Here is a 57,202-nt window from a genome sequence, read left to right as displayed (position 1 = left end):
CGATCTGGATGAACAGATACACCAGCACCACCAGCGTGACGGCGCCGGTCAGTACCCAGAAGGCGATATTGGCCCATTTCAAGCCGACGATGCCGGTGCCGCTTTCATCCTCGATCAGCCAGTAAATGGAGCCGATGAAACCATACAGCATCCAGACAATCATGGCGTTGATATGCACCATGCGATTGACATTAAAATCGAGAATTTCGTATAGAAAACCAGGGTAGATAAACTGTATCGCGGCCAACATGCCGAACAGAAGCTGTGCAAAAAACAATATAACCGCAACCGTAAAGTATTTAACGGCCAGTTGCTGCCCTGTGCTCAGATTGCTGCTGTCCAGGTTCACCCAGGCTTTGAAGTCGTCGAGGTAAGTGCGCGCTTTATCCAGCAGCCTGTTCGATTTGGGAATGATCCCGTTTAAGTCGCTCGTATTCATGCTCACTCCTGCGCTTCGATGGTTTTGAAATTATAAGGAAAGCCATTGGTATCAATACTCGACATCCATTTGAGAAAGGCGATAATGCCTTTGGCTTCCTGTTCGGTAATGGCCAGATTTGGCATTTTCCGGTTGCTGCCGAAAGTACGGGCGTTGTTGGCAGGATCCATTAAAAATTTCACCATCATGTTTTCGCGCATCTCGCCGGAAATCCAGCCCTGATCCAGCCAGGCTTTTGTTAAATCAGGGGCATAATAAGCGCCATTGCCCAATATGGTATGGCAATTCATGCAGTTCTTGGTTTGTGTGGTTTTTTTGCCCAAATCGACTAATTGCCGGGCTTCTTCTTCAGAGTATTCCTTGCCGAATAAAAACTCGTTGTCACCAATAACCGGCATGGATTTATGCAATGCTGTCTTAAATTGATAATCGATTTTTTTGTTGATGACGGCGTAAGCAGGCACCCGTTTACTGCCTGCGCCGGTTTTGCTTAATGAATCCATGGTCAATATCACCAGAATCACGAATGATCCCGCTGTTACCCAGATTGCTATTTTTTTCCAGAATGATTCTGAAGCCCACAAAGGTGTTTCATTCATCGTCTGCCCCCTTTTGTTTTAATTAAATCCTGGTCAGCATGCGTTTTAACGCACAGATGCCAGATACCTATCGGTGCAAAAAAATAGCCAACCGCCATCGCCATCGAAATGATCAGCCAGTAACCTTGAAAATGTGCCGCCCTTGTTAATTCAGCGACTGAGAGTATCAGCACGGCATAAGAAACCAAAGCTGCAATTTTAATGCGAAAATGCGAATTCACTTTGGACCAGGCAAACAGTAATGCATAGCTTGCGCCTGCCAGTATGATTAAAGCGGCTGAAAAAAACGTGATGAAAAAATCTTGTAAAGCGACGGGCTCGATCATAATGGCTTAACTTCGGTATGGTTTATTAAAAACTGCGCAAAAATGAATAAGGGCAAGAAATGCCGGTCGTGCTCCAGGCCGCCCAGGCCGCTGTAAAAAGGCTCCAATTGGGTAAAAATTAACAATTGGGTAAAAATTAACTTGCATTCATAAAGACTTGATAAGTTTCCCAGCAGTATACAGCTTAATACGGTTTACGCCCGAGAACTGAATTTAAGGCTTTTCTAATCATTGCTGAGTAAAATAAATGCTTGATATCTCGTACTTCCCAAGACGCGATTCGGAACAGATCCAGTAGGATATTGCCGATAAACCGGGCATAACGTTCACGATCATCATAACTTTGGTTCAAATAAGTCATTAAAGCGTAAGCAACTTTTTTGTTTTTGTTATTTATTCATGCGTTTTCCCCTTACTTTCACAGTACTTCCCCTGAACTTTACCTGCATGCAAGACACAAACTAAATTTCATCACATTGCCTTATCAGGATATCGAACAAGGTCGTTCCATTCTAGTACAAAATCAGTTTTTCAAAAGCAGTCAATAGAATTAATCAAATCGCCTTGCCGGTTTCAGGCCTCGGCCTGAAGGCCTTATCTGGCCAACAGTCGTTTCTTTCCCTTGCGCGGATGGGGAGTGCAGAGCTTGTCCGGATCATGGGCTTCATCGAGGGATATGCGGACTTAAATGTGGAAAATAAACAGCAGCTTAAAAGAAATTCTATTGAGCTTTACGAAGAAAGCATTGCGAACTCATAAGTTAGAATGGAATACGCAGGGAAGTTATTATAAAAAATGGAAGACGCATTGAACGGGAGGCGCTTTTTTTGATACGCCTTCGTATCAAAGATCCGAGCTTGCTATAAAGCTGGGCTGCTAGTTCAGGAATGCACGGATGCGCCGTCAAGCGCAGCGCTCATGATGGGATGATTGATACGTCAAGGCGTAAAGTACATCCTCCACGCCTGCAAATTCCTGTCACTTTGTTGACGCCGGATATGTTAACGGCCCTCAGTCATCATGACTGAACCTGACCCGTTCCTCAGCCGAACGCCCCAGTATTTTGGCAAACCACGGCGGCGGGGCGGCAAATACCTTTTGAAATTCCTTCAATTTATCCTGCGCTTCGGTCACTTCTGGAACCTTGATCGGGTAGATATCGGCGCGTATCACTTTTGCTGCGGCCGGCCCGCCTATGGACTGCACGAACATGACATGACAGTCCTTAATCAGATTCGCACGAAACAGGTTTCGATCATCGCTGCTGTCGGCTTCAATAGTTGAGCGTATATCAACCAGTCGATAATCGTGCTGTGATAACTGATAAACTAGAAAACGTATGCAGGAACCGAAATGCCCGTTAATCAGCGCGCCGCTGTTTGAGCCTATCGCGACGCGGATGGAATCGGGCATGTCGCCGTCTTTACAAGGCATAATCTCGGGGATATCTTCATCTTGCGCCTCGTCACCCCACAGATAGCGCACCGCCAGTTTGATATTGGCAAGACCGATGCCTATATCCTCGCCGTCTTCTTCACCATCCAGGCTGCCTATGCCGGTTTTAAGATTGGTGACAGTGATGGCTTTCAGTTTTTCATCATCCAGAGGCGAGCCCACCCGCTCATGTAATATTTCCACCAGTCTGGCTATATCGATACCGGGCAGGATGCGCGATGCCAGAGCGATGCGCAAGGCCAGTTCACGAGGCAGTGCTTGCATTTTCAATCTCCTGATGAGGATGTTCTTTCCAGGCGGAATAGCCGCCTTCCAGGTTGTAAACATGCTTGAAGCCGAAATCGCTAAAAAATTCGGCAAGATGCTCGCTGGCATGCCCGTAATAGCAGTAAATCAACAAACTGCGTTGCTTGTCGCCGCGTTTAAGCAGTGACTCTTTCAAGCCTTCATGGACATGCAGGGCGTCTTCCAGATGGCCCGCCCTGTAATCTTTCAGCTCCCTGCAGTCCAGGATCAGAGGCTTCGATTCTTTAATCAGTTTTTCAGACTCGGTAATGGAGATGGTTTTGTAGTTCATGGCAGTGTTAATGACAGAAAGTCATTCCTCAAAAGGATGCGAAGGTTGTAGCAAAACCGACAATAAAGTAGAGTTTGTTGCTGTAAATGTAGTTATCAGACTTTTCACGTTGCCAGTTCCTGGAGTTAATACGACTATGGATTAACAAGCAAAGCATTTGCCACTATCTTCAGTCGCCTTTATTTTTACGGGTCAGCAGAGATCATCGGCAAAAAAAAGCGCCCCGTACGAGAAAACAGGACGCCAAAGGGACCACGTATTAGAGAGGAACAAATCAAAAGCAGTTAAGTTTATAAATTATACAGCACTAATAATGCCAATATTTAAATTGCACCCACTGCGGCTTCTTTAATCACCACAATGGTGTTTTCTTCCGCTTCTGCAAAGGATACAAGCGGCATTTTCGGCTTGTACGATTTGGCTGCTGCATAAGCGACGGCGACCTTATCTTCACCCGATTGATTTTTCAGCTCGCTTTTTTCAATATACACTTCTTCAAGCAGTTCATTCCATACCAGGCCTTGCTTGAAAGGCAGCAAGTGATAGCTGACGCCTTCCAGTTCAACCTGCATTCCTTTAGCGATATTTTCTACATAAATCAAGGCAATGCAGTCAGGGGCTATATCGTTTTTATATTTATCAACCAAAACAGGCAGTAAATCGAGGGTAGGCAATAGCCCGTTGATAAATTTGATCATGTCGTTTTCAACAATCAAGGCCGAATGAATCAACAGCGCTTCCGGAGGTTTACGGTCTGTTGTTGAGCCTTCGCGCAGAGCGCCTTCTTTTATAACCAGATCGCCGCGGTATGCATAAACTCCGGCATCGCCGGTTTGGCCATTGACCAACGTCACTGTTAATAATCCTTTGGTCTGATAGGTCTCGAGCAGCATTGTTTTTTCTCCTATTTGGTAAAATGTAGATCAGTCTGTGTTGACATAATCCGGAAACAGCTCATAAATTAGCCGGTTTTTCCCTATCAGCCTGTGGGCATTGATAATAACTTGGCTTCAGCTTTAATGTTTTCGGCTTTACCCCAGGCAATAACGCCTTCAACAAACCATTTTGATTTGCCCGGATGGGTTTTAATCACATCGTATTCCGCATAAAAGGTGCCGTCGCTATTAAACTGAAGTCTGCCGATACGCTGTTTTTTAAATTCATCATACCAATAACACGTTAAATTATGCGCTCCGGTATAAGGATCTTTGATGAGCTCAAAACTGGCATGATCGTAATTCGGATAGTGTTTGATTTCGGCTATAGCAAAACCCAGCTTATCTATTTCTTCATTCAATCGCCGGCAAATGGATACGCCCAGATTACGGTTGCTTTTGATCTGCTCGGACAAAACCATAAAATGACCCGGGACTACCAGATCTCTGCCGGCACCATCAGATCGGCAACCGGCTCGCCGCCGAGCAGATGCTGTTCGATGATGGTAATTACATCGTCTTTTTTCAGCTTGCCGTACATGACTCCTTCCGGATAAACCAAAACGCTGGGCCCCATCATGCACGGACCCATGCAGCCGGTATTGGTCAGGGCTATTTTTTCAAACAGATTCCGGGCCTGGATTTCATTCATGAATTCATTCATGATTTCGGCGCAGCCCGTACTGGCGCAGGAACCTCTGGGGTGGCCTTGCGGCCGGTTTTGAGTACAGACGAAAACATGTTTTTCAGGTCTGGGCATATCGTGATCCTTTTAAAAGTCAGGCGGCTTGTTTATGTTCGTGGGTAAAGCAGTCTTTCGGGCAAACTTTCGAGCAGGCTTCGCAACCGATACAGTCAAGGCTGTTTTTTATGCTCATGACCATGCTGTTGTCATCATCGTCTTCAAAATCGCCATAATCATCATCAAAGTCCTCCGGATCAAGCGCATCGGCTTTTTCCACCAGATCGAACACATCACGTGGGCAAACCTTAAAGCAGCGCCCGCAACCTATGCAGGTTTTCTGATTGATGTCAGCTACATAAGCAGGCGTCCATACCGCGCCGCCAAAGGTAACGCCGGTTACAAATTCAGACATGACTTTCTCCTGCTCAGGCCGCTTCAGTTTGCGCTGCAAGCAGTTTTTTACTGGCTTCATCCCAGGCCTTGCAGGTATTATAAGTGGCCTCCGCAATAGCCATCAGTTCACCATAAGCATCAGGCAGGCGGTCTTCAATCAGGTCATGCAGTTCCATGGCCTGTTCGCTGGCCAGGCGTTTGGTTTTTTTGACGTCCTTTTCCAGTTTTCTTAACTCTTCTGCAGTCATTTCAACTCTCCTCAATCAGTAGCGGCGGCGTGGTATTTTTCAATTAAATCCAATGCCTTCTTGATGGCAAGGTCGCTTTTTTCGCGCAGGTCTTCAAGGCTTGAGAAGCCGAAACGATGGGTGTCGCGCAATATTTTATCGACCACAATGAGTTTTCCGACCATGATCAACGCCCGGCCAAAGCCTTCGTGGCTAAGATAGACGATAGGCGCCGCCATCAGACCGGATTTTTTCTCAATCAACGTAGCCAATGAGTTGTAATAGGCTTTCAAGCGGGCTATCGTAATTTCATCGGGATCACCCACTACCGGAATGTCTTTTTTACGTTCCCTGGTCAATACCACGGGGTCGATGATTTTTGCTTCCGGCCAGCCCGCATAGGTATCGTAAGTATCGATTGCGCGTAATTGTTTAATGTAATCCTTGACAATATCGGAATTTAAATTGGCGTCATCTTCCTGCACGACTAATGTAGCGGTGGTCATATTGTTTTCTCCGTTAAATAATTATGGTTTCGCGTGGTCCCGAGCGCTCGGCCGGGAGCCATTGTAAAGGTCATTCATCCCAGCCTTCATCGGCCATTTTATTAAACCGTTCCGGGTCGGGACTCTTATGCTGATTAATTGCTTTTGCCAGCCAACTGGACGGCCCGGCTTTAATTTCATTTTGCAGATCAGCGATTAAGTCTTTAATCCTGCTGCCTTCATGGACCTTGACAGGCTGTATGTTTTTGGCGATCAGCTGATTAATGGCCGAACCGCCTATGGCCTGACAATACACCGCCGCACAGCCGCCCAACAAGTCGATCTTGACGGACAGCTTGTCTTCATTGCCGTCTTCCCGAAGCTCCCCAAACTGGGCGGCTTCCAGAAATTGCGCATCGCCCATATTCACTGCATAGACGGCGAAGGATTTGGCCGAACCGAAATGCTGGTTGACTGTTTCCATATCGGTGGTAGCAAATGCGATTTTTAATGCAGTTTCCATAAACTTTTTCTCATCAGTGCCCTGCACGAGTGCCAAGCGTCTTGTTAATGGCATGACAGCGGGTAGTCGGTTATTTCGCTGGCGGGCTTTTGCGCATATACCGAGCGGTAGACCGGAATTTCTTCATGTGAGTAATTGATGACCAGGTTGGCCAAATCAAACAGCGTTTGCCGCGTTCCGCGGTAACCGATCCAGGTAAGCTGGTAGCCGCCGATAATGTCGTATAGCGGAAAACCCGCTCTTAAAATTGGCGTGCCCAGTCTTTCAGCGGTATCAACAGCATGGGAATTGCCAATAACCAGCTGCGCCTTATTGACCTTGCCGATGTGCTCCAGGTCTTCAAGATCGCCAATTTTGATATTGGCGACAGGAATCCGCGCCAGCAAGGGCACATTGCAGGAGGTGACGGCGGCGACCACTTCTGCGCCCATTTCCTGAACCAGATCAACAAACGCAGCCAATAAATCCGCATCGGCGCCAATAGCGATCCGCAATTGGCCCAGCATAAAATGCGTATCCAGCATCGCATCCTGCAATTGAGAGCGTTGCCGTTCAAGGCGTTCAGGCACATCTTGGCCGCTGATTTCAGCCAATACAGAAATCAGCGCATCATTGGCTTTCAAGCCGTAAAGATGATCGAGAAAATAGCTTGGCACACCGGTTTTTTGTTCCAGCAATTCCGCCGCTTTAATAAGAGATGGGCCGATAACCACGGTCGCCAGGGCATCGCCCAAGGTCGCCATTTCCGATAGCGAGGTGCCGCCTGTCGTCACCGGGCTGAAATCCTCATCAGTGAGACAGCCGTCCAGCGAATCGGAAATATCGGGTACAAAAACGGGCCTGAGCTGGAACTGCTCGAAAATATCCCGCAGAGCTTCCAGGTCACCCGGCGTCAGCATATAACTGACCAGGACATTGACCTGGCGTTTGCGTTTGCCAGGGCAGGTCCCTGCGTCCTTGGCATCCGGCACCAGGGCGCGGATTATTTCGGTGAGGGTCGCCGCATACCCGGTTTCAACACTGCCGCTAAAATCGGGGGTATTGACCGCGACGACGGCAACATCGGCAAATTCCGGGTTTGCTTCCCTGAATTCCCTGACATTCCGCTGCACATCGCAGCCTTGGGTCTCCGCCAGACCCGTAGTCAATATGGTAATCAGGGCCGGGCGGGATTTTTCGGCAATCGTTCTAATGCCCTCGCGGACATTTTCATCTGCCCCCATGACCGAACTGCCCTGATCCATTGCCGTGCTTTGCAAGGGAATGGGTTCTCTAAAATGGCGTACAAAAAAGACCTTGGCAAATGCGGTGCAGCCTTGCGAGCCGTGCAGCATCGGCATCGCGCGATTAAAACCCAGAGTCGCCAGTGAGCCGCCGACCGGCTGGCTGGCTTTTAGCGGATTGACCGATAGCGCCTTGTTTCTTTTCAGAATGTCGGCCATTACGCAGCCTCCTCCCGTTGCAGGCTTTTTTGCTCACCAGAACATTCCTGTTTTTTCCAGGGCGCTGGCGCTCTAACGGCCTTCCATACCGGGCTTTCAATCGTCAGCGCCAGTTGGCGCACCAGTTCCAGCATGCCTTGATAACCTTCATAACCGAATTCGCGCTCCTGATTAATATCCAGGAATGGCACCTTGGCTTTTAACGCGGTATACATGTTGCGGCCGCCGGCGATCAGAATATCCGCCTTGTAATCATGGACGATTTTCAGTAAGGCCCTGGGGCTGCCATCGTCAATCATTACGGTATCCTCGCCCATCAGTTCACGTATTCTGGCCTTGTCCTCTTCGGTGGATTTCTTGGTGCCGGTGGCAACCACCACCATGCCCAGATCCTGCAAGGCGGAAATCACCGACCAGCTTTTTACGCCGCCAGTAAACAACAACACCCGTTTGCCTTTCAGACGGACTTTCCACGGCTCCAGTTCTTTTCTGATCCGGGTTTCTTCACGCTGTATTAATGCCTCGGTACGTGCTGTTAAATCCGCATCGTCAAGTGCTTTGGCGAAATCTCTCAACGCCTGGCTGGTATCGGTAATGCCGTAAAAGCTGCCTTCAAACCAGGGCGTGCCGTATTGCTGCTGCAGCTTGCGGGCGACATTCACCATCGCTTTCGAGCACACCATCATATTGACTTCCGCCTTGTGCATGCTCTGCACTTCCCGGAAACGCGCATCGCCCGACAAGGTGCACAACACGCGCAAGCCCAGTTCATCCAGCAGCGGCAGCACATGCCAGAATTCACCGGCAATGTTGTATTCGCCGACCAGATTAACGTCATGGACTTTAATGCCGGAAGGTGCGGTGTTCAGAGGCAATGGATCAGGATCGCGCGTACCGATGACATATTTGACCATTGCATCACCGGCAATCCGGTTACCCAGATTCTTAGTGCCGTAAAATCCGGCACTGTCGATCGGCACGACCGGAACGCCCCAGCGCTCTTCCGCCGATTTGCATACGGCGCCAATATCATCGCCCACCAAAGCCGGAACACAGGTGTTGTAAATAAACACCGCCGGCGGGGAGTAAGTCTCAATCGCCTGTTTGATGGCGTGGAACAGGCGTTTTTCCGAGCGCCCCATAATAATGTCCTGCTCGGTCAAGTCAGTGGTCATGCCGATGCGGTATAAATCCGCCCCGGAAGAACGCGTGCCGCGGTTATCCCAGGAACTCCCCGCACAGGCAATAGGTCCGTGCACGATATGCGCGACATCGGCAATCGGCAGCAAGGCAATCTGCGCCCCGTCAAACGCACAGCCGCCCGCCGCCGCCCCCGGTTTGGGCTTGGCGCAACCGGACTTTTCCTTCTTGTTATGCTCACAGGCAGGTTCGTCCAGCAGTTCGGCAATGTCTTTGGTTGATTTCATGGCGGCTTTACCAATAGCTTTGTTTAACTTGACTAATAGCAAGCCTTGTGCCATTTCGTATAGCATTGAAATTATTGGGATTTGTTAGGTACGGGTTTGTAGGAAAGCCTACAAAGCGGAGGGATGGATATAACAAGCGGGCTTGTTGGAGCAATCTTGAGCAGGCATAGAGACCGGGGCGTAAGTCATATTGTCTCGTTTAAACCGGGCGGGAATTAATAGCCGGCATCATGAGCATCGACATTCACAGGAATAATCTCCGTGTCAGCCGGCAGAGGGATTTTCAACGGATTTTGTGATCAGTCGCGCGAATCGATGCGGCTATCAACGGAACCATTGTTTTATTGGGGTCAATGCCAGGCATCAGCTCCACGACAATATGCCGACAGTTGTCGCCGTCTTCGGTTTCCCGCGCGAACTTACCGGTCACCCAGGCCCTGATCTCCGGCTGTTCCAGACCTACAGCGACGTTCTCCGGATAAATATTCGCGCCGTAATAGGACACGGTAAAATCCGGCCTTCCGAATACATAGACAAACGGCAGGCTACGCGGGTGCTTATCCTCATTCAGGCCCAGCTCGCCCAGTCGATACCCTCGGTGGCGCCGGCACCGGTCACATCCTGACGAAAGGCGGATAACCCTTGCGCGCCAGATGCCAGCAGCAGGATGTCGTATACAGGCCGCCCACCCAATTGCCTAACGCAAAGCATACCACAGCCAGCGTGTTGCGTTCATGAGCGCGGAAGCTGTCGCAAAATATTTGCTCCAAACGCACAGCGATGTCCAGTTCATACAAGGCGGAGCGCGGCCAGAACGCAGGTTTGCCGGTAGAGCCGGAACACACCGCCACCCGGTCAGAACCTTTGAGACTGCAGTCCAGGCAGCGCTCCGGCAGCGGAGCCTGCATGTAATCGGCCTTGCCCATCATCGGCAACTCTTTAAATGCTTGAAAAGAAGTAATCTCCGCAGGATTTACGCCGCGTGCTTCCAGAAACTGTCGATAGGCCGGAACCTCCGCCGCGTAACGCTGAAACAGGGCCAAAACCTTATCTTCGGGATTGATGGACTGGTGCTCCGCCAGAAGCGTGTCCAGCGGAAATGGAGTCGTGATAATAGATAAATGGCGAGCAAAAAAAGTCTGTCCACCCAGCTTAACCATTTTTTATATTTGTAAAAAAATATAATATTCGGTATAAACCAAAGACGATCATTTAAGCTTTATCTGTTCAAGAACGTGGAAATCGTTCAATAACTGTTAAGTAAGAGGGTTGTGAAATGAATAGGCTTTATCTGGTTTTTATCGGTTCTTTATTTGCTTCCTTTAATGTTTTTGCCGATGTCCAAGGTATCAGAAATAACCCTGATTCCAAGGCTGTGCCTCCGTTAGCGCCAAGTGCGCAAGACTACAAAAATGCTAAAGGAGAATTGCCGACAGTGGATTCGGTACCGCCATCGGCTTATGATAATAATGTGCCGCCTACGAGGGCGACAAGAAAAGGGATTGAGGGACAGGCTCCGAGCGTAAAGTATAAAGGCAAGCCGGCGAAGCTCTATGATTCCGAAGCGCCGGCTCAGCAGAAGACTATGCAGAAAAAATAGGCCTCAATGCAGGAGATCGAGAGGTTAAAAAAGCCCGGTTATACCGGGCTTTTTTATAATATAGGTTATGTGTGCATTAACATGCCCAAGGATATCTTGAACAGGTATTGTTCAGTAAAGTTTGAAACCGGCTGTCAAATTGGCTTCCGCCTTGCCTCATTAATGAGGTATCGGTGGCTCCGTATGACACTACAGATACCAGCCGGTTTGGATTATGCTCCCAACCTGAGGCTACCCCGGTGTATTCCTGCCGTAGATTGAGCACAATAGCGCCGCCGCTCGACCCTCCTGTCATATCAGAACCAAATACACCTGTATTGCCACCGCCCTGATTGACATTGCTGTCCACCCGATGGTTGACGCTACCGCCATCTAAATTATTTGGATAACCTAGTGTAGTTATATGATGGCCGATCATGGATGGATATTGCCAACCTAACCAACCGGTATAGTCACCAATACGCCTACCTGAGGCATTCTTGTTGAAAACGATAACGGCGTAGTCGGCATCATTTGGAACGCTGCCGCCGCCACTATACCAAGTGCCTGTAGTATTGGCGAAAGCCCAATTTCTCCAGATTCCATAGGGCGCACTGCCGCTTCGATAGGCGGGTGCGAATTGGAAGTTGGAATACCATCCACTACTGGCATTATTGCCGGAGTGTACACAATGGCCAGCAGTAACAACGATTCCTGGCTTCACCATGCTGCCGGAGCAGACTTTCCAAAAACCATTAATGGTAAACCAGATCTTGCCGGTAGTGCTGAGGGGGTAGGCGGTATCGCTGGCTTGGGGGAATACTTTGGATGAAGTGAATTGCAGTCCGCTCCCTCCTGCTGCCTGCGGTATAGCCTGGGAATCTTGCTCCTGAGCCTGTGAATCCTGGGGAAATAGAATGGGATTAAAAAGAGTTGTCGCCTTGCCTCTATATTTTATTCGAGGTTCGTGTCCCTCTCCGCTAACCACTTGCATTGATCCGCTTTGCAACACATTATTATCGAATGCAGAATCTGGAAGAGAATCTACCATTGGCATCTCGCTTTTAGCAGTAGCATAGTCCTCTGGATTCGGCATCTGTATCATCTCAACTTGAGAGCTTTTTTCACTGGTAATGCCTTCAACATCAGCAAATGAAAGGTCTGAAGTGAATACCAAAAAAGATAGAGAGATTCCAATTGCAGAGGTTAGGGTTGTATTTTTATTAAATTTCATGGTTTGTTCCTCATAATTAAAATATATAGCGTCAAACCTGTCGCTAGATTTAGATAGATTTCCGGGCTTTCGGAGTCATCTACAGCTTATTGCCACGAGACTAGAACCTTAACGAATGAGTTCTACCCTATAAACCCGCCTGACTTCACTCGTAGGGTTAATACAAAGCGGACAGTAAACATAATCAGCTTAGGTAGTTTGTTCCAATGTGGTGCGATTGATAAAGGGTCAAATGTGAAACATTGAAACTGGCTATAATTTATCTTTTTTTGAGAAGAATGTTTGGCGCATAATTCACTAGAGAAATATGATATATTTCATATTTTTACGCTTTTATTTCACTACTTTAAGACAATATTGTTTATCAAAATAATAAAGCACGAGATATTTCTTCTCCGATTTGCTGGCCTTTAAGGAGGATTTATTTTCTTTATGAGAGCAAGAGAGGATGCTGTATCTAAAAAAGGTGGGGTTTACCTGACAACAAGTCTAATTTGCCTTTAAATGAAGGAGCACACGCAGGTCGTCTAAAACAACATTGCCGTTCTAATCAATAAACAGGCAAGTTTTTTCTTAAAATCTTCTTCTACAATTCTACTGTAAAGCAAACTCTTCTAGTGATTAGTGAAATTACACCCTCGTAAACGCCATATCAATGGCCAGACGAAACGTCTGGTTAGTCATAAAACAGAAGGCTAAAATAGCACCCAAGCGTTCTTCATTATTGAAGACGCAACCCCAAACCTATCAGATGGAATCATTGCATGAAAATAATTTCCTGGAATGTCAATGGCGTTCGCGCTGTGCAAAGCAAGGGCTTTGCCGAAACGCTCGCCCTGCTTGATGCCGACTGCATTCTGCTGCAGGAAACCAAGGCCCAGACCGATCAGATCGATAAGGCGCTCGAGGGCATCGATAGTTACCGGATTTATTCCAACTGTGCTGAACGCAAGGGTTATTCCGGCGTCACGATTTTATCCCGGAAAGAACCGCTGCAAATTATCTGTGATATCGGCATTGCCGAGCACGACCGGGAAGGTCGTGTGATCGTCGCCGAATTCGAACATTTTTTCCTGCTCAACGTTTATGTGCCGAATTCGGGCGAGGCATTGGCCCGGCTGGATTACCGCCAGACCTGGGACCTTGAATTTCTGACCTATTGCCGGCAGCTGCAAAGCAAAAAACCGATCATTGCCTGCGGCGATTTCAATGTCGCGCACCGGGAAATCGATATCGCCCGCCCGAAGCCGAATTACAATAAATCGGCCGGCTATACCCAGGTCGAAATCGACGGCTTCAGCCGTTTTCTCGACGCCGGACTGGTCGACACTTTCCGGCATTGCCATCCGGACACCGTCGCTTACAGCTGGTGGAGTTTCCGCGCCGGCGCCAGGGCAAGAAATGTCGGTTGGCGGATCGATTATGTGTTGACCAGCGAAGTTCTGGCCGGCAAAGTCAGGCGAGCCTTTATTCTGCCGGACATTACCGGATCGGATCATTGTCCGGTCGGCATCGAGATCGATCTTTAAGGCTATTTGAATGAATGCTGACGATTTAATCCTCCCTTATCCCAGAATAATCATGCCGGGTTTTTCTTCCGCTCCTTGCGCCGCATCACTAAATAAAATGAGTTTTATTTTGTTGGTTGGTTGTGAGGTGCTAAGCCCAACAATCCGGTGCTTCAGCTGTAGGGGTTTGCACCTCGGAATCTGCAAAATCTTAAACCCTCAATAAAGCCTTGGCCATTCTTTCGGAAAGCTGCGCTTCGACGAATTGCGGTTCGTTGGGCGGATAAAGTTCGACTTCATCCAGTTCAAAGTTATATTCTTTTCCCAGCGCGATCAGTTCCCTGACTTTTTGTACGGCTAACAGTTTTTCCTTCAGTTCAGGATCTGTTTTAGCGTGTTCAGAGAAGGCTTTAATTTGTGCAATTGACATTGTGTTTACTCCTGTTTTTAAAAATAAGCTTTGCCTTGCAAAGCAGTTGATGAAAATCCGATGTTAGAATCGCTACAATAAATCAGAAGATATACAACCTCCGTCGATATACTGAATTTACTTTGCAGCCTGCGACTCGGGCACCGCTCTGTCAGAATGGATTGGCATAGGCCGGAAGGCCATGATTCCATGCCGAAATAACGGAATAGAAAATATACTTTGACTTTGCTGGTAATTATTGCTAAACGCTATAAGGTGAGTTAACCCAGTCTTTAAGAACCGCTATATCACGTTCCGGTAAATAAGAAAAATCTCCGCTGACATCCTTGAAAACCGCTACGCCGCTGTGCGACGTAACCAGTTTGCCTTTCACCATATAAAAAAACCAGGCAAAGGGATAGCCTGCCTGACGATCGAAACGGCTTAACAGGTTATGCAGCGAGACGCCTTTTTTGCCGTTAAGATTTCCCATCTGCGGCATGTTTTTTTGCTGGGTATTGATAATTTCAATGTTAATTTGTTGTTCTCCGAAGCGGCCGGTATGCCGGAAAGGGCGCACTATCCAGTCATCGGAAAGTACAGCTTTTTGCAGAGCACTGCTTCGGTTCCAGTCATCTATAAAACGTTGTACCGGATGTTCTTCGAGATGGTATTTATTGATTTCATCCATGAAAATCGCCACGTCAGTTTTACGCCGATACGAATAACGTGCGGCTCCGATACAGAATGTTTCCATAGATTCCGGGATCAGGGGATCAATAAACTCTTCCAGATCTTCGGGCGGATTATGTTCACCGACCAGTAAGCGATCCGACATTTCACGGGTTTTATCGATGTCGATCTGTATGAACTGCTCTGCTTTACAGCCCGTTTGAATCACAAAATGCAGGGTGTTGCCGGTTTGCCGCGTGGCAATCAGCTTTTGTTCCCGTGCATGATCAATCAGGGTTTGCAGGTTTTTGCCGCATTCGATATAGGTTCTTTCCGTCCATTCGATCAAATCATTAGCGATACGGTTGCCAGCCATATCGACAATGCCGCCCAGTCGATACCATTCTTCTCCCGTTTTGGCCACCCGAACAGGATAATCGGGGTTGAGCGATTGCAGCCTTGATAATAAAGTGTCGTCATTCCGGCCGGGCAAAGTGCGCTTGCATATTTTTGCAAGCTGTTGCCCATCAAGTTGAAAAGGTTGATCCGCCATAATCAGGTTTAGGTTTTCTCGATTCCGTTTGCGCCGTTCGCATGGGCAGTTAATCGTTCCCGCGCCGACGCTCTGACATCAGGCTCGGGATCATTGATGAGACCGGCCAATGCCTCGGGCGCCACGCGCTGGACAGCAGTATAGCGAACCATCCAGTCGGGATCCTTTAAAAGCGTCACGGCATCCGCAGGACTCATGCGTTCAGCTATGATGCGCCTTACTTCAGGCGCATCATCATGAGCCATCAAGCCCAGGCTGACTTCGGGTAAACGTTCGGCGACCACTTTTCTGACCTGCAAATCCTTGTCGCGGATAAGACGGAACAGGCGGCCGATCGGCAACCGCCGGGCCACGGTTAATCTGACAATGTAATCACGGTCACTGGCCAGTTTTTCCAGTTCTTCAGGTGCAATCCGATCGGCGACGGTCATGCGCACTTCCCGGTCAGGATCATCGATCAGCTGATTTAGCTGGATTTGAGGCAGGCGATAGGCGACTGCCCGCCTGACCACTTCATCTTCATCATAAATCAGCTTGGCGAGTGCTTTCTGAGGTGCGTAGCGAACGGCAATCGCGCGTCTTTCCCAAAACATATCGCCCAGGTAGTGCTCGGCATAAGCCGGATTGATTCGAAAAAAGCGGTCAATTTGCCGGCCGCTTTCAACGAATACACAGGCATCGCCGGGTATACAGCGCCCCATCAGCAGGGTTTTGCCGCGAACAGGGCATAGGCTGCAATCGGCAACAGGAACACTAACGGGGCTTTCAGGGGCAGACATGCAATCAGTTCCGTTCAATCAGCGATGATTTCCGCAACCACAATACCCGTTGCAGTCTCATAATCATTGGTCAGGCACAGGCAATGTTCACGGCCGTCAATCAAATAAAGATTGAAGTCTTTATGCTCAATGACCGGCGTATTATTGGGCAGATCGTCATCCATGCAATAAGTGAAATGGATCGATTGATAGTGCTGCCTTAAGGCAGAAACCGTAGTTTCATCAACGCCCGAAGTTTCAATTGTTGCCGCTATGGCATTGACCTGGCTTTGGCTAATCATCCCGTCGCTTCCCTGTCGAATCTGAACCGATTATTTACTTCAATACCCATGACTTTAGCCAGCCAGGGCGGCGGCGTATCGGCAATAACAGTTTGCAGTTGACTGACAACTTCAGCAATGGGATCAATAGCAGGTAGTTTAACGGGATGGATGCCCAGCTTGACAATTTTTGCCGCCGCAGGGCCGCCCACAGAGGCCATGTAAATTACTTGGCAATCCTGGATCAATTCTGCTCTAAACAGATTTTTATCATCCACTTCCAAACCAACAGGACTTTCCGTGGAGCGAATGTCGATTAAACGGGCTTCATCGGCTAAAACCTGGTAGATCATGAACTGGCTGCAGGAACCGAAATGACCATCAATGTTAATGCCGTCATTGCTGGCGAAGGCAATGCGAACAGAGCCCGGCATATCGTCTTCGCTATAGGCATCAATTACGGGTTTCAGTACTGTATCCGTTTCGGCGCCAGATTTAAGAATGTGCAACGCCTTTTTTAGTAAAACGTCATTCATGTCTGAAAACTCGCCTTCATCGGCAAATTTAAATGTTTTCAGCTTAATGCGGCCCAATTTATCTTCCGTTATCGGTAAGCCAATGCACTGGGTCAGCACATTAAACAGGCGTCTGGCATCAGTATCCGGCAAAGCACGTGCGGCCAGTCCGATACGTAAAGCCAGTTCTCTTGAGAGTGTGTCCTGGCTGCTCATAGGTTTATGCCTCTAGCGGCAGTATGCAGTTATCAATTGGACAGACCTTGACGCACTGGGGCGCGTCAAAATCCCCTTCGCATTCGGTGCAGGTTTTTTTGTCGATTTTAAAAACAATAGCGCCTTCGGTGATGGATTGGGTAGGGCACACGGGCTCGCAGTCGCCGCATGAAATGCAATCCGCTTCAACAATATATAAAGCCATGATTAGTCTCCTGAATCTAAACGTATTGCGCGCAAGGTAACGGGGAAATCCGGCTGTTCATCCATCGGTTCAAAATAATACTTTGAACCGTCGCTGAGTAGAACTTCACCGCCCCATTTATCGGAGCTGTCAAATTCAACGGATTCCGCCACTTCTTCCAAATCTTTTTTAGCTATGTAGAAGACCAGCTTGCCTTCCGGGTTTTTTTTCAACATGACTCTAGGCATCGGGTTCTCCGTTTACACGCATTAAAGTTGTGGGGCAAAAAGCCCTCTCCAGATGGAGAGGGTTGGGTGAGGGGAAATCAACACATGAAAAAGCCTATTTTTATCCCCTCATCCCGGCCTTCTCCCTGAGGGAGAAGGGGCGCGTACTAACGAACCAAATCGAAGTTATAGTCAGTCGTACCCATGCCGCTGGTATCTTTATCCAGCTGTTCCAGAACGGCATTAACCAGGGTTGTCAGCATGTAAATAGCGCCTTCATAACCCAGCGTGGTCATTCTGTGCAGATGGTGCCGGTCAAAGATCGGGAAGCCGATGCGTATCAACGGCACTTCAAAGGCTTCGCCTTTCCATAAGGTATCGCGTTGAATGTACTTGCCGTAAGAATTGCCAATCATGAAATCCGGTTTGTTGGTAAACATCAAGGAACGGAAATGCCATAGATCCTTGCCGATATGAACCTGGGTATTTTGGCCATAGGGTGATTCCTTGAGCATTTTGTCCATCGCTTTCTGCCAGCGTTTGTTGGCGTGATTGCACAACACATCCGTGGGTTCGGCGCCCAATTCCAGCAGGAATTTGGTCATGCCCATACAGAAGTCGGCGTCTCCATACAAAGCAATCTTTTTGCCGTGCATCCAGGTGTGCGAATCCGTCATCATGTCCACCAGACGGCCGCGTTCTTTTTCCAAAGATGCGGGAATCGGTTTGCCGGTAAGTTCCGAGATTTTCATCAGAAACTCATCGGTCCATTGCAGGCCCATCGGAATATTGATGGCGGTGGCAGGCTGGTGCCAGGTATTTTGGACAAATTTTTTGGTTTTTTCCAACTGCCAGGGTTGCAGCAGCAAAGTATCAATCGCATTGGGCGCGTCCTTGATTTCATCTTGCGTGGTGCCGCCTGAATACATGCGGAAAGTGCCGTCCGCAGGCGTGTCCAGCACTTCGGAAGGATCGCTGAGCAAGGAATAATCAACGCCCATTTCCTTCATCATGCGATGCATGACGCGGTAGTTGCCCAGATAGGTTTCAAAGCCGGGCACCAGGTTGATCTTGCCGTTGGAGCCGACTTTCTTGTCGTCCATGTAGTTGAGTGTGAAATAACGGGCCATGCCTTCGAACATATTATCCCAACCGGTGGTATGACTGCCGACAAAGCTGGGCGTGTGGGCAAAAGGCGTGGGAAATTCCTGCTCGATATTGCCGGCTTTTTTGACGTTGTTGATGAAGGCGTTCAGGTCGTCACCGATCACTTCAGCCATACAGGTTGTTGAGACGGCGATAATATCCGGCTTGTACAAGGCTTTGGCGTTTTCCAGCCCGGCCATCATGTTTTTCTGGCCGCCGAAAACAGCCGCATCCTCGGTCATGGAATCGGATACGCAAGAAACAGGCTCTTTGAAATGGCGGTTAAAATAGGTGCGAAAATAAGCCACGCAGCCTTGCGAGCCATGCACATAAGGCAGGGTTTTTTCAAAGCCCAGAGAGCACAGTACCGCGCCTAGCGGTTGACAGGCTTTGGCAGGGTTTACGGTTAATGCTTCGCGCTTGAAATTGAGATCCTGATATTCCTTGGTAGTCGTCCATTGGAAGACCTCGTCCGTTTTTTCATCAGAATAACGTTCTTCGAACGCTTGACGTTTGTTGGCCAGGTTTTCCTTGTATTCATCGCTTCTGAATAAGGGATAGCTGGCTTTAATGTTATCGACTTCTTGACTCATGATAATCTCCTGCGCGCCACTAATCTGTGGACGACGCGTTGAAGGAACTGTAGGGGTGGGCAATGCCGTTCTGCCCACCAATTTTGTTACCCTATTTATCGGTGGGCAAAAAGCCTGCCCACCCTACAAATTACGCGCTAGCAGCGACCTCTGTATTAGTGCTTTCCTCTGTTTTCCAGGGCGCTTTTATTTGCTTCCAGCAAGGATTATTCAAGGTCATGTCCATATCGCGGGCAAAGATGGCGAAGCCGTCATAGCCGTGATAAGGACCGGAATAATCCCAGGAATGCATCTGCCTGAACGGGAAGCCCATTTTCTGGAAGATGTATTTTTCCTTGACGCCTGAGCCGATCAGGTCGGGTTGCAGCTTTTTGACGAATTCCTCAAATTCATAACCGGTGACATCGTCATAGAGCAAAGTCGCATTGCCCATTTCCTTGATGGTGCGGTCATAGTCGTCATTATGGGCGAACTCGTAGCCGGTGCCGATTACCTTCATGCCGAGATCCTCGTAGGCGCCTATGGTATGGCGCGGGCGCAGACCGCCGACAAACAGCATGACGGTCTTGCCTTCGAGGCGAGGACGGTACTTGGCGATAACCGCCTCATATTCCGCCTTGTATCTTGCGATGACCCGTTCCGCGCCTTCCTTGATCTTGTCGTCAAACAAGGCGGCGATGGCGCGCAGTGATTCGGCGATTTTGGTTGGGCCGAAGAAGTTGTATTCAATCCATGGAATACCGTATTTTTCTTCCATGTGGCGGGTAATATAGTTGACCGAGCGGTAGCAGTGCAGCAGGTTAAGCTTGACCTTGGGGGTCAGTTCCATTTCAGGCAGGGTGCCGTCGCCGGACCATTGCGCAATCACGCGCAGGCCCATTTCTTCCAGCAGAATACGGGAAGACCAGGCATCGCCCCCAATGTTGTAGTCGCCAAGAATAGCCACGTCATAAGGCGTGCCAACAAAGTCATTGTGCTTATTCTCAGCCGGGTCCAGCACCCAGTCGCGAATCGAATCATTGGCAAGGTGATGGCCCAGGGATTGCGATACGCCGCGGAAGCCCTCACAGCGAACCGGCACGACCGGTTTGCCGATTTCCTTGTTGGCTTTTTTGGCAACCGCTTCAATATCATCCCCAATCAAACCGATCGGGCATTCGGACTGAACGGTGATGCCCTTGTTCAGCGGGAATAATTCCTCGATTTCATTCATGATTTTCGCGAGCTTTTTATCGCCTCCGAAAACAATGTCCTTTTCCTGGAAATCGGAGGTGAAATCCATGCCGACAAAAGCGTTAACCCCGGTAATGCCGATGTAGTAGCTGCGCCGTCCCCCGCGGGCATATTGCCCGCAGCCGACCGGGCCGTGCGAGATATGAATCATATCCTTTACCGGGCTCCACACCACGCCGAAGGAACCGGCATAGGCACAGCCCCGGATAGTCATAACGCCAGGCTGTGACTTGCGGTTTGAAGTAATGCATTTATTGGATTTTTCCAAAGATTGATCGTTTACAGCCAAATGCTTGGCGCGATCTTTCCTGGCTTGTTCGGGATAGACTTCAAGCACTTCCTGAATAAGCGCTTCGGTCTCTTCTCTTGTTAGAGCTGCCATGAGTATCTCCTACTTATGCCGTGGGTAATCTCCCACAGACAGGTTTTAGGACAGGAATCCTGTAGAGAAGCAAGATTTTGCGTCTCTACAGGTGTTCATTTATTAAGCCGTTGCTTCCGCGGCAGCTGTTTTGCCAACGATAGATTCATCTATTTCATCGATAATACCGAAATCCATCATTAATTCTTCCAGCTCATCCATCGTGATCGGAGTCGGAATGACGAAGTTCTTGTTATCACGAATCTTCATCGCCAGTTGACGGTATTCCTCAGCCTGTTTTGCTTCCGGTTCGTATTCGATAACCGTCATGCGACGAATTTCAGCGCGCTGCACGACGTTGTCGCGCGGTACGAAATGGATCATTGTCGTGCCGATTTTTTCAGCCAGGGCCGAAATCAATTCATCTTCGCGCGCAGTTTCACGCGAGTTACAGATTAAACCGGCCAGACGCACGCTGCCGGTGTTGGCGTATTTCACAATGCCTTTGGCAATGTTATTGGCCGCATACATCGCCATCATTTCGCCCGAGCAGACGATATAAATTTCCTGCGCCTTGTTTTCACGGATAGGCATGGCGAATCCGCCACACACAACATCACCAAGCACATCATAAAAAACGAAATCCAGTTCATCATCATAAGCGCCTTCTTCCTCAAGAAAGTTGATTGCCGTGATGACGCCGCGGCCCGCACAACCAACGCCGGGCTCAGGACCGCCTGATTCAACGCATTTAATGCCGCGGTAACCGGCTTTCAGTACATCTTCAAGTTCCAGATCTTCAACGCTGCCTGCTTCAGCCGCAAGACTCATAATCGTAGTTTGGGCTTTCGCATGCAGAATTAAACGGGTAGAGTCAGCTTTGGGATCGCAGCCTACGATCATTACATTGTTACCCAGTTCTGCCAGCGCAGAAACCAGATTTTGCGTTGTAGTAGACTTGCCAATTCCACCTTTACCGTATATTGCACATTGACGTAATGCCATGATTTTCTCCTCTTATAGGACGTTGTTGTTAATGACATCAGGAATAGAGCAAGTGCTGTGCCAATTATGTTTTTGCATTTATGCTATTGAATATATTAATTTTTTTTATTGTTTTTCAAGCGTAAGCAGCGTTGTATTTCAAACATTTTGTCAGGTCGCTGTAGGCTTGATAACAGTGTGGTCATTACTATTCGATGGTAGGCAAGCCTTTAAAATACTCAGGCAAGTCAGCTAATCGGTATTTCCTTATAATTTTTTATATACAAATCAGTAGCGCAGGGGGAACAGTCTTTTTTGCCAGTCCCCGGTTTTGTGCTTGCAGTTAGGCAAGCAACAGAAGGATTGTTATAAAAAGAACAAAATATTAGGGGCAACTCACTGAAAATTTAGCCAGGATTTATATAAGCTATTGATAATAATAAAATTAAACTATTTATGCAAATCCGAGGAAAAATGGATTAATTATTGCTTAAGCATAAAGATACACCTACTTAATAATGGAGTTTGCAATGTCTTCTACAGTCTTTTCTGAAATATTAAATGGTTTGTACGAAAACAGGATTGTGCCTTATCTGGGCCCCGGCGTTCTCTTTGATGCTAGCAATAAAGCAACCGGAGCCGCCATGCCGGCAACTGGCGAAAGTCTGATTTTGGCCATGAATAACGGCAAGCCCATGGCGCCTAAATTAATGTATGAGTTTCCTCGCGCTGCCATGAATCTGGAGTTAAAAAGAGGCAGAAATTTTCTGGGCCAGTTTCTCACTAAATTATACGGAGAAACGGAATGGACGCGGGCCTCCGTCCATAATTGGCTGGCGACATGGAAACCCGCTTATGTTATTGATATAAACAGGGATACACAATTGCAGGACAGCTATGCCGATGAAGAGCATACGCTGATTGCAGGGCTCGCAAGAATTTCCGCCAGCCCGTTTCGCTTTAAAATATACCATTTTGATGGCAGTCATTATCTTGAAATACTCCAGGAACAGGTTGACGCCAGCCTGCCCATTTTATTCAAACCCATGGGTACTGCTAAACCGGAAGCAAACTTTATAGCTTCAGATGCTGATTATGTCGATTACATAACCGAGCTGATGGGCGGCTTCGCTATTCCTGATTTTCTTAAAGAGTACCGCAAGGGAAAGCAATACCTGTTTATAGGATTGCCGCTCAACAGGGATTCAGAACGTATGGTGATGAGCGATATTATTTATGGAGCGGCGGAGAAAAAAGGCTGGGTGCTGAACAAAAATCCGACCGATAAGGAACAGCGGTTTTGTAAAAAGCTAGGCCTGGAAATCATTGATGCAGGGGTTGAAGAGCTGCTGAACGCCGTGGAATTCAGCAGTGCGACCGCCGCCTAGTAAGGGTTTGGCTGAGTTTTTACAGGCTGTCCTGCCGCTAATGATCCACGAGGAGCGGGCCATGTCCGCAAAAATATAGTTTAAATTATGACTAACCCGAAACGGCTCTACGAACTGCTGCTGGATTACTGCAGCAGCGATGCGGTTGTCGATAAGCTGATGGTCGGTTTGGTATGGACGCTTTGTCAGAGCAAGGGCGGCGCCGGTTTGGCGATGAGCCCCGGCTTCTCGACCCGCACCCTGCCGTGGTCCGGCACTTTGTCAGGCAAAGCCGTCACCGATCTGGCCGCGTGGATATGGGAATGGGAGCCTTACAAAGCCACGGTGGCGATGGCCGCCATCAACAGCTGCATTAACAGCAGGCCGTTACCCGACTCCGTGGCCCTGGATAACTCTGCAGAGTATGCCAATCTGTCCGTGTTCGAGTATTTCCTGCCGCATCTGCAGAACAAAAACGTAGTGGTAATCGGCCATTATCCCGGCATTGAACGCTATGAAAACGTTATGCAGCTCAGTGTGTTGGAGAAACAGCCGAGCGGAGGGGATTTGCCTGATTCAGCCTGCGAATTTTTACTGCCGAATGCCGACTGGGTGTTTTTAACCGCCAGCTCGATACCCAACAAAACTTTTCCGCGCCTGGCGGAACTGTCGGCCGGCGCCAAAACCGTATTAATGGGCCCGACCGTACCCTGGCTGCCGCAACTGCATGAGTTCGGCATCGATTATCTGGCCGGAGTGGAAGTCACCAATGCTATCGCGCTCTATGATACTGTCGCCCAGGGCGGCGGCGTGAGGATTTTCAACCAGGGCCTGCGCTATCGCATCGCCGAGCTGACATCCTCGACCAGCATGAATTGGCTAAAAAGGCAAATCGCCGATTGCGCTGCCGAGAAAACCCGGCTCACCATTGAAATGGAAAGCTGGTACGCCGCGGGCAACACTAGTCGCTTCCCCGCTTATTCATTGCTGGAGCAGGCCAACACCCGACTGGCGCGGCTGGATAGCAGTTACAAGCCTTTATGGGACAATCACAGCGCTTCTTACCAAAAACCAGTAATCAACCTATGACCCAGCTCAGCACATTCAGCCAGCACCGCCTGCTGCTTTACTATAAGGGCGACATTAGCGCCTTGACGCTGTTTGCCCAGCACGGCAATGGCAGCGTCTGTTTTCCGGAGCCGCTGCCAGTCCTAGCGGAAATTCTTGAAGCAGAACACGCCGAAAGCGGCAAAGTCAGCAGGCATCCGGCAATGCTGGTCAATGTGATCAATCAGCTTTTGCATTTGGACAATGACCTCCTGCGTATCGAGCCGGGATTCAGCGAACACGTCAATAATCCCGGCGGCATTATCACCGTCCATATGGCGCGCTTCATGCTGCTTGACCCGCCGCACAAACTTATGCAAAGCCGGCAGTGCCGGATGAGAACCCTGCCGGAGCTGCGCGGCAGGCCCCAGGTGGAAATGGAGCTGTTGCGCCGCGCCTATGTCAAGGTGATGGAGTCCTGAGGTGTTTGACTTCATGGACATGGAGTACACTGAACCTGTCGCAGCAGCGGGCCCTAATGAGCCCTATATTCCGGAAGCAAGCGAATGCCTTCGCTGCGGCCTCTGCGTCAGCAGCTGCCCGACTTTTCGCCTGTTCCGAATTGACGAAGAAACTCCGCGTCGGCGTCTTCGCAGCATCAGCAAAATTTTGCTCGAAAAGCTGCCGATCAGCGCCGCTGAACGCCGGCATCTGGATAACTGCCTGCAATGCCGGGCCTGCGAGACGGTTTGTCCAGGACGGATGGCCTACGGGCAGTTGTTCGATCAGGCTCAGGCCCAGTTAAAGGCGGCGCCGGATTGGCTGGCAAAACTGGCGTTCAGACTGGTGGAAAACAGGCGCTGGCGAGTACGGTTAATGCCCTGGCTTGCCGTTTATCTGAAGTCGGGTTTGCAAAAACCGTTACGGCGCAGCGGCTTGCTAAAAAAACTGCGGCTTGCCGATGCCGAAGCCCTGCTGGCTAAGCCGGCATTGCAGGCGCTGGCAAGCCGATATCCTGCCCGCGCCGCAACGCGGGGCAGGGTCGCGCTGTTCACGGGCTGCATCGCAGAACATTTCGACCGCGACACCTTGCTGGCAGCGATCAAACTGCTTAACGCCACAGGCTACGAGGTGCTGATACCTCGGCAGCAAAGCTGCTGCGGGGCGATTCACCAGCACAATGGCCAGTCTGCCGCCAGTTTTATCGATACCAATATCAGGGTATTCAACTCGCTGGATGTCGAAGCCGTGCTCCATACCGCCACGGCTTGCGGAGCGATGTTAAGCGCCTATCAAAGCGGCGATGGCGAAGCCACAGAACGGTTCCGGCAACGTTTGGTCGACATCAACGATTTTTTGCTGAAACGCTGGCCGGACGATCTGCAACTGCTTCCCTGCAGCCTGAAAGTCGCAGTCCACGAGCCGTGCAGCCAGCGCAACGTCCTCAAGAATCAGCAAGCTGTGTATGCGCTGCTGCAAAAAATTCCAGACCTGAGCATTGCTGAGCTGGCAGATAACCAAACCTGTTGCGGAGCAGGCGGCAGCTACATGCTGACTCATCCCGACATTGCCGGGCAGTTACTGGCTTTAAAACAGCAAACTATCAGCGCTTCATCAGCGGATTTAGTAGTCAGCAGCAATTTTGCTTGTGCCGTTTATCTCAATGCTCATGGTAGTAAGCTAGAACATCCCTTACGATTACTGGCCCGGCAGTTGCCCGCTGCGTAGATTGTCAGCGCGTCTTTTTGCGCAGTAATTCAACGGAGATCAGCATGGGCTGGTCAGGTTACGCTGCGCTAACCCGACCGGCATACTACCCGATTTTAATCGGTGCTCAGTATATGCTGACTATTAATCCGCAACAGCCAGAATCACCGCAGCGGCCTTGAATACCACAGTGGCCTGCTGGCCTTGGCGCAAGCCCAGGGCTTCGACGCTGTCATTGGTAACAGTGGCGGCAACCTGCTCGCCGCCCTTTAAGGCAATAACGACTTCAGTGCTGACCGCTCCGGATTTAAGCTGGGTTACCATGCCTTGCAGCTGGTTGCGAGCCGACAGCCGGTAGCCGCCAAAATCGGTGATAATAATAATTTGCGGGGCCTTGACCAGGGCAATGACTTCCAGGTCGGTCTTGATTGCCAGCGTTTCGGCGGATTCCCTGGTAATCGCGGCCACGATGGTTTCTCCGCCCTTCAGGCCGATATGAACTTCGGCATTGACCACGCCGATACGCACCTCAGTGACGGTGCCGGTAAATTGATTGCGTGCGCTTGCTTTCATGATAATTCCTGGTTGTTGGTTAATTTAATGTGAATTAATTTAATATTGATGTGCCTTTGATCTGCACATAAACCGGCATGCCCACCTGCAAATCCAGCAAGCGTGCGGATTTTTGGGTGATATGAGCGAGCAGCGGCTGTGTGCCGGCTTGCAGTTTTACTACGCTCTGACCTCTGTGATCATCGGCAATGCCGGTGATAGTTGCCGGCAATACATTCAGGATGCTGGTAGCGGCCGGCGACTCAAGGGCTATGCTAACATCGCGGGCGTAAATTTGCACCCGCAGCGGCGTACCGACCGCGGCATTGATTATCGGCAGGCTGAGCGTGCCGCCGGCAAAAGCGACGCGGGTTAAATGATAATCGGCTTCATGTTCGACAATGGTTACCGGCCAAACCGTGGCGGCCTCTCGGTCTTGCGCCAGCGGCAGCTCGAGGCGGGTTAAAGTATCAGCCGGCAGACCGGATGCAATTTCCCGGCCATCGGCCATAATCACCAGATAATCGGCTAATTGCGCCATTTCCTGTTGGGCGTGAGTGACATACAGCACCGGAATCGCTCTGTGCTGATGCAGACGGCTTAAAAACGGCAGGATTTCCTGCTTGCGCTTGAAATCCAGCGCCGCCAGCGGCTCATCCATCAGCAGGATGTCCGGATTGAGCGCCAGCGCGCGCGCGATGGCGACTCGCTGGCGTTCGCCGCCGGACAAGCGTTCCGGCATGCGCCCCATTAAGTGGCCGATGCCCAGTAGCTCAACAGTTTGTTCGAGGTTGACCGGCTCAGGATTTTGTTTGATCCGCTTCAGCCCGTAATGCAGATTCTCCTGAACGCTTAAATGCGGAAACAGGTTGGCTTCCTGAAACACATAACCGAGCGGCCGCTTATGGGGGGGCAAAAACACCCCGTCTTCGCTGTTCTGCCAAATACTGCCGTTGATTTTCAGAAAACCTTCGGGCGGGCATTGCAGCCCGGCGATGCAGCGCAGCAGAGTAGTCTTGCCGCAACCGGAAGGGCCGAAAAGAACGGTAATGCCGGCGCTGGGCAGTTGTAAGTCGACATCCAGCTTAAAGCCGCCGTAATCGAGCTGGAAGCGGGCCTCGATCCTTGTCATCCAGGTAACTCAATCATTTAAGAGGATGGGCGACAGGTTGGGTTTTCAGCACAGTGTAGAGCACCAGCAGTACGCTAAATGAGAATACCAGCAAACAGCCTGCCAGCCAGTGGGCCTCGCTATATTCCAGGGCTTCCACATGGTTATAGATTTGCACCGATACGACGCGGGTTTTATCAGGAATGTTGCCGCCGACCATCAGCACGACGCCGAATTCGCCGACAGTATGGGCAAAGCCTAAAATAGCGCCAGTCATGAATCCGGGTTTCGCCAGCGGTACGACAATGCTGAAAAACGTATCCAGGGGACCGGCGCGCAAGGTGGCCGCCGCCTCCAAAGGCTGCGCGCCGATGGAGGTGAATGAGGCTTGCAAGGGTTGCACAACAAACGGCATGGAATACAGAACCGAGGCGATTACCAAGCCGGCAAAGGTAAAGGGCAAGCTGCCCAAACCCAGCCAGGTCGTGATTTTTCCAACTGCCCCGGCCGGACCCATCAATACCAGCAAATAGAAGCCCAATACGGTCGGCGGCAGCACCAGCGGCAGCGCCACGACGGCATTAATGATGCCTTTCCAGCCGGAACGTGTCCGCGCCAGCCACCAGGCTAGCGGGGTGCCGAGCAGCAGCATCAACGCTGTGGCGAGGCTGGCCACTTTGAAGGTTAATAACAGGGTTTCGATATCGGCGGGGGTTAGCATAAAAGCCTCATTTACTTTTTGGTAAACCGTAGCCGTATTTTTCGATAATAGCCAATGCTTCCGGCGATTTCAAAAATTGCAGCAGCGCCGAAGCGGCCGGGTTTTTCTCGCCGGTTTTCAGCAGTACAGCATCCTGCAGAATAGGACTATGGAGATTTTCGGGCACAATCCAGCCCGAACCGGTGATGATTTTGCCGTTATCGATGATTTGCGACAGCGCTAAGAAACCAAGTTCGGCGTTGCCGGTGCGTACGAACTGATGAGTTTGGGCGATGTTTTCGCCCTCTACGAACAAGGGCTGTAGTTTTTTCAGTAGCCCCTTGTTTTTCATCACCTCGATTGCCGCCGCGCCGTAAGGGGCCAGTTTCGGGTCGGCCAGGGCCAGATGCTTGAAACCGCCCTTGTCGAGAATTTGTCCCTGCCCATCGACCAAACCTGCTGTCGCGGACCATAAAGCCAACTTACCAACGGCATAGGTGAAGCGGCTGCCGGGCACCGTCAAGCCGGCGTGTTCCAGCTTGAGCGGCTTTTCATTATCGGCCGACAGAAACACTTCAAAAGGCGCACCGCTCTCGAATTGGGCGACAAATTTGCCAGAGGAGCCTAACGACAGTTTGGCGCTGTGGCCAGTGGCTTTCTTAAAAGCCCCAGAGATTTCTGCCATCGGTTGGCCAAAGTTGGCGGCGACCGCTACCAGAGTCGTTTCGGCGAGTGCGATCGCGCTGAACGAGACCAGAAACAAAGTCAGAAAAATGCTCTTCGAAAACAGATTCAAAGTCAGCAGGAGGCTCTTTAAACAATTAAATGACATGGGTTATCTCCAAAATAAAAAGGCTGTTGAGCGGGCGATCCTCTTCCCTCCTGCCAGCGAGAGTCGGCTTTAAATAAAGCGTCAAAGCGTCAAAGCGTCGCAAGGCCGACACGATACTAAAATCGAAACAAACTCTGCACGTAGAAATAATCAAGATCCTTGGCATCGGGCGCATAGGCTGCGCGTTTGGCGAATTCGCCCTTGAACAGATGCGCCCAGCCAGTTTCCAGATTCAGGCTGCTGTTGACGTCCCAGCGCGTGGACACCTCCAGTTGCTGACCGACATAATTATCGGTATTACCGGTTTTGTCGCGGAGATTTGCGGTAGTCCAGGCATCTTTGTCTTGCGCCAGCCAGAAAAACCGGTGGCTTAAGAAGGCTTGCACGTCCGGGTGCGGCTTAATGCCGATCCGATAGCCCGGCGAGTTGATGTTGCTGCGGGCAAACGTCCCATAGATGCCGGTAGGTCCATATTGAAAACGGCGCGCGCCAAACAGGGTATCGAAACGTTGATCCTTGCCGTCGTTCGGATCGTGATCGCCGCTGGCATAGTCGTATTCGAGCGACAGGCGCGGTGTCCAGGGCAGATTGAAGGTATAGCTGGCATTGAAACCCTGATACCAGGCCTGATGCTCTAAGTCTCTACCGTCGGAGGCTTTTTTACTGGAGCGCACCGTGCCGATCTGGCCGATGGCTTCCAGTTCGAAATCGAACTGCTCTTTGGCGGGCTTGCGGTAAACCCGCAAGCCGGGCGTGAAATAACGGCGATTACTGGTGGGGTTGCGGTTCCGGTCGCCTTCATCCAGATGGTACAAATACAGTTCGGCGTTAGTTTTCCAGGGTAAATCGAAGATTTCCAGAAAACCGCCGGAGAACCAGGTCTGGTATTCCGGTTCGTCAAAACTGTGGAAATGGTCAAGCAGCTGCGCCGAATTATTAGGATAACGGCCGACCGGCATGGTGATGAAAGCGTTGAACTGCCAGTTGCCGTAATCGAGAAGCCGTAGCCGCAAACCGTCAAAACTGTTGATGGCATTGCGGAAGGCGTTGCGGGCCACCAGGCGGCGGCTGCCTAAATTCAGGGTCTGCCGGCCAGCGACGACTTCCGCCCCCAAGCCGTTGTAAGCGACGTTCTGATCGGCCCAGGCCAGATAGCCCTGGATAAAATCGGCTTCATCGACATGGGTATTGTTGATGCCGGAGCCTTGATCCGCGCCGAATTGCCGCGCATCCAGGAATTCGCCGCCCGCGCGCCAGCGGCCGAAGCGTGCTTCCAGCGACAGGTCGATCTGCATGGGAATTTGCTGGTCGCCGCCTTTTCCGTTGGCTTTGAAACTGCCGTCCAGGGTTTCATAGCGAGTGCGTTGCTCCAGCGACACCGACAGCCAGTCCGGCAAGTTCAGAGCATTGTGCAGATTCCAGACCGGCTTCTCATATTTACCGGAACCCAACAAGGCATCGCGCATTTGGCTGGAAAATGAGGAGAAAGGCGGCTTTGCATAGTTCTTCTTCGCTTCTGCTGCCTGAGCATTATTACTGTTCACCATGTACAAGTCTCCAGCCGCGATCAGGTTCAGGGAATAGCTAATAATAGCTCCTGCAAGGCGTTTTCTTTCCATTCTCAATGCTCAGTAATTTTAATTGACAGGCGCAACTGCATGGTTTTATCGGATAGCCGAATATGATGCGCAGTTCATAATTAATAAGTCGGGAATATGGCACAGCCTCAGTATAATACGTTATATATAAATGTAAATAACGATATTGAAAAATTATTGTTGCTGAGAAATAATGCTATTCAGTTAAAGGTCTGGTAGCCTATCAACTGATAATTACCAATAAAGGCGCTTCAATTTAATACGGGCATCGTTAGCGGTAAATCGCCAGTTGACTGATTTATCGACTTGGTTTCGGCATTTTCAACCCTTCACGAAGAGGTGCAACATAACGCGGCTTCATTTGAAATGTCCTCAATTGATTGAGGTAATCTCGTAAAATATCATTATAGCCTCCTCATTTATCTCATAGGGAAACGAGTAGTCTGGCCCGATGCAAAATGACCCTGACAATTGCTTAAATCACGTTCATGACAGGAAGGTAACTCATGAGCATAAATGAGCTCTTACGTGGCAATTACAGCCATTTTTGACAAGTGGCCCTATACAAGCACTGTTTATTAAGGAGAAACCAAACTAGAAATAATGCCTTTTTCAGGATATCTCAGAAACGTCTTTTACCTGAAGAACCGTACAGTGATCAGTCTATTTTTGTTATGCCTTGCCCCAGGGGGCACCTTCTCACTATAAAAACCCTGCTAATTTATCTGAAAATATGAAGTGTATTGATTTGGCTCATAGTTATGACAGCGCTATCTTGTATTGGCCCAATAACAAGAAGGGGGTGGAACACATTAACTATTTAATAAAAAGACAGCCTGTTCATAGGAAGCTATAAAATACAATATACTGGGCTGAAATTGCTACGGCATGGGGTGAGTACTTGATTATAATTCGCTCATCCCTGACCATTCGATGCGGATTAAGGAAGGCTTTTCTGGGAGGGAAAAGTGGAATGACTACAAGCGGGGGTCATTGGCGCCATTAACTCCTGGTATAGCTCTTGTATGGCTGGACGTCTCCCTTTAGGATAGAGGCACACTATTCTGCCAGCAACGGTTGGGCAGCCGCTGTCATGGGTGATCGATTAAGTCTGGGGGTAGCAAGGTTTTTTAAATTAGATAACAAAATGAAATGTTTGTTTGGCCGTTATAAATTACTTGAGTTTTGCAAATAGACCTTGGTGCTATGGACATTTACCTTCATTTTTAGAGAAAGGGCAAATGGAACAGCCTCTTCTAAAGACTATGACAGCGATGTGTTTATTGAAACCATTCAGGGCTTAAGCTGTTGAGGCGGTGATTCCGCCTTACAGGCACGGTAAACAATCCCGTAGCTGTGACGGGTTTATTTATAAGCAGCGCCGTTTGAGTGTTTGCTTTTCAATAAAAGCAAACACTGCCGTCAAATTTAATCCCGGTTCAAGAAACTGGCCCGGAATTATTCCACTCGTGTGCATGTTGTCTCGGCTTTGATTTGGCTATTGGCTACGCTGAAATGTCAACAGAAGCTAGAGAAGCTGGGAATTTTAAGCGTTCTTACCTTAGTTTCTCAAACTCTTTGAAATTAAATTAGCTAAATGAGATTGTTTACTATACTCAATTCAGCTTATTTTAGAAGATAAATTCTTGACGACACTTAATTTATTTAAAATAGGACGGCTGGATTTATAGTGCGCAACTGATCTAATCCATGATTCGTGCTTTCACCTGCTTATTAAAGAGAAACATTATGTATTACAAGAGACACAGCATTAAAACAAGCCTGTATATTTTTTCGACAGTTATAGGAATAATAGGCTTTTTTCTGGCCCTGCAGATAGGAAATGCGAAGGCTGCAACATTCGAGCTCTTAAAAAGCTCATCCTCCAGCCGAAGCAATGCAGTGCCCTTAGCAAATGCCTCTGTGGCAGGCAATATCTACGCCTTTGTTTCACCTGAAACGGGAATTTCCAAGGTCAGTTTTTATCTCAATAACCTAATGATGGGGGGGGGGCCACGGCAAGTGGAAAATTTTGGCCCGTGGGATTTTGCAGGCGGCTCAACGACAGCCGCTAACCCGTCTAACACCCACGCATTTGCTAACGGAAGCAATACTATTAGCGCCAGGATTACCTTGACCAGCGGCGGCACTCAAGTAATTAATACTCCTTTTACAGTGAATAACGGGACTACAACGCCAGTCCCTTCATCCGATTGGGGAACATATTTAAAACCCTTCGCTGCAAACTCTCCGTGGAACAGTCGGCCCGTTGCGCCTGTTTTTGGTCAGTTTGTCATACCCACTTCATCGTATTTTCCCAGTGTTGCAGAAGGGGCGTATTCAACCGGTATATTCTTAAGCACGGCAACCGATGCAGCTGTAACCGTAAAAGGCCTTCCTGGTACTAAAGGTTTGTGGAATCCCGACGATGAAACCTATCACGACGTCAAGATTCCCCGCTGGCCCTCAATTGTAAAAGCGGCTACAGGAAATGATGGACATGCGGATATCGTCGATCCTGTCAGTGGTATTATGCATTCCTTTTGGCAGCTCAAATACCAGGATGGCCAGTGGGTTGCCGCACAATATGCCTGGTCGCGAATTGATGGTAGAGGCTGGGGTGATCCCGCCCATTATTTCCAGGGGGCGCGCGCTGCCGGAGTACCTACCGGGGCAGGTTTGATGCGAAAACATGAAATCGCAGATGACGATGTCCTTTACCGTCACGCCCTGGCAATGTCGCTTACCTATAATGGATTGTCTCCGAAGCCAGCCTATATTTTTCCGGCAACTGCAGCGGATTCAAGTGCCAGCCAAAATACCGGCATAGTTCCTGAAGGCGCGCTGATGATGCTACCGACATCCTTCAATACCCAACAGATCAGTAGTTTAGCGTTACGCAAGGTAGCAGAAACCCTGAAAGTTTATGGCGCTTATGTCGTCGATCGTAACTACGGAACACCTTTTGTTATTTATGTAGAAAATGGTTCAGGCTTTAATTTGCATAACGGGGGTTGGGATACTAAGGTGGCGTCGGAACTGGATTTGATCAGAAAGTCGCTTCGGCAGGTAGTGGCAGTGAGTGGGTGGCTGGATGGCAATGGCCAGACTTCTAGTCTGTCCAGGAATTTCAATTTACTGTCGATGCGCGGGCCATGGCAGCTTCAATGGGGGTCAACGGTAGCCGGCGTTTATGATAGCTGGGCTCAGGCAGTAGTTTTTCCTAAAACCTTAACTCCGTCAGTTCAAGTAAATTGGAACGTAGGGGTGAACAGAGTCTATTGGGCCATTCCAAACGCTGGCACGGCTTATCAGTTGACGGCTCAAACACAGGGCGGCGGCAAGCTTAGGCTAAAGGTTTTGGATAAAGACAAAAAGACGGCCTATGATAGCGGCGAACTTGAGAATGGCGAAACCGTAGCTTTTGACTGGCCAGCCCAAAGCGCCAATGTAGTTGTTTATGCTATTAGTGGCGTAGGGGAGTCCTCTCTGGTTCGGGGCAAGCTGATAAAGCTTGAACAGTAGCGCGTTAATTCTTCCTTGAGCGTTTCTGCCTTTAAATTACGAGAGAGTTTAATCCTTTTGCTCTATGTCTTTTAATAAACGATTTTGTTCAGAGTCTTCCATCAATTCCCTGAATTTATTGACTGCCTCAATAAACAGGTGCTTCTGGTTGATATCAGGCAGATGATTTTGTCCACACTGTTCCAGAGCGTTAATAACATAGGCAATAGTCAGTATGTTAATATCGACGGCAGGCTGGTAAACCTCATCATCGGCCTGATTTTTAAGCTCGACAATAATATGACTGGCTATCAGGTTTGATAGAAGGGGCTGAATAAGGGCTATCGGTATAACCAGTCTTGCCGCTATTTCGGCTGCGGTTAATGGATTATTCACGTGCATGAAATTCTTGATAATCAGATGGGTTATTTGTAAGGCGATGATCTTTTTCAGGGAAAAGCTTAAGTCAGAAAAGCGGATATTGCTACGGTAAATCTCATAATTCTGGTGAAAAAAAGCGATTTCACACCCAAACAGAACAATCATCCAGCCAATTTGCAACCAGACGACAAATAAGGGCAACGCTGCAAAACTGCCGTAAATTGCATTATAATTTGACACGCCAATCTGCAGGCTTAGATAAGCCCACTGCGCCAGTTGATACATAATGCCGGTAACAATGCCGGCAATGATGCCGGTCCTGTAATTAATTTTATGGTTGGGCATAAAAATAAACGTAAAGGCGAATAGGCCGGACATAAGCACTAAAGGTAACAAGCCCAGCGCTCTAATGACCAGCCAAGTGCCAGCTTTCGGTAATTGAATAAGGGTTATTAGCCAGGTTATCTGTGTATTCAGGAATACGGTAATACTGCTCGAAGTTATTAATATTACCGGCGCCAGCAACATTACCGATAAATAATCGCTAAATTTCCGGCTTATTGATCTTGCTTTGTCTATTTTCCAAATGTAGTTAAAAGATTCTTCTATATTGCCAATCACCTGGATAATGGTCCAGAACAGGATAACAATGCCGATTCCGGCAACGACCCCCCCTTTAGTGCTTTCCAGCAGGTTGTGGGCAAAGCTGATGAGCTGCAATACCATCGTTTCCTGGGCCGGTACTTGTTCGATTAAGCGTTGCTGCAGCATTTTTTCAAACCCGAACCCTGTGGCGATCCCAAACAGCATGGCGATGACAGGCACTATCGACAATAGGCTGTAAAGAGTTAAAGCGGACGCCCTTAACGGACACAGATCGTCCGTGAAGCCCTGAACAGACAAGATAACAATTTTTGACGACTTGATGAATGTCGCTTTGACTTGTGAAAGCCCTTGCTCGTGTAACCGCCATATATCTTCTTTAATAAAACGGATTATGTTGAGTCTCATAGGCTGATTTTATGCTTTTGAATCAAGGTTAATAAATCAAGGTTGATTATTGTTGAGCAGCTCAGCTAATGTAAAAACTTGTTGCCATTGCATAAAAGCGCAAGAATTGGCCGCAAGGCATGATGCCATTTTCCTCACGCTTTCGATGAAAGGAGCCCTATAGTCCAGGCGAGCAGTAAGATAGGTCACAATGAGTCATTATGCGTACCACACCAGCGGCTGTTCAATAGCTGGATTTCGCTCTGCGCTACTCCGGTTTCATTTTACTGAATTCTGATCAGTTCCTTGCCACCGCTGGAAAAGCGGCACTTGCCTACGGCAAAGTTATTGCAGTCGCCCCCTTCCTCAATTTTTGCGCCGTTCGGACTAAGCTGGATTTTTAGCTCGCAGAAACTTGCGTCAGTTTCAGAATGTTTTTTCATCACCAACTCGTTTTCACCTGCGCTTTTGGCTTTACCGGAAATCTCCGCCGAACAATGGTCAGGGCCTGCTTTATTGGCGGGAGATTCAAAATCTACATCGGCGCTGACCATGATCTCGTCGTTAAGGGTGGTGATTTTCAAGTGCCGGACATGATTATCATCGCGCAGGGTATAGTGATCGGTAGCGGCGAACAGCGAACTGGAAATCAATAGCGCAATAGCCAGAAAGAAAAAATTTTTCATAATGTTACCTCTCTTTTTAGTTGAACTTGATTAACATAAGGGAACCCGAAAAGTGATATTTATGCCGCATATTAACTTGACTGTACCTGTCTCAACCCAAAGATATTGTATCCAATCCTCATCCAAAGCGATAAAACCGGTTAAAAATTACCTGCAGCTAGCGATATTTTGTTTATAGTTCAATGACCTTGTTAAATTTATATACTAACTAGTTTCCGCTATTGGAAACCCGCCGTTTAAGGTAACTGTTCTGCGCATCTTGGTAATAAGGCATCTCATAAAAAACGCTTGATTTTAGCCCTTGCAGCGGTGCTGAACAGTTACTCGTTAACAACCTACTGAATATCAATGCCGTTCATACATTGCTATAAATATCAGACAATTGATGTCAAGTTTGAGTTCATGGACAAAATTCAGGCGAAATTCAAACTGTAGTGACCTGAATCAACTGATTCGCTGTCTGGCTGCCAGCCGGTTTACTATTCAGCAATATGATTTCTGGCGCGCAAGAATCGGTAGCCGTTACTAACAACGCCTATTCTTTGCCGCTATAATCTGGCCTTCGCCTTGATTATAACTCCTACTAATCAATGACCGATTTGTCGTTATATTCGGCAGATTCAAATAAACACATGGGATATAATAAAATTGTAAATGATCCATTTCCCTGACCTGGATGGACTGTTGAATACAGTTTTAGCGTGACCATCTAGCCCTGATTTTAATACTCGCCCATAGCTGCTGTCCGATGGCTGACACTTTAATTTTCTCTCCTCAAGTTCCGCAAAGAAAAGATCAAACGATTATCTGGACTGGCCTGAGCGGCTGCGGAGATTCGCTGGCGCTGGCTTCAGCCATTAAAAATGAAGCGCGCCTGTTTGTTATCGTTACGCCCGATAACCAGACGGCTTTGCGGCTTGAGCATGAGTTGTCGTTCTTTTTGCAAAACGAGCATCCCATCCTGCATTTTCCCGATTGGGAAACCCTGCCTTACGATGTTTTCTCGCCGCTGCCGGAAATTATTTCAGAACGCCTGCGAACCCTGGCGTTACTGCCGCAGGTGAAACGGGGCGCGCTGGTGGTGCCGGTAACCACTTTAATGCACCGGCTGGCGCCGCGCGAGCATGTCCTGGCCAACAGCTTCGCAGTTAAAACCGGCGATGATTTTAATCTGGAGCTGAACAGGCTCAAGCTGGAAAGCGTCGGCTACCAGTGCGTGCCTCAAGTCTATCAGCATGGGGAATTTGCTGTCAGGGGCTCGATTGTGGATCTGTTTCCTATGGGCAGCAAAGTGCCTTTTCGCATTGAATTATTCGATGATGAGGTTGAGTCTATTCGAACCTTTGAACCGGAAACGCAGCGGTCGCAGGATATCTGTGAACGGATTGAGTTATTTCCGGCGCGGGAATTTCCGTTTACGGATGAATCTATTAAACATTTCAGGCAGGCGTTCAGGGACAATTTTCCTGAAACTTCGCCAAAGAACCCTCTATACCATGATGTCACTAAAGGCATCACGCCGGGCGGTATTGAATATTATCTGCCGCTGTTTGTGGAGCGCACCGCGACCTTGTTTGATTATTTGCCGCCTTCGGCGGTCCTGGTAACTTCGGAAGCTTTCATCTCCACTTCACAGGCTTTTTATACCGAAGCCGAGGATCGTTTTCAGCAAAGAAAATACGATGTTGACCGGCCGTTGCTGAACCCGCACTTATTATTTTTATCGGCTGATGAGTTATTGCAAAGAACCACTCCATTTGCCCGCATTACGCTTGAAAATGCAAAGACCATTACTAGCCGGGGCAGCGATTTCAACTGCCTTCCTCTGCCTGATTTGACTGTCGATGCCAAACTGAAAAATCCGGCGCACAAGCTGCAACAGTTTATCGGTGAATTTCAAGGAAAAATCCTGTTTACCGCCGAATCCGCCGGGCACAGGGAAGGCCTGATTGAAAAATTAACGCAGCACAAAATTTCAATCAAACAGCTTGACAACTGGCAACAGTTCCTGAAATCCGAACTATCGCCCTGCATCCTTGCCGCTCCTATGGATCAGGGTTTATGGCTGGAAAATCCTGCTATCGCGATTATCCCTGAAAGCCTGCTTTCAGGAGAAAAGGTTCAGCAGCGGCGCAGGCGGCGCAAGTCCGGCATGCGTGAGCTGGAAAATATGGTCAATAATCTCAATGAATTGACGATAGGAGCGCCTGTCGTGCATCAGGAGCACGGCGTGGGCCGATACCTGGGTTTGCAGACATTAAAGTTCGGCGGCATAGCGGCTGAATTCCTGGCCCTGGAATACGCCAATAACGACAAGCTTTATGTGCCGGTTTCATCATTGCATGTAATAGGGCGTTATACGGGCATGAGCCCTGAAAATGCGCCGCTGCATAAACTGGGCGGCGATCAGTGGAGCAAGGCCAAGAAAAAAGCCATGGAGCGGATCAGGGATGTGGCTGCGGAACTGCTGGAAATCCATGCCAAACGGGCGCTTAAAAAAGGTCATGCCTTTACTATTGCAGATAGCGATTACCAGGCTTTTGCCGATGCGTTTCCGTTTGAAGAAACGCCTGACCAACAGGCCGCGATTGAAGTGATACTCGAAGATATGGCCAGCCCCCAGCCCATGGACCGGGTGATCTGCGGCGATGTCGGTTTCGGCAAGACCGAAGTATCCATGCGCGCGGCCTTTATTGCCGTGCAAAGCGGCAAACAGGTGGCGATACTGGTGCCGACAACCTTGCTGGCGCAGCAGCATTACCAGAATTTCCGCGACCGCTTTGCCGACTGGCCGGTGCGCATCGAAGTGACTTCGCGTTTTATCTCGCCCAGGCAGCAAAAGGCGATTGCTACTGACCTCGAGCAGGGCAAAATCGATATTGTTATCGGCACCCATAAATTATTGTCCCCGGAGATTAAATACAAAGCGCTGGGGCTGGTGATTATTGATGAAGAACACCGTTTCGGCGTGCGGCAAAAGGAACATTTCAAAAAATTGCGCAACGAGCTGGACATGCTGACCCTGACCGCGACGCCCATTCCCCGCACCTTGAATATGGCGATGTCCGGCTTACGGGACATTTCCATCATCGCCAGCCCGCCCCCTAATCGCCACGCCATTAAAACCTTTATCAGCGAATGGGTGGACGCGCAGATCAGGGAAGCCTGTCTGCGTGAAATCAAGCGCGGCGGACAGGTGTTCTTTTTGCACAACGATGTTAAATCCATGGAAAAAATGGCGCAGGAACTTGGCAAGCTGGTGCCGGAAGCGCGCCTTGAAATGGCGCACGGCCAAATGCCGGAACGCGAGCTGGAACGCATTATGCTGGATTTTTATCACCAGCGTTTCAACCTGTTGCTGTGTTCCACCATTATTGAAAGCGGCATCGACATTCCCAGCGCCAATACCATCGTCATCAATCGCGCCGACAAACTGGGACTCGCGCAATTGCATCAATTGCGCGGCCGGGTAGGGCGTTCTCATCACCGGGCTTATGCCTATTTTATCGTGCCGCCGAAAACGTTAATGAGCAGCGACGCCGTTAAACGGCTGGAAGCTGTCGAAGCTTCCGGCGATCTGGGCGCGGGGTTTATGCTGTCGTCGCATGACATGGAAATTCGCGGCGCCGGTGAACTGTTGGGCGATGAGCAAAGCGGGCAGATTCAGGAAATCGGGTTTACCTTGTATACCGAATTGCTGGAGCGCGCCGTCAATGCCTTAAAATCAGGCAAACAGCCGGAACTCGAAACGCCTATGGATAAAGGGCCGGAAGTCGATCTGCAAACGCCGGCCCTGATTCCGGAAAACTATCTGCCCGATATACACGCCCGTCTGGTGCTGTACAAACGCATAGCCAGCGCTGAAACCCAGGACGATTTACGCGAATTGCAGATAGAAATGATCGACCGTTTCGGCTTATTGCCGGAGCCGGTCAAAACCCTGTTCAGCATTACCGAATTAAAACAGCAGGCCGAAAAACTGGGCGTCAGGAAAATAGAGGCCGGCCTCGCTGGCGGGCGCATAGTCTTTACAGCCGAACCTGAAGTCAATACGGAACAGTTGATTTCATTGATCCAGACTCAGGCGCAGTGTTATAAATTCGATGGCGCCGACAAGCTGAGATTTATAAGGCCGTTTGAATCAACGGAACAGAAGCTGGAGTTTATCAGGGAATTGCTGGAAAAATTAACTTTAGAACCGGCATAGCCGGCTAAAAAAAACAGCTTTTAATTTTTTGCTGATTAGTTCTACTTTGTCAGATTAACCGAAGCTCGTCATATCCGCCGGGAAGCGGATATCCAGTTGCCATGGAAGGGAGCATGCTTACCTACAGTCAGGTACCCGCAACAAATCTTCATTATTTTAATTAAGTATCGCAATTCTGAAGCGGCTCTTTAAAGCGCATCTTTTCCATCTTGAAAGCTTAAGATCAGACGTTAAAGTTCTGATCTAACCGGCTTTATAGTGCTTGCCTTGCAAGACTATTGAGTATCAGGCTATTTCTCACAATTCTAATAAACTGATATTAATATCGAATTATATCGTTTATTAATATTAAAAGTTTGCTTTAACATCCCTTTCCAGTGGCAGAAAAAGCAGTCATCAAGCTTGCGCAATGAGTTTAATGATCAGTAAATAATTAGCGGAGAATTTTCATGGCAACGGACATCAATAGAACGGTTAAAAAAAAACAGAACACAGTTGAATTAGCCAATCAAATTTCCCAGATTTTACAGGAAATCCGCTTTGGCTCAATTGAAATTATTGTTCATGAAAACAAAGTGGTGCAAATCGAACGCAAGGAAAAGATACGCTTTGATGTGAGGTAAGTATCTGAAAATATAGAAAAATTTAATTTCTACCGTAAAAACGGCGAAAATCTTCAAGTTGAAAACGAGCTGACCGGATCACCGGAAGTTATTTTAATTAGCAATCATTTGCTTTCTTTATGAAAATTTCCAGTTATCAAAGGTTAACCATGACTCTTTATTTCTACAAGTTGATATCAGCAACCGCCCTGGCACTGCTGCTGGCCAGGCCAGGCCTTGCAACGGCCGAAGATTACTATCGTCCTACCAAAGGCTACCGCGCCGAGCCGGTCAGCGATCCGCCGCCGTATGTGCGCAATTTGAGCAGAACCCGGTTCGAGCAATTCCGCGATGTCGAATGGCTGGATATCGGCCTGGATTTTCGCAGCCGTTATGAGTACCGGGAAAATGATTATCGGCCGACGCCTACGGGTAGCAACAGCAGCACTGTGTTCCGCCCTGAGCCGGACAATTTATGGCTGCTGAGAACCCGCGCCTATCTTGGCGTGAAAGACATTCTTGATCCTCTGCGCTTTGCGGTCGAACTTCAGGATTCCAGGAGCTATAACGGCCTCTATGAAAGGAATGTATCCGATGTCAACGAATTCGAACTGATCCAGGGCTACGCCGAGTTGTATTTTAAAAACTTGCTGGGTCACAACCGTCCGTTAAGCATCCGCGCCGGCCGCATGCATCTGGACTTGCTGGATCGGCGTCTCATTGCTAATAACCAGTTCCGCAATACTACCAACAATTTCGAAGGCTTTCGTATCCGCTTTGGCAAACGGCAAAACAACTGGGATCTGGACACTTTTGCATTCCAGCCTGTGGAGCGATTGAAGTACAACTTCGACCGGCCCGACGAGGATACCTGGGTTTACGGCGGCGTGCTGAGCCTGAAGCAATGGTCGGAATTCATCACCATCCAGCCTTACTTCCTGGGCCGCAAGCAAAATGGCGATCCTTACAATAAAATTATCGCCAATCGCAAAAATGATATGGATATTTATGCGCCGGGCCTCAGGGTTTATGGTTTCTTCGGTAGCGGCTTTGATTTCGATGCTGACATCAACAAACAGTTCGGCCGCTTTGGCGTTACCCGGACAGTAAACGGCCAGAATAAACAGTTTCTGCTGCACCATAATGCCCTGGCCTACTCGCTGGAGCTAGGCCGTACCTTCGACCACGACTGGAAGCCCCGGGCCAGTTTGTATTACGGCTACGGCACTGGCGACAAGGACCCCAACCGCAATGCGTCGAGCGGCAGCAACGAGCGCTTCGACGCTTTTTACGGCTTCAACCAGCCGTGGTCGCGCAACGATTATTTCTCCTGGGATAATATTCATGCGCCTAAAGCCAGACTGGAATTTACCCCCTATAAGAATATCCGCATCGATACCGGCTATAACGCCTACTGGCTACAAAGCGAAACCGACGCCTGGAATAGGGCCAACCTGCGCGATTTAACAGGTCAAAGCGGCAGCTTCCTGGGCCATGAATTCGATATTCGGCTTCGCCATACACTTAATCCGTTTGTAGACTGGAGCCTGAGCTATGCCCGCTTTACCCCGGGCGATTTTACCAAGGCACAGGCGAAAGCCACTACGGGTCCTTTCACCACCGAACCCAGCAATTTCTTTTACTTTGAAGTGAACCTGAATGCCTTTGGCGACGGCAAGCCCATCTAAGTGTTTGTATATCTGAGGCTAAGGATGATTCGGCTCTGCCGGATACTAATATCAAGCCTGTTCGCATTGTGCTCTGGTGTCTTGCGAAAACATCATTATCTAATTTAAAGATATAAAAATCTAAATATATCATTTTTGATAGTTCAATAGTTTGCATACCCTATCCATTGCATCGCCGTATGACAGTCATGCAGATAAAACCTCTTCCATTTGGAGAAAACATGAGATTTACCACATTATTAAAACAACTGTTCCTGATCCTAACCTTAGCGTCAAGCGGTACGGCTTGGGCAGATCGAACCATTCTCAATGTATCCTACGATCCGACCCGGGAACTGTATCAGGACTTCAACCGGGAGTTTATTAAATACTGGAAAGATAGAACCGGAGAAGACATCGAAGTTCAACAATCCCACGGCGGCGGCGGCAAGCAGACCAGAGCGGTTATCGACGGTTTGGAAGCCGATGTAGTAACCCTGGCGCTGTCTTACGATATAGATCAAATTGCGAAACGAGCCCGGTTGCTGCCTGAAAATTGGCAGAATCATTTTCCGAATAACAGTTTGCCTTATACCTCTACCATTGTGTTTTTAGTGCGCCAGGGCAATCCCAAAGGCATTAAAAACTGGGACGATCTGGCGAAAGAAGGCGTATCGGTCATTACTCCCAACCCCAAAACTTCAGGCGGCGCCCGCTACAACTATCTTGCCGCCTGGGCGTTTGGGGAACAGAAATTCGGCAGCAAGGATGCCGCCAGGGAGTTTGTAAAAAAGCTGTACAAAAATGTGCCCGTGCTCGACTCCGGCGCGCGCGGATCAACGACGACTTTCATCCAGCGCGGTATCGGCGATGTGCTGATTGCTTGGGAAAACGAAGCGTTTCTGGCGCTTAAAGAACAGGGCGCCGGTAAATACGAGATTGTCGTGCCGCCGGTCAGCATTTTGGCCGAAACGCCGGTGGCTGTGGTCGAGAAAATCGTCAAAAAGAACGAGACTCAGGATCTGGCGGAGGCTTATCTGCAATACCTGTATTCGCCGGTTGGGCAAAAACTGGCTGCGAAACACTTTTACCGTCCCTACCAGCGGGAACATGCCGACCCTGAAGACTTGAAACGCTTTCCGAAACTGGAACTGTTTACCGTCAAGGACAAATTTGGCGGCTGGTCAAAGGCGCAAAAAGAGCATTTCGATGACGGCGGCACCTTTGATCAGATCTACGCGCCTTAAAATAGCGCAGCTTGGATTAACGGCTTTTTCGTTAACCCAACATCCGGCACCCAACCTACACAAAAGATTACCAACATGCCCCAAAGTAACATCATGCCGGGATTTCGCCCGGCCATCGGCCTTACCCTGGTTTATCTGGCCCTGGTTGTGCTGATTCCGCTCAGCGCGCTGCTGTTGAAATCGATGCAGCTAAGCCTCGACGAGTACTGGGCGATTCTGAGTAACCACCGTGTGCAGGCTTCATTCCGCGTCAGTTTTGGGTCGGCGCTGATTGCCGCCGCCGTGGCCGCCCTGTTCGGCTTTATCATCGCCTGGTCGCTGGTGCGCTACACGTTTCCCGGCAAGCGGCTGCTCGACGCGCTGATTGATCTGCCCTTCGCTTTGCCGACTGCCGTGGCCGGTATCGTGCTGGCAACGATCTACGAAGCTAACGGCTGGGTTGGCAAACTGGTAATGGATAACTTCGGAATACAAATTGCTTACAAGCCGCTGGGCATTGTCGTCGCTTTGATCTTTATCGGACTGCCGTTTGTGGTACGCACCATCGAGCCGGTGCTGCAGGAATTGGATACCGCGATGGAAGAAGCCGCAGCCAGCCTCGGCGCCACCCGGCTACAGGCGTTTATCAAAGTCATTCTGCCCAATATCCTGCCCGCAGCAATTACCGGCTTTGCACTGGCCTTTGCCCGCGGCGTCGGCGAGTACGGTTCGGTGATTTTTATTGCCGGCAATATGCCTTATATCTCGGAAATCGTGCCGCTTTTGATTATCACCAAACTGGAACAATACGAATACGCCGGGGCAACCGCCATCGGTATGACCATGCTGATCCTGTCGTTTGTGCTGCTGTTACTGATCAATGGACTGCAATGGTGGGTACGCCGCCGTTCCGGACAACTGTGAGAGATACGTTATGAATGCAATTTCTGCAACTCCTTTTATTGCTTCAAAAAAGCTCACGTTAGCGGATCCGGACTGGGTTCGATACGCCTTGATTGGACTCACCCTGGGTATTATGGGTATGTTTCTGGTGTTGCCGCTGGCGACAGTGCTGATTGAAGCCTTTGCCAAGGGCTGGTCGACCTACAGCGCCAGTCTGACTCATCCCGACGCCCTGGCAGCGATGCGGCTGACGGTGTTGGTTGCAGTGATCACGGTGCCGCTGACAACCGTATTCGGCGTTTCTGCGGCCTGGGCGATAGCCCGCTTTGAATTTCGCGGAAAAAGCCTGCTGATTACGCTGATTGATCTGCCGTTTTCGGTATCGCCGGTAATTGCAGGTCTTATTTATGTGCTGATTTTTGGCGCCCAGGGTTGGCTCGGGCCCTGGCTCTCCGAACATGACATCAAGATCATTTTCGCAGTGCCGGGGATAATTCTGGCCACCTTGTTTGTGACCTTTCCATTTGTTGCCCGCGAACTGATACCGCTGATGCAGGAAATCGGTCATGAAGAAGAGGAAGCGGCTTTATCGCTGGGCGCCAGTGGCTGGCAAACCTTTTTCAAAGTTACTTTGCCCAATATCAAATGGGCTCTGCTGACCGGCGTGCTGCTGTGCAACGCCAGGGCAATGGGCGAATTCGGCGCCGTCTCGGTGGTGTCCGGGCATATCCGCGGCCTCACCAACACGCTGCCGCTGCACGTCGAAGTCAGTTACAACGAATACGATTTCGTCGGCGCCTTCGCCTGCGCTTCCCTGCTGGCAGCCCTGGCCATCGTGACCCTGGTGTTTAAAACCATCCTGGAATGGAAACGAAGTCAGGCTTTAAAAGCATCCCGACCGGCGGGGGAATAGCGCAAGCAATCAACCATTTATGAGAAACCCATCATGAGTATTAGCGTAAGCCATATCAGTAAAAATTTCGGCGCGTTTACCGCGCTCGACGATATCAATCTTGACATTCCAGAAGGTGAATTGGTGGCCTTATTGGGGCCTTCCGGTTGCGGTAAAACCACTTTACTGCGCATCATTGCCGGTCTCGAACAAGCCGATCAAGGCGATGTCTTTTTAAAAGGCGACAAGGTCACCGATAAACCGGTCAAAAATCGTCATATCGGTTTTGTGTTTCAGCATTATGCCTTGTTCCGGCATATGACCGTGTTGGATAACGTGGCGTTTGGCTTGAGAGTCAAGCCGCGCAAGGAAAGACCGAGTGAAGCCGGAATCGTTAAAAAAGTTCATGCTCTGCTGGAATTGGTGCAACTGGATTGGCTCAATGACCGGTTTCCCGATCAGCTTTCCGGCGGGCAACGGCAGCGCATCGCACTGGCCCGGGCATTGGCGGTTGAACCGTCAGTATTATTGCTGGATGAGCCGTTTGGCGCGCTCGATGCTAGCGTACGAAAGGATTTGCGGTTCTGGCTGCGCAACCTGCATCATGAATTGAATGTCACCAGCGTTTTTGTTACCCACGATCAGGAAGAAGCCATGGAAGTGGCCAATCGAGTTGTCGTACTTAATAACGGACGCATCGAACAGCAAGGTTCACCCAGTGATATTTATGATCATCCTGCCAATGCTTTTGTTTCGCAGTTTATCGGCCAGACCAATGTTTTTGATCTGGACGAGCAGGGTACCGACTGGCTGGAAGCAGCAGGACTATTGACTCCTCACCAGGAAGGCAAGATTGCGCATGTTCGTCCTCATGATATTGTTATTCAAAAATCAACAGCCGATAACGATGCGTTTGTAACCTTGAAAAACTGGCAACATTTAGGTTCATTGATTCGCATTGAGTTGATTAAAAACGGCTCATCTGATTCCAATGCAGCCGTTTATGCGGAAATGCCCAATGATCAGTTCAAGCGTTTGCAATTGAGTAAAGGCGACAAGGTTGAGCTGCGGATACGCCACGCGCATTGGTTTCATTAATTCTTAAAGGAATTTACCGGACAACCGGCGGTTCTGTTGCCAGGGAGAAACCCCATGAAAAGAACAAAGGTTTTAGTGCTGTCCGCAGCCATTAACAGCTTATTAGGCGTCAATAGCCTTCAACCGGTTGAAGCCGCTACCGAATTGGACAAGGATGCCAAAATCAATGCGCTGGAGCGGCGCATACTGCTGCTTGAAAAACGTTTGAGTGCTTCTGAAAGCAACCCGGCGCCTGTTGATGAAACCCTTCATCATTTGGATCAACAAGTAAAGATTTTGCAAAGACAAGGGGAAATTGATAGGGAAGATACAGCGGAAGCTGCGAAAAAATCACCCACATACGATGTCAGCCGCAATGGTTTTAAGTTTGAATCAGCCGACAAGGATTTTTCTTTACAACTACGTGGGTTAATCCAGGCTGACTCCCGATTTTTTCAAGATGATAAAAGTGATGCCACGCCGGTTACTGACGATACTTTTGAACTGCGTCGGGCGAGATTGCTGTTACTCGGCAAGCTGTACAAAAACTTCGATTACTTTTTTCAGACAGAGTTTGGCGGCGGCAACGCACAGTTGCTTGACGCAATGATTAGCTATAGATTAATGCCGGAACTAGCGATCCGCGGCGGGCGTTTTTTGGTACCGTTCGGCCTTGAGCATTTTAACGGCGCACCATTTCTTACTTTTGTAGAACGCAGCTTGGTCGAAAATCTGGTTCCAGACCGTGATAACGGCATTCAATTTTACGGCGATATCAGTTCAGGCTTAGTGGAGTATGAAGTCGGTGTGGGTAACGGCGTAAAGGATTGCTGTGGTGATGCCGCCAATCTCGATCCATCGGACGATAAAGAGTTTTTTGGCCGTGTTTTTCTGGCACCCTTTAATCGTACCGAAGTAGAGGGATTGCGCGATTTAAGAATCGGTATTGCAGCAACCTCGGGTGATCAGAGCGGCTCTTTAGCGAGCCAAAAATTTAGAAGCGCTGGACGGCAAGTATTTTTCAATTATGACGGTACCGTGGTAGCGAATGGCGACAGATACCGTATTGCGCCACAATTGTACTATAGCTGGGATTCTTTTGGATTATTAGGTGAATATGTCCTGACATCTCAGGAGGTCAAGAATGGGGCGGGTCAAGCAGCGCGTATCGATAACAGCGCCTGGCAAATAGCCGCCTCGTACGTACTCACCGGTGAGCTGCACAATTACCTCAGTAATTACCCCACGTGGCAGAACGGCGTCAGCGTTAAACCCTACAATGACTTTAATCCGTTTAAGGGCAAATGGGGCGCATTCGAAGTTGCTGCCCGTTACAATGAATTAAATGTGGAGGACGTCGTTTTTGCCGGGTTTGCCAGCCTGGATAATTCTGCCCGCAAGGCCAGTTCCTGGGAAGTCGGTCTGAATTGGTATCTGAATAAGCACATAAAAGCCCAGGTTGATTACTCGCAAACCAGTTTTGATGGAGGCACGATTTTGAGAGGCGACAGGGACACTGAAAGTCTTGTTCAAAGCCGTTTACAACTATTTTTTTGATGAATCATTCAGGAGTATTAAACACATGACCCAACTTATAGCGATTGCGGGTAGTCCCGCTTTGAATTCGAAATCAACTGAATTTCTACAAAAGGCACTAGCACGGGCGGAAGCACAAGGCCTAACCGGAAATTTATTTTCCGTGCGGGATATTCCGGCTCACGATTTGGTTTATGGAGCAGGAGAAAATAACCCTCATTTAAAGAAAATTATTGATCAGCTTGAGAGAGCAACTGGCGTCATTATTGCCACGCCCATTTACAAGGCTGCTTATTCCGGCGCATTAAAAACCTTATTGGATTTACTGCCCCATAAAGCTTTAGCCGGTAAGGTTGTGCTGCCGATTGCAACGGGCAGTTCGGATAAACACCTGCTCGCGATCGATTACGCATTAAAACCGGTGCTGTTTGCACTGGGCGCAACCCAAGTGCTCAATGGCATCTATATCGCTGATTATCAGGTTGAAAGAGATAGTCTTGGGCAATTAAATCTTGATAAAGAAATTGCATTAAGGTTTGACGAACAAGTTGATACGTTAGCGCATGAAGCCAGGTTGATCAGAAATCAAGTACTCTTTTTGGACAGAAGCTTGGCATGACCATGCAAAAGCTAAAGCACCTTTTTTCAAAAAACTTACCATCATCAGATCAGGAAAATACTATGACCAGAAGAGAATCCATTCATGAATCGTTGCTTTTCATCGCTCTACTTACCTTATTAACAAGCAGCTTGTCATTATTCCCAGCATTTTCTCATGCCGCCGATAAAGGCTGGCCGGATGAAGTTACCGTCGGTTATCAAAAATATGGCAGTTTGATTATTCTGAAAGCCACCGGCGAACTGGAAAAGCGTCTAAACGAGCATGGTGTCAAGGTCAATTGGGCGGAATTTCAATTTGGTCCACCCTTGCTGGAAGCGATGAACGCCGGCAAGGTGGATTTCGGAATTACCGGCGAAACACCGCCGGTGTTCGCCCAAGCGGCAGCCGGTTCGTCGATCGTCTATGTTGCCTATGAACCAGCCTCACCCAAAGGCGAGGGCTTGCTGGTTAAAGGCGATTCGCCTTTAAAAAACGTGGCCGAGTTAAAAGGCAAGAAGGTCGCAGTCGCCAAAGGCTCCAACTCGCATTATTTCCTGATTCAAGCGCTGTCCAAAGCCAGCTTGACTTTGAATGATATTATCCTCATCTATCTAGCCCCGGCCGATGCACGCTCTGCGCTGGAACAAGGCCATGTCGATGCCTGGTCGGTCTGGGATTACTTCTATGCTTCAGCAGAAATACAGGCAGGCGCCCGGCCTTTGACCGATGGTGAGGGTATCGTCGATAACCATGCTTTCTATCTGTCGAGACGCGCTTTTACCGATCAATACCCGGAAGCTGTCAAAAGCATTCTCGAAGAAGTTCGTAAAGCCGACAAATGGGTGGAAGCTAATCCGGCAGATGCCGCAAAAGCGCTTGCGGACACGACCCGAGTGGATGCGAAAATTCTGGAACGTGCCATAAGACGAAGCGGCTATGGCCCCCAATACCTGACACCGGAGGTGATTGCCGCTCAGCAAAAAATTGCCGACACCCTCCATGACATCGGCTTAATCCTCAAATCCATCGTGGTTAAAGATGCGGTCAGGCAATCCCTATAAATTTCAGCCTGGCCATGCTTTTAGGCAAATTAACACACGGAGCTACGATCTTGCCGCATGATTAAAATCAGCCTAGCCTGAATCGCGACGAGGACATAGCCCCCACATAAAGTTATGAGGAATAAACAATGAAAATTTTCTGGTTTTTACCTACCCACGGTGACGGGCGGTATCTGGGCTCAAGCGTCAACGCCCGGCCCGTCAATCATCACTATTTGACCCAAATCGCCCGCGCCGCGGACGAACTGGGCTATGAGGGCGTGCTAGTACCCACCGGTAGAACCTGCGAAGATGCCTGGATCGTGGCATCCTCCCTAGTCGCCGTTACCGGCCGACTGAAATTTCTGGTGGCTTTGCGTCCGGGGCTGATTTCACCCTCTGCAGCAGCCCGCATGACTGCGTCACTGGACCGCTTCTCCGAAGGGCGGCTGCTGATCAATGCCGTCGTTGGCGGTGATGCAACCGAGCTGGCGGGAGACGGCATCTATCAAGCGCACAATGAACGCTATGACCATGCCGAGGAATTTTTTGATATCTGGCGGCAATTGCTGGAAGGAAAAGACGTTAGCTTAGAAGGAAAACATCTCAAAATTGACGGTGGACGGTTGCTGTTCCCACCGGTTCAAAAACCGCACCCTCCGCTCTATTTTGGCGGCTCTTCTGCAGCCGCGCATATATTTGCCGCTGAGCAGGTCGATGCCTATTTAACCTGGGGCGAACCGCCCGCGCAAGTCGCCGAAAAAATTGCCGATGTGCGGGCGCGCGCAAAAGAACACGGAAAAACCGTCAGCTTTGGCATCCGATTGCACGTTATCGTGCGGGAAACCGAAGCGGAAGCCTGGGCTGCCGCTGAGGAACTGATCAAACATGTTGATGACGTTACGATCGAGCGCGCCCAACGGGCTTTCAAACGCTCCGATTCCGAAGGCCAGCGGCGCATGGCGGAATTGACTCAATGGGGCGGCTCGCGCACCCGGGAAGCGTTGGAGGTCTCGCCCAACCTGTGGGCTGGCGTCGGCCTGGTGCGCGGCGGCGCCGGCACAGCCTTGGTGGGCGATCCGCAAACAGTCGTCAACCGCTTGCAGGAATATGCCGCTCTGGGAATCGAACATTTTATTCTTTCAGGTTACCCGCATCTGGAAGAAGCCTACCGGGTCGCTGAATTATTATTTCCGTTGTTGCCGGTCAGTCTAGCAAAATCCAGGGAAGGCGCCGTGGTTCATTTAAGCCCGGTAGGCGATACCGGCCATGTTGATGTCACTTCCGAATCAAGGGGAGCCGCCTCATGAAAAAATTATGCATCGCTGCCTTGTCTGTCTGGTTCAAGCTGACAAAAAATCTCACCGGCTGGTTGTTGCCGGCGTTTCTGATCGTCTTCTGGGAAATCGCCGCACGCAATGGCTGGATTTCTTTACGGATACTGCCGTCGCCAACGGATATAGTCCACGCTGCGATCAATTTAACGCTATCGGGCGAACTGGCCAGCAATATTGCCACCAGTTCCGCGCGCGCAGGCTGGGGGTTATTGTACGGCGGCGTGATCGGTTTGGTTCTGGGCTTGCTCAACGGCCTGGTCCGGCCGGCTGATCGCTTTTTGGACACCACCTTGCAAATGGTCAGAAATGTGCCGCATCTGGCGCTGATTCCACTGGTGATCATCTGGTTTGGCATCGGTGAGGAAGGCAAGATATTTCTCGTCACACTGGGCGTATTTTTTCCGATCTACATCAATACCTATCACGGCATCAAGACCGCCGATCCACAATTGCTGGAAATGGGCCGTGTTTATGGGCTTGGCCCCTGGCAATTGTTCAGCCAGGTGATCTTCCCGGGCGCGCTGCCTTCGATTCTGGTTGGGCTGCGCTATGCACTGGGTTTTATGTGGCTGACCTTAATCGTCGCCGAAACCATTGCGACCACCTCAGGCATTGGCTATATGGCGATGAATGCGCGTGAATTCATGCAGACCGATGTCGTGGTGCTGGCTATCTTGCTTTATGCCTTGTTGGGCAAACTGGCCGATACCGGCGCGCATTTATTGGAATTACGACTACTTCAATGGCACCCGGGCTTCAGGAATAGCTGAGGAACCCGCCAGATTTTCATACCGGAGGAATTAGTCATGTCATTACCTGTGAAACAAATTAGCGTCAATCCTTTATCCGGTTCTAAACCGGGCCCTGTTGTAGAAATGCTCAAAGACCGCAGCAAACCTAAAATAACGGCGGTTAAAACGACGGATCCAAGCACCGTTCCCGGCATTACAATCAGGCTAGAAAACCTGAGCAAACACTTCGGTGACCTACAGGTACTGGAAAATCTGGATCTTTCCATTGAACCTGGTTCTTTCATCGCGATTGTCGGACGCAGCGGCTGCGGCAAAAGTACCTTATTAAGGTTGATCTCGGGCCTGGAGCAGCCGAATAAAGGCACTGTATTTTACGATGGCAAAGTGCATAACAAACTTAATGAAGATGTCTGCTTCATGTTTCAGGAAGCGCGCCTTTTGCCCTGGCACAGCGTGATGAACAATGTGCGCCTGGGACTTAAAAAAAACCAGTTTCCCAAGGCCCTGGATGCCTTGCAGCAGGTCGGACTGGAAACACGTGCAGAGGAATGGCCTTCCGTGCTTTCGGGCGGACAAAGGCAGCGCGTCGCCCTGGCGCGCTCTCTGGTTCACGAACCCCGATTATTACTGCTGGATGAGCCGCTGGGCGCGCTTGATGCATTAACGCGGATAGAGATGCAGAGTCTGATTGAACGGATCTGGCTTGAAAGCGGCTTCACCGCGATTCTGGTCACCCATGATATTGCCGAAGCAGTCGCCTTGGCCGACCGGGTCATTGTGCTCGATCAAGGCAAAGTCGATCTGGACCTGGACATAGACCAGCCTCGCCCCCGGCAACGAGGCAACGCCCAATTATGTCAATTGGAAGCGGAAATTTTACAACGCATTTTAACGGCCCCGGATGCTTCTGAAACTGCAGCCGCCTCCGATTAAATCAAGGCATCGAGGCACGGTTAGTTAGTCATTTTAATGATGACGGGACACCCTGCCGACGGCAAATCCGCACCTATACTTATTCTGATCGACAAAACAAGACTGCCCGAGTAACTTCGGCAGCACAAGAGGAACAAACATGACTACCAAACCGAAATTGATCCGGTCTTTTGCAACGGTTGCCCTGATGTTTATGTCATTCAGTAGTTTTGCAGATGAACCGATCAAGGAACTGCGTGTTGATTGGGCTTACCACTCACCGTCTAGCCTGGTGTTGAAACATTTTGGCTGGCTGGAACAGGATTTTAAAAAAGACGGTATAGCCGTTCGCTGGCTGCAAAGCCAGGGCAGCAATAAAGCACTGGAATATCTCAACAGCAACTCGACCGATTTTGGCTCAACGGCCGGCTTGTCGGCCTTGCTTGCCAAGGCTAATGGTAATCCGATCAAAAACGTTTACATCTATTCGCAACCGGCATGGACGGCGCTGGTGGTGAGTCCCAATTTATCTATCGTTTGTTACCACGGTTTTTATCCTTACGTAGGCGAAATGATTGGTGTGGCGTTCCGTTCTCAGAACGTTTATGTGGTTCCGGATATGTACATTTTTTTGCCGGGCGGAAGCTTGTATGTCGAGGCGACCAACGGTTTTATGCGCGATCAATTGCTGTTTGGTACGTCTTATCCTTTCCGCGCCATGGGCCGGACTGTCGAGGATTTTTTGGCGCTGGGATTAACCGAACAGGTATTAGATGCCGTATTGTTCGACAATGCGGTCCGTCTATTAAAACTTGATGTTTAGAAATTGAGGAATATGTTGTGAATACAGTTGAAATAAAAACAGATGTGCTGGTGATCGGCGGCGGCACCGCAGGGCCGATGGCCGCGATCAAAGCCAAACAAAAAAATCCGGAACTGAAAGTCCTGCTGCTGGAGAAAGCCAACGTCAAGCGTAGCGGAGCCATTTCCATGGGCATGGACGGACTCAATAACGCCGTGATTCCGGGCTATGCGACGCCTGAGCAATATGTCAGGGAAATCACCGTCGCCAATGACGGCATCGTCAACCAAAAAACGCTGTTCGCCTATGCCGAAAACAGCTTTTCGATGATCGAAGAGCTCGATAGCTGGGGCGTCAAGTTCGAGAAAGACGAAAACGGCGATTATGCGGTGAAAAAAGTACATCACATGGGCACATATGTGCTGCCGATGCCGGAAGGACACGACATCAAGAAAGTTTTATACCGGAAACTGAAGCAAACGCGGATAAATATCACCAACCGTCTGGTCGCAACCCGGGTGCTTACCAACGCGGACGGCCGGGTAGCGAGGGCGCTGGCGTTCGATTGTCGCAGCGGCGCTTACATGGTGATCCGGGCCAAGGCGGTGATTCTGTGCACCGGTGCGGCTGGCCGACTGGGTCTGCCCGCATCAGGTTATATGTTCGGCACTTACGAAAATCCCACCAATGCCGGCGACGGTTACAGCATGGCTTACCATGCCGGAGCGGAGCTTTCGGGCATCGAGTGCTTCCAGATCAACCCGTTGATCAAGGATTACAACGGCCCGGCCTGCGCGTATGTCACCGGCCCCATGGGCGGCTACACCGTCAATGCCCAAGGCGAGCGCTTCATCGAATCCGATTACTGGAGCGGGCAGATGATGCAGGAGTTCTACCAGGAACTGGCCGGCGGCAAGGGTCCGGTGTTCCTCAAGGTCAACCACCTGGCCGAAGAAACCATCGCCAACATCGAGACCATCCTGCACAGCAATGAACGCCCCAGCCGAGGCCGATTCCATGAAGGGCGTGGCACCGATTACCGGCAGGATATGGTGGAGATGCACATTTCCGAAATCGGACTGTGCAGCGGCCACAGCGCTTCCGGCGTGTGGGTGAACGAGCGCGCCGAAACCACGGTGGCTGGGCTTTATGCCGCCGGCGACTTGGCCTGCGTGCCGCACAACTACATGCTGGGCGCGTTCGTCTACGGCCGACTGGCTGGCGAATCGGCAGCGGAATACTGCGCTACCGCCGAACTGGGGGAAGTCAATGAGGTTCAGGTGGAAGCCGAGCGCGAGCGTATCTTTGCCCCGCTCACGCGCCAGCATGGTCGGGCTCCGGCGCAAGTCGAATACAAATTGCGGCGTCTGGTCAACGATTACCTACAGCCGCCTAAAGTGGCGCGGCGCATGGAATTGGGCCTCGCCCGCTTTGCAGAAATCCGCGCCGATCTGGAACAGATGACGGCATCCAACCCGCATGAATTGATGCGGGCTGCCGAGGTCAGTTTTATTCTGGATTGCGCCGAAATGGCCGCCAGCGCCTCTTTATTCCGTACCGAGAGCCGCTGGGGACTTTATCACTATCGCCAGGATTTCCCGGAAGCGGGCGGCGGCGAATGGCAAGTGCATGTGCAAGTCAAAAAATCGCCGACGGGTGATATGACGGTGTTCAAACGTCCGCTGGAACCTTACCTGGCCCCGCCCGAAGCGACCGAACAATACAGTTATCAGCATTTGCGTATTAAATCAGAAGCCGCGTCTACTTAAGGAGTGACTATGTCTTACAACCCCATCGATTTTCCGGTTAAAGTCAACCTGGACAAATGCATCGCCGATAAAGGCTGCACCGTGTGCATTAACGCCTGCCCGCTCGACGTTCTCGCAATCGACCTCAGCACCGGCAAGGCGGTCATGAAATATGACGAATGCTGGTTTTGCCTGCCCTGCGAAAAAGATTGCCCGACGCAGGCGATTCATGTGGACATTCCCTATCTGCTGCGATGAATACGATAACTATCAACTTTCCTGCCGAACTCGACCCGGGCCTTGCGGCTCGTTTGATCAATAGCGATGCCGCTGTCAGGCGGATTGCCCTGATTGATTTAGTCGATGAAGCCGACCCTGACATCGCAGAAGCCCTCCTGATACAGGCATTAACCGACGCTGCCGGCGAAGTCCGACTCGAAGCCGCCCAGTCGCTTGAATCCCGGGACAGCCCCGAAGTCGTCGAAGGCTTGCTGAAGGCGCTGGAGGATAGCGATCCCAGCGTGCGCGAAGCGGCCGCTCTGTCGCTGAGCGCGGTCAAAAACCAGGCCATCGGTTACCTTTTGCTTAATCGCTCATCCCATCCGGATGCCGGCGTGCGCACCGCCATTTTTCGCGGGCTGCGGGAATTGCGCCTGCCGACAGCCGGAGCGCCCGCCATCCAGGCATTATACGACCCTGATCCCGGCGTTCGCCGGGAAGCCGTAGCCGTACTGGGTTGGCTCAAGGCTTCTGCCGCACAGCCTGAGCTTATCCTGCTGGCAAAAAACGACCCTGATCCGGGCGTGCGTCGGGCCGCAATCGGTGCGCTGGGTTTCGCCACCGCCCCTGCCGTCTTTACAGCCATTGCCTCCGCGCTGGCTGACCCCGATTGGCAAGTACGCGAGGAAGCCGCGACTGTGGCGGCAAAAATCGCTTCTTCTGAGCTGGTCGGACCGCTGATTGCAGCCCTGGAAGACAGCTACTGGCAGGTCAATCTAAGGGCGGCGCGCAGCCTCGGTCGCATTAAAAATAACAACGCCGTGCCTGCCCTCATCGAGCTGCTCAGGCACGCTGTCAGCAATGTGCGCAAGGAATCGGCGCTGGCATTGGGAGAAATCGCCGATCCTTCAGCGCAAGCCGCACTCGCGCAAGCCGCTCAGGATCCTGATCCTGACGTACGCAAGGCGGCACGGTTGGCCTACAACCAAGTCATGACTTTACATGCGAGGCCATGAAATAAGATTCTGATTAAGGTTCCCATGCTCAGGAAGCTGCGAATGTATTATCGAAATCAGTCTAAAATCAGTTGAAAACTTCAAGACAGGCCTCGAGCAGAAGCGATAGGGCATGTGTTTTCACGGAGCGTTTTTTGCGTAGTGAAAATGCAGGCTTTACGAAATCGCGTCGAGTCATATAGGGACTCCTCCCCAATTGCAAGCCAAGTTTTTACAGAAATTGA

The 57,202-nt window shown here is 49.8% G+C and carries 59 protein-coding genes (1 of these 59 cut by a window edge); 25 read left to right on the top strand and 34 right to left on the bottom strand.

Annotated features, from left to right (window positions below):
* The 3 genes in view from HUX64_RS04670 to HUX64_RS04660 are tightly spaced (at most 2 nt apart) and all read right to left on the bottom strand, a layout consistent with a single transcriptional unit that may run on beyond the window.
* Window positions 1-439, bottom strand: partial view of a cbb3-type cytochrome c oxidase subunit I gene (locus tag HUX64_RS04670; protein WP_174625074.1) — the 5' end (the start) only. The gene continues 1,079 nt to the left of window position 1, outside the view; only the first 439 of its 1,518 coding nucleotides appear in the window; it begins with the start codon at window positions 437-439; its stop codon lies off the left edge, out of view.
* Window positions 440-441: 2 nt separating this feature from the next.
* On the bottom strand, window positions 442-1,038 hold the full coding sequence (locus HUX64_RS04665) for a c-type cytochrome (RefSeq protein ID WP_174625073.1): 597 nt from the start codon (window positions 1,036-1,038) through the stop codon (window positions 442-444).
* Window positions 1,035-1,364: a hypothetical protein gene (locus HUX64_RS04660; protein ID WP_174625072.1), complete on the bottom strand. Its 330-nt coding sequence runs from the start codon at window positions 1,362-1,364 to the stop codon at window positions 1,035-1,037. Before HUX64_RS04660 ends, HUX64_RS04665 begins: the two co-directional genes overlap by 4 nt.
* Window positions 1,365-1,928: 564 nt before the next feature.
* On the opposite strand from HUX64_RS04660, the gene HUX64_RS04655 reads away from it, so the two are divergent.
* Complete coding sequence (locus HUX64_RS04655) at window positions 1,929-2,123, top strand: hypothetical protein (RefSeq protein WP_174625071.1); 195 nt, start codon at window positions 1,929-1,931, stop codon at window positions 2,121-2,123.
* Window positions 2,124-2,375: 252 nt separating this feature from the next.
* On the opposite strand, the gene HUX64_RS04650 is transcribed toward HUX64_RS04655, so the two are convergent.
* The 13 genes from HUX64_RS04650 to HUX64_RS19560 form a co-directional block, all read right to left on the bottom strand.
* Window positions 2,376-3,083 carry a dinitrogenase iron-molybdenum cofactor biosynthesis protein gene (locus tag HUX64_RS04650; protein ID WP_174625070.1) on the bottom strand — a complete coding sequence of 236 codons (708 nt, stop codon included), beginning with the start codon at window positions 3,081-3,083 and terminating at the stop codon, window positions 2,376-2,378.
* On the bottom strand, window positions 3,064-3,396 hold the full coding sequence (locus tag HUX64_RS04645) for a rhodanese-like domain-containing protein (RefSeq protein ID WP_174625069.1): 333 nt from the start codon (window positions 3,394-3,396) through the stop codon (window positions 3,064-3,066). Before HUX64_RS04645 ends, HUX64_RS04650 begins: the two co-directional genes overlap by 20 nt.
* A 323-nt stretch (window positions 3,397-3,719) precedes the next feature.
* Window positions 3,720-4,289 (bottom strand): hypothetical protein, encoded by a 570-nt coding sequence (locus HUX64_RS04640; RefSeq protein WP_174625068.1) that lies wholly within the window; start codon window positions 4,287-4,289, stop codon window positions 3,720-3,722.
* Between the two features lie 86 nt (window positions 4,290-4,375).
* Window positions 4,376-4,753, bottom strand: coding sequence for a hypothetical protein (locus HUX64_RS04635; RefSeq protein ID WP_174625067.1), 378 nt, complete (start codon window positions 4,751-4,753; stop codon window positions 4,376-4,378).
* A 14-nt stretch (window positions 4,754-4,767) separates the two neighbouring features.
* A complete protein-coding gene (locus HUX64_RS04630) occupies window positions 4,768-5,091 on the bottom strand; it encodes a (2Fe-2S) ferredoxin domain-containing protein (RefSeq protein ID WP_174625066.1) in 324 nt (107 codons plus the stop codon).
* Window positions 5,092-5,110: 19 nt separating this feature from the next.
* A complete protein-coding gene (gene fdxB / locus HUX64_RS04625; RefSeq protein ID WP_174625065.1) occupies window positions 5,111-5,428 on the bottom strand; it encodes a ferredoxin III, nif-specific in 318 nt (105 codons plus the stop codon).
* A gap of 13 nt (window positions 5,429-5,441) precedes the next feature.
* Window positions 5,442-5,657, bottom strand: coding sequence for a CCE_0567 family metalloprotein (locus tag HUX64_RS04620; protein ID WP_174625064.1), 216 nt, complete (start codon window positions 5,655-5,657; stop codon window positions 5,442-5,444).
* 11 nt (window positions 5,658-5,668) lie between these two features.
* Window positions 5,669-6,142 (bottom strand): NifX-associated nitrogen fixation protein, encoded by a 474-nt coding sequence (locus tag HUX64_RS04615; protein ID WP_174625063.1) that lies wholly within the window; start codon window positions 6,140-6,142, stop codon window positions 5,669-5,671.
* Window positions 6,143-6,212: 70 nt separating this feature from the next.
* Window positions 6,213-6,698, bottom strand: coding sequence for a nitrogen fixation protein NifX (gene nifX, locus HUX64_RS04610; RefSeq protein ID WP_246246897.1), 486 nt, complete (start codon window positions 6,696-6,698; stop codon window positions 6,213-6,215).
* Complete coding sequence (nifN, locus tag HUX64_RS04605) at window positions 6,689-8,086, bottom strand: nitrogenase iron-molybdenum cofactor biosynthesis protein NifN (protein ID WP_174625062.1); 1,398 nt, start codon at window positions 8,084-8,086, stop codon at window positions 6,689-6,691. Before nifN ends, nifX begins: the two co-directional genes overlap by 10 nt.
* A complete protein-coding gene (gene nifE, locus HUX64_RS04600; protein ID WP_174625078.1) occupies window positions 8,086-9,513 on the bottom strand; it encodes a nitrogenase iron-molybdenum cofactor biosynthesis protein NifE in 1,428 nt (475 codons plus the stop codon). The genes nifN and nifE overlap by 1 nt, the downstream gene beginning before the upstream one ends.
* A gap of 283 nt (window positions 9,514-9,796) precedes the next feature.
* Window positions 9,797-10,018, bottom strand: coding sequence for a hypothetical protein (locus HUX64_RS19565; protein ID WP_246246896.1), 222 nt, complete (start codon window positions 10,016-10,018; stop codon window positions 9,797-9,799).
* Window positions 10,019-10,127: 109 nt separating this feature from the next.
* Window positions 10,128-10,673 carry a phenylacetate--CoA ligase family protein gene (locus tag HUX64_RS19560; RefSeq protein WP_246246895.1) on the bottom strand — a complete coding sequence of 182 codons (546 nt, stop codon included), beginning with the start codon at window positions 10,671-10,673 and terminating at the stop codon, window positions 10,128-10,130.
* Window positions 10,674-10,789: 116 nt separating this feature from the next.
* On the opposite strand from HUX64_RS19560, the gene HUX64_RS04590 reads away from it, so the two are divergent.
* Window positions 10,790-11,113 (top strand): hypothetical protein, encoded by a 324-nt coding sequence (locus HUX64_RS04590; protein WP_174625061.1) that lies wholly within the window; start codon window positions 10,790-10,792, stop codon window positions 11,111-11,113.
* Between the two features lie 76 nt (window positions 11,114-11,189).
* Here HUX64_RS04590 and HUX64_RS04585 read toward each other — a convergent pair whose 3' ends face one another.
* Entirely contained in the window at window positions 11,190-12,326 is a 1,137-nt protein-coding gene (locus tag HUX64_RS04585) for a trypsin-like serine peptidase (RefSeq protein ID WP_174625060.1), read from the bottom strand.
* 764 nt (window positions 12,327-13,090) lie between these two features.
* Here HUX64_RS04585 and HUX64_RS04580 point away from each other — a divergent pair.
* A complete protein-coding gene (locus HUX64_RS04580) occupies window positions 13,091-13,855 on the top strand; it encodes an exodeoxyribonuclease III (protein WP_174625059.1) in 765 nt (254 codons plus the stop codon).
* A gap of 190 nt (window positions 13,856-14,045) precedes the next feature.
* On the opposite strand, the gene HUX64_RS04575 is transcribed toward HUX64_RS04580, so the two are convergent.
* The 10 genes from HUX64_RS04575 to nifH all read right to left on the bottom strand — a co-directional run bounded on the left by HUX64_RS04575 (window position 14,046) and on the right by nifH (window position 21,987).
* Complete coding sequence (locus tag HUX64_RS04575; RefSeq protein WP_174625058.1) at window positions 14,046-14,264, bottom strand: Nif11-like leader peptide family natural product precursor; 219 nt, start codon at window positions 14,262-14,264, stop codon at window positions 14,046-14,048.
* A gap of 241 nt (window positions 14,265-14,505) precedes the next feature.
* Window positions 14,506-15,468: a hypothetical protein gene (locus tag HUX64_RS04570; protein WP_174625057.1), complete on the bottom strand. Its 963-nt coding sequence runs from the start codon at window positions 15,466-15,468 to the stop codon at window positions 14,506-14,508.
* 8 nt (window positions 15,469-15,476) lie between these two features.
* Window positions 15,477-16,247: a 4Fe4S-binding leucine-rich repeat protein gene (locus HUX64_RS04565; protein ID WP_174625056.1), complete on the bottom strand. Its 771-nt coding sequence runs from the start codon at window positions 16,245-16,247 to the stop codon at window positions 15,477-15,479.
* Window positions 16,248-16,261: 14 nt separating this feature from the next.
* Window positions 16,262-16,528, bottom strand: a complete 267-nt coding sequence (locus HUX64_RS04560) for a DUF6129 family protein (protein ID WP_174625055.1) — start codon at window positions 16,526-16,528, stop codon at window positions 16,262-16,264.
* The gene (locus HUX64_RS04555; protein WP_174625054.1) at window positions 16,525-17,238 is read right to left on the bottom strand and encodes a dinitrogenase iron-molybdenum cofactor biosynthesis protein; all 714 of its coding nucleotides are present in this window, start codon (window positions 17,236-17,238) and stop codon (window positions 16,525-16,527) included. The genes HUX64_RS04560 and HUX64_RS04555 overlap by 4 nt, the downstream gene beginning before the upstream one ends.
* A gap of 4 nt (window positions 17,239-17,242) precedes the next feature.
* On the bottom strand, window positions 17,243-17,443 hold the full coding sequence (locus tag HUX64_RS04550; RefSeq protein WP_174625053.1) for a 4Fe-4S binding protein: 201 nt from the start codon (window positions 17,441-17,443) through the stop codon (window positions 17,243-17,245).
* Between the two features lie 2 nt (window positions 17,444-17,445).
* Entirely contained in the window at window positions 17,446-17,658 is a 213-nt protein-coding gene (gene nifT / locus HUX64_RS04545; protein ID WP_246246894.1) for a putative nitrogen fixation protein NifT, read from the bottom strand.
* A gap of 158 nt (window positions 17,659-17,816) precedes the next feature.
* Entirely contained in the window at window positions 17,817-19,388 is a 1,572-nt protein-coding gene (gene nifK, locus HUX64_RS04540) for a nitrogenase molybdenum-iron protein subunit beta (RefSeq protein ID WP_174625051.1), read from the bottom strand.
* 130 nt (window positions 19,389-19,518) lie between these two features.
* Window positions 19,519-21,003, bottom strand: coding sequence for a nitrogenase molybdenum-iron protein alpha chain (gene nifD, locus HUX64_RS04535; protein ID WP_174625050.1), 1,485 nt, complete (start codon window positions 21,001-21,003; stop codon window positions 19,519-19,521).
* Between the two features lie 102 nt (window positions 21,004-21,105).
* Entirely contained in the window at window positions 21,106-21,987 is an 882-nt protein-coding gene (nifH, locus tag HUX64_RS04530; RefSeq protein WP_174625049.1) for a nitrogenase iron protein, read from the bottom strand.
* A gap of 509 nt (window positions 21,988-22,496) precedes the next feature.
* On the opposite strand from nifH, the gene HUX64_RS04525 reads away from it, so the two are divergent.
* The 4 genes from HUX64_RS04525 to HUX64_RS04510 all read left to right on the top strand — a co-directional run bounded on the left by HUX64_RS04525 (window position 22,497) and on the right by HUX64_RS04510 (window position 26,108).
* Complete coding sequence (locus HUX64_RS04525; protein ID WP_174625048.1) at window positions 22,497-23,354, top strand: SIR2 family protein; 858 nt, start codon at window positions 22,497-22,499, stop codon at window positions 23,352-23,354.
* Window positions 23,355-23,441: 87 nt separating this feature from the next.
* Window positions 23,442-24,422, top strand: coding sequence for a DUF364 domain-containing protein (locus tag HUX64_RS04520; protein WP_174625047.1), 981 nt, complete (start codon window positions 23,442-23,444; stop codon window positions 24,420-24,422).
* Window positions 24,419-24,862: a hypothetical protein gene (locus tag HUX64_RS04515; RefSeq protein ID WP_174625046.1), complete on the top strand. Its 444-nt coding sequence runs from the start codon at window positions 24,419-24,421 to the stop codon at window positions 24,860-24,862. Before HUX64_RS04520 ends, HUX64_RS04515 begins: the two co-directional genes overlap by 4 nt.
* Before the next feature lies 1 nt (window position 24,863).
* Window positions 24,864-26,108 (top strand): (Fe-S)-binding protein, encoded by a 1,245-nt coding sequence (locus tag HUX64_RS04510; RefSeq protein ID WP_174625045.1) that lies wholly within the window; start codon window positions 24,864-24,866, stop codon window positions 26,106-26,108.
* Window positions 26,109-26,231: 123 nt separating this feature from the next.
* Here HUX64_RS04510 and HUX64_RS04505 read toward each other — a convergent pair whose 3' ends face one another.
* The 5 genes from HUX64_RS04505 to HUX64_RS04485 all read right to left on the bottom strand — a co-directional run bounded on the left by HUX64_RS04505 (window position 26,232) and on the right by HUX64_RS04485 (window position 30,901).
* Window positions 26,232-26,660 (bottom strand): TOBE domain-containing protein, encoded by a 429-nt coding sequence (locus HUX64_RS04505; protein ID WP_174625044.1) that lies wholly within the window; start codon window positions 26,658-26,660, stop codon window positions 26,232-26,234.
* A gap of 34 nt (window positions 26,661-26,694) precedes the next feature.
* On the bottom strand, window positions 26,695-27,771 hold the full coding sequence (gene modC, locus HUX64_RS04500; protein WP_174625043.1) for a molybdenum ABC transporter ATP-binding protein: 1,077 nt from the start codon (window positions 27,769-27,771) through the stop codon (window positions 26,695-26,697).
* Between the two features lie 13 nt (window positions 27,772-27,784).
* Complete coding sequence (modB, locus tag HUX64_RS04495) at window positions 27,785-28,471, bottom strand: molybdate ABC transporter permease subunit (RefSeq protein ID WP_174625042.1); 687 nt, start codon at window positions 28,469-28,471, stop codon at window positions 27,785-27,787.
* A gap of 7 nt (window positions 28,472-28,478) precedes the next feature.
* Window positions 28,479-29,246 (bottom strand): molybdate ABC transporter substrate-binding protein, encoded by a 768-nt coding sequence (modA, locus tag HUX64_RS04490; protein ID WP_343034378.1) that lies wholly within the window; start codon window positions 29,244-29,246, stop codon window positions 28,479-28,481.
* A gap of 152 nt (window positions 29,247-29,398) precedes the next feature.
* Window positions 29,399-30,901 carry an alginate export family protein gene (locus tag HUX64_RS04485; protein ID WP_174625040.1) on the bottom strand — a complete coding sequence of 501 codons (1,503 nt, stop codon included), beginning with the start codon at window positions 30,899-30,901 and terminating at the stop codon, window positions 29,399-29,401.
* 1,728 nt (window positions 30,902-32,629) lie between these two features.
* Here HUX64_RS04485 and HUX64_RS04480 point away from each other — a divergent pair.
* Window positions 32,630-34,405, top strand: a complete 1,776-nt coding sequence (locus HUX64_RS04480) for a hypothetical protein (protein ID WP_217426426.1) — start codon at window positions 32,630-32,632, stop codon at window positions 34,403-34,405.
* A 48-nt stretch (window positions 34,406-34,453) separates the two neighbouring features.
* Here the strand turns inward: HUX64_RS04480 and HUX64_RS04475 are convergent, their stop codons facing one another.
* Complete coding sequence (locus HUX64_RS04475) at window positions 34,454-35,776, bottom strand: YihY/virulence factor BrkB family protein (protein ID WP_174625039.1); 1,323 nt, start codon at window positions 35,774-35,776, stop codon at window positions 34,454-34,456.
* Between the two features lie 263 nt (window positions 35,777-36,039).
* Complete coding sequence (locus tag HUX64_RS04470; RefSeq protein WP_174625038.1) at window positions 36,040-36,441, bottom strand: hypothetical protein; 402 nt, start codon at window positions 36,439-36,441, stop codon at window positions 36,040-36,042.
* Between the two features lie 748 nt (window positions 36,442-37,189).
* On the opposite strand from HUX64_RS04470, the gene mfd reads away from it, so the two are divergent.
* The 17 genes from mfd (at window position 37,190) to HUX64_RS04385 (ending at window position 56,978) form a co-directional block, all read left to right on the top strand.
* Window positions 37,190-40,648: a transcription-repair coupling factor gene (mfd, locus tag HUX64_RS04465; RefSeq protein ID WP_174625037.1), complete on the top strand. Its 3,459-nt coding sequence runs from the start codon at window positions 37,190-37,192 to the stop codon at window positions 40,646-40,648.
* 449 nt (window positions 40,649-41,097) lie between these two features.
* Window positions 41,098-41,271, top strand: a complete 174-nt coding sequence (locus HUX64_RS04460) for a YezD family protein (protein WP_174625036.1) — start codon at window positions 41,098-41,100, stop codon at window positions 41,269-41,271.
* Between the two features lie 149 nt (window positions 41,272-41,420).
* On the top strand, window positions 41,421-42,938 hold the full coding sequence (locus tag HUX64_RS04455; RefSeq protein WP_217426425.1) for an alginate export family protein: 1,518 nt from the start codon (window positions 41,421-41,423) through the stop codon (window positions 42,936-42,938).
* 221 nt (window positions 42,939-43,159) lie between these two features.
* Complete coding sequence (locus tag HUX64_RS04450; RefSeq protein ID WP_174625034.1) at window positions 43,160-44,164, top strand: sulfate ABC transporter substrate-binding protein; 1,005 nt, start codon at window positions 43,160-43,162, stop codon at window positions 44,162-44,164.
* 75 nt (window positions 44,165-44,239) lie between these two features.
* Window positions 44,240-45,067 carry a sulfate ABC transporter permease subunit CysT gene (cysT, locus tag HUX64_RS04445; protein WP_174625033.1) on the top strand — a complete coding sequence of 276 codons (828 nt, stop codon included), beginning with the start codon at window positions 44,240-44,242 and terminating at the stop codon, window positions 45,065-45,067.
* Window positions 45,068-45,077: 10 nt separating this feature from the next.
* Window positions 45,078-45,959 carry a sulfate ABC transporter permease subunit CysW gene (cysW, locus tag HUX64_RS04440; protein ID WP_174625032.1) on the top strand — a complete coding sequence of 294 codons (882 nt, stop codon included), beginning with the start codon at window positions 45,078-45,080 and terminating at the stop codon, window positions 45,957-45,959.
* 33 nt (window positions 45,960-45,992) lie between these two features.
* Entirely contained in the window at window positions 45,993-47,036 is a 1,044-nt protein-coding gene (locus HUX64_RS04435; protein ID WP_174625031.1) for a sulfate/molybdate ABC transporter ATP-binding protein, read from the top strand.
* 54 nt (window positions 47,037-47,090) lie between these two features.
* The gene (locus HUX64_RS04430; RefSeq protein WP_174625030.1) at window positions 47,091-48,572 is read left to right on the top strand and encodes an OprO/OprP family phosphate-selective porin; all 1,482 of its coding nucleotides are present in this window, start codon (window positions 47,091-47,093) and stop codon (window positions 48,570-48,572) included.
* 25 nt (window positions 48,573-48,597) lie between these two features.
* A complete protein-coding gene (gene ssuE, locus HUX64_RS04425; RefSeq protein ID WP_174625029.1) occupies window positions 48,598-49,170 on the top strand; it encodes an NADPH-dependent FMN reductase in 573 nt (190 codons plus the stop codon).
* A 62-nt stretch (window positions 49,171-49,232) separates the two neighbouring features.
* Window positions 49,233-50,213 carry a sulfonate ABC transporter substrate-binding protein gene (locus tag HUX64_RS04420; protein WP_174625028.1) on the top strand — a complete coding sequence of 327 codons (981 nt, stop codon included), beginning with the start codon at window positions 49,233-49,235 and terminating at the stop codon, window positions 50,211-50,213.
* 128 nt (window positions 50,214-50,341) lie between these two features.
* Window positions 50,342-51,502, top strand: a complete 1,161-nt coding sequence (gene ssuD, locus HUX64_RS04415) for an FMNH2-dependent alkanesulfonate monooxygenase (protein ID WP_174625027.1) — start codon at window positions 50,342-50,344, stop codon at window positions 51,500-51,502.
* Window positions 51,499-52,299, top strand: a complete 801-nt coding sequence (locus HUX64_RS04410) for an ABC transporter permease subunit (protein WP_174625026.1) — start codon at window positions 51,499-51,501, stop codon at window positions 52,297-52,299. The genes ssuD and HUX64_RS04410 overlap by 4 nt, the downstream gene beginning before the upstream one ends.
* 36 nt (window positions 52,300-52,335) lie before the next feature.
* Complete coding sequence (locus HUX64_RS04405; protein WP_217426424.1) at window positions 52,336-53,214, top strand: ATP-binding cassette domain-containing protein; 879 nt, start codon at window positions 52,336-52,338, stop codon at window positions 53,212-53,214.
* A 139-nt stretch (window positions 53,215-53,353) separates the two neighbouring features.
* Window positions 53,354-54,016: an amidohydrolase family protein gene (locus HUX64_RS04400; protein WP_174625025.1), complete on the top strand. Its 663-nt coding sequence runs from the start codon at window positions 53,354-53,356 to the stop codon at window positions 54,014-54,016.
* A gap of 17 nt (window positions 54,017-54,033) precedes the next feature.
* Window positions 54,034-55,764 (top strand): fumarate reductase/succinate dehydrogenase flavoprotein subunit, encoded by a 1,731-nt coding sequence (locus tag HUX64_RS04395; protein WP_174625024.1) that lies wholly within the window; start codon window positions 54,034-54,036, stop codon window positions 55,762-55,764.
* Between the two features lie 9 nt (window positions 55,765-55,773).
* The gene (locus tag HUX64_RS04390) at window positions 55,774-56,001 is read left to right on the top strand and encodes a 4Fe-4S dicluster domain-containing protein (protein ID WP_174625023.1); all 228 of its coding nucleotides are present in this window, start codon (window positions 55,774-55,776) and stop codon (window positions 55,999-56,001) included.
* Window positions 55,998-56,978, top strand: coding sequence for a HEAT repeat domain-containing protein (locus HUX64_RS04385; RefSeq protein ID WP_174625022.1), 981 nt, complete (start codon window positions 55,998-56,000; stop codon window positions 56,976-56,978). Before HUX64_RS04390 ends, HUX64_RS04385 begins: the two co-directional genes overlap by 4 nt.
* The last annotated feature ends 224 nt before the right edge of the window (window positions 56,979-57,202 follow it).

It is taken from the genome of Candidatus Methylobacter favarea, assembly GCF_902806695.1.
In the GTDB taxonomy this organism is placed as follows: Bacteria; Pseudomonadota; Gammaproteobacteria; order Methylococcales; family Methylomonadaceae; genus Methylobacter_B; species Methylobacter_B favarea.
Note: the sequence above shows the minus strand (reverse complement) of the source record. Positions and strands in the feature narration are given on the sequence as shown.

Coding starts and splice junctions, on each gene's coding strand:
- HUX64_RS04665 (WP_174625073.1), bottom strand. CDS start 1,038: ATGAATGAAACACCTTTGTGGGCTTCAGAATCATTCTGGAAAAAAATA.
- HUX64_RS04660 (WP_174625072.1), bottom strand. CDS start 1,364: ATGATCGAGCCCGTCGCTTTACAAGATTTTTTCATCACGTTTTTTTCA.
- HUX64_RS04650 (WP_174625070.1), bottom strand. CDS start 3,083: ATGCAAGCACTGCCTCGTGAACTGGCCTTGCGCATCGCTCTGGCATCG.
- HUX64_RS04645 (WP_174625069.1), bottom strand. CDS start 3,396: ATGAACTACAAAACCATCTCCATTACCGAGTCTGAAAAACTGATTAAA.
- HUX64_RS04640 (WP_174625068.1), bottom strand. CDS start 4,289: ATGCTGCTCGAGACCTATCAGACCAAAGGATTATTAACAGTGACGTTG.
- HUX64_RS04635 (WP_174625067.1), bottom strand. CDS start 4,753: ATGGTTTTGTCCGAGCAGATCAAAAGCAACCGTAATCTGGGCGTATCC.
- HUX64_RS04630 (WP_174625066.1), bottom strand. CDS start 5,091: ATGCCCAGACCTGAAAAACATGTTTTCGTCTGTACTCAAAACCGGCCG.
- fdxB (WP_174625065.1), bottom strand. CDS start 5,428: ATGTCTGAATTTGTAACCGGCGTTACCTTTGGCGGCGCGGTATGGACG.
- HUX64_RS04620 (WP_174625064.1), bottom strand. CDS start 5,657: ATGACTGCAGAAGAGTTAAGAAAACTGGAAAAGGACGTCAAAAAAACC.
- HUX64_RS04615 (WP_174625063.1), bottom strand. CDS start 6,142: ATGACCACCGCTACATTAGTCGTGCAGGAAGATGACGCCAATTTAAAT.
- nifX (WP_246246897.1), bottom strand. CDS start 6,698: ATGCCATTAACAAGACGCTTGGCACTCGTGCAGGGCACTGATGAGAAA.
- nifN (WP_174625062.1), bottom strand. CDS start 8,086: ATGGCCGACATTCTGAAAAGAAACAAGGCGCTATCGGTCAATCCGCTA.
- nifE (WP_174625078.1), bottom strand. CDS start 9,513: ATGAAATCAACCAAAGACATTGCCGAACTGCTGGACGAACCTGCCTGT.
- HUX64_RS19560 (WP_246246895.1), bottom strand. CDS start 10,673: ATGGTTAAGCTGGGTGGACAGACTTTTTTTGCTCGCCATTTATCTATT.
- HUX64_RS04590 (WP_174625061.1), top strand. CDS start 10,790: ATGAATAGGCTTTATCTGGTTTTTATCGGTTCTTTATTTGCTTCCTTT.
- HUX64_RS04585 (WP_174625060.1), bottom strand. CDS start 12,326: ATGAAATTTAATAAAAATACAACCCTAACCTCTGCAATTGGAATCTCT.
- HUX64_RS04580 (WP_174625059.1), top strand. CDS start 13,091: ATGAAAATAATTTCCTGGAATGTCAATGGCGTTCGCGCTGTGCAAAGC.
- HUX64_RS04575 (WP_174625058.1), bottom strand. CDS start 14,264: ATGTCAATTGCACAAATTAAAGCCTTCTCTGAACACGCTAAAACAGAT.
- HUX64_RS04570 (WP_174625057.1), bottom strand. CDS start 15,468: ATGGCGGATCAACCTTTTCAACTTGATGGGCAACAGCTTGCAAAAATA.
- HUX64_RS04565 (WP_174625056.1), bottom strand. CDS start 16,247: ATGTCTGCCCCTGAAAGCCCCGTTAGTGTTCCTGTTGCCGATTGCAGC.
- HUX64_RS04560 (WP_174625055.1), bottom strand. CDS start 16,528: ATGATTAGCCAAAGCCAGGTCAATGCCATAGCGGCAACAATTGAAACT.
- HUX64_RS04555 (WP_174625054.1), bottom strand. CDS start 17,238: ATGAGCAGCCAGGACACACTCTCAAGAGAACTGGCTTTACGTATCGGA.
- HUX64_RS04550 (WP_174625053.1), bottom strand. CDS start 17,443: ATGGCTTTATATATTGTTGAAGCGGATTGCATTTCATGCGGCGACTGC.
- nifT (WP_246246894.1), bottom strand. CDS start 17,658: ATGTTGAAAAAAAACCCGGAAGGCAAGCTGGTCTTCTACATAGCTAAA.
- nifK (WP_174625051.1), bottom strand. CDS start 19,388: ATGAGTCAAGAAGTCGATAACATTAAAGCCAGCTATCCCTTATTCAGA.
- nifD (WP_174625050.1), bottom strand. CDS start 21,003: ATGGCAGCTCTAACAAGAGAAGAGACCGAAGCGCTTATTCAGGAAGTG.
- nifH (WP_174625049.1), bottom strand. CDS start 21,987: ATGGCATTACGTCAATGTGCAATATACGGTAAAGGTGGAATTGGCAAG.
- HUX64_RS04525 (WP_174625048.1), top strand. CDS start 22,497: ATGTCTTCTACAGTCTTTTCTGAAATATTAAATGGTTTGTACGAAAAC.
- HUX64_RS04520 (WP_174625047.1), top strand. CDS start 23,442: ATGACTAACCCGAAACGGCTCTACGAACTGCTGCTGGATTACTGCAGC.
- HUX64_RS04515 (WP_174625046.1), top strand. CDS start 24,419: ATGACCCAGCTCAGCACATTCAGCCAGCACCGCCTGCTGCTTTACTAT.
- HUX64_RS04505 (WP_174625044.1), bottom strand. CDS start 26,660: ATGAAAGCAAGCGCACGCAATCAATTTACCGGCACCGTCACTGAGGTG.
- modC (WP_174625043.1), bottom strand. CDS start 27,771: ATGACAAGGATCGAGGCCCGCTTCCAGCTCGATTACGGCGGCTTTAAG.
- modB (WP_174625042.1), bottom strand. CDS start 28,471: ATGCTAACCCCCGCCGATATCGAAACCCTGTTATTAACCTTCAAAGTG.
- HUX64_RS04485 (WP_174625040.1), bottom strand. CDS start 30,901: ATGGAAAGAAAACGCCTTGCAGGAGCTATTATTAGCTATTCCCTGAAC.
- HUX64_RS04480 (WP_217426426.1), top strand. CDS start 32,630: ATGTATTACAAGAGACACAGCATTAAAACAAGCCTGTATATTTTTTCG.
- HUX64_RS04475 (WP_174625039.1), bottom strand. CDS start 35,776: ATGAGACTCAACATAATCCGTTTTATTAAAGAAGATATATGGCGGTTA.
- HUX64_RS04470 (WP_174625038.1), bottom strand. CDS start 36,441: ATGAAAAATTTTTTCTTTCTGGCTATTGCGCTATTGATTTCCAGTTCG.
- mfd (WP_174625037.1), top strand. CDS start 37,190: ATGGCTGACACTTTAATTTTCTCTCCTCAAGTTCCGCAAAGAAAAGAT.
- HUX64_RS04460 (WP_174625036.1), top strand. CDS start 41,098: ATGGCAACGGACATCAATAGAACGGTTAAAAAAAAACAGAACACAGTT.
- HUX64_RS04455 (WP_217426425.1), top strand. CDS start 41,421: ATGACTCTTTATTTCTACAAGTTGATATCAGCAACCGCCCTGGCACTG.
- HUX64_RS04450 (WP_174625034.1), top strand. CDS start 43,160: ATGAGATTTACCACATTATTAAAACAACTGTTCCTGATCCTAACCTTA.
- cysT (WP_174625033.1), top strand. CDS start 44,240: ATGCCCCAAAGTAACATCATGCCGGGATTTCGCCCGGCCATCGGCCTT.
- cysW (WP_174625032.1), top strand. CDS start 45,078: ATGAATGCAATTTCTGCAACTCCTTTTATTGCTTCAAAAAAGCTCACG.
- HUX64_RS04435 (WP_174625031.1), top strand. CDS start 45,993: ATGAGTATTAGCGTAAGCCATATCAGTAAAAATTTCGGCGCGTTTACC.
- HUX64_RS04430 (WP_174625030.1), top strand. CDS start 47,091: ATGAAAAGAACAAAGGTTTTAGTGCTGTCCGCAGCCATTAACAGCTTA.
- ssuE (WP_174625029.1), top strand. CDS start 48,598: ATGACCCAACTTATAGCGATTGCGGGTAGTCCCGCTTTGAATTCGAAA.
- HUX64_RS04420 (WP_174625028.1), top strand. CDS start 49,233: ATGACCAGAAGAGAATCCATTCATGAATCGTTGCTTTTCATCGCTCTA.
- ssuD (WP_174625027.1), top strand. CDS start 50,342: ATGAAAATTTTCTGGTTTTTACCTACCCACGGTGACGGGCGGTATCTG.
- HUX64_RS04410 (WP_174625026.1), top strand. CDS start 51,499: ATGAAAAAATTATGCATCGCTGCCTTGTCTGTCTGGTTCAAGCTGACA.
- HUX64_RS04405 (WP_217426424.1), top strand. CDS start 52,336: ATGTCATTACCTGTGAAACAAATTAGCGTCAATCCTTTATCCGGTTCT.
- HUX64_RS04400 (WP_174625025.1), top strand. CDS start 53,354: ATGACTACCAAACCGAAATTGATCCGGTCTTTTGCAACGGTTGCCCTG.
- HUX64_RS04390 (WP_174625023.1), top strand. CDS start 55,774: ATGTCTTACAACCCCATCGATTTTCCGGTTAAAGTCAACCTGGACAAA.
- HUX64_RS04385 (WP_174625022.1), top strand. CDS start 55,998: ATGAATACGATAACTATCAACTTTCCTGCCGAACTCGACCCGGGCCTT.